The 46577-nt window shown below is 63.5% G+C and carries 40 protein-coding genes and 1 pseudogene (1 of these 41 only partly in view); 31 read left to right on the forward strand and 10 right to left on the reverse strand.

Going from position 1 to position 46577, the window contains the following annotated elements; genetic code table 11:
* The 26 genes from H7993_RS19155 to H7993_RS19280 form a co-directional block, all read left to right on the forward strand.
* Positions 1-682, forward strand: partial view of a flavin monoamine oxidase family protein gene (locus H7993_RS19155; protein ID WP_185795340.1) — the final stretch only. The gene continues 1001 nt to the left of window position 1, outside the view; the window shows 682 of its 1683 coding nt (coding positions 1002-1683); the start codon falls outside the window, past its left edge; it ends in the stop codon at positions 680-682.
* 55 nt (positions 683-737) lie between these two features.
* Complete coding sequence (locus H7993_RS19160) at positions 738-1520, forward strand: carbon-nitrogen hydrolase family protein (protein WP_185795341.1); 783 nt, start codon at positions 738-740, stop codon at positions 1518-1520.
* Positions 1521-2278: 758 nt separating this feature from the next.
* Positions 2279-3049: a hypothetical protein gene (locus H7993_RS19165; protein ID WP_122477118.1), complete on the forward strand. Its 771-nt coding sequence runs from the start codon at positions 2279-2281 to the stop codon at positions 3047-3049.
* Between the two features lie 56 nt (positions 3050-3105).
* Positions 3106-4221 carry a DegT/DnrJ/EryC1/StrS family aminotransferase gene (locus tag H7993_RS19170; protein ID WP_185795342.1) on the forward strand — a complete coding sequence of 372 codons (1116 nt, stop codon included), beginning with the start codon at positions 3106-3108 and terminating at the stop codon, positions 4219-4221.
* Between the two features lie 46 nt (positions 4222-4267).
* Positions 4268-5800, forward strand: coding sequence for a lipopolysaccharide biosynthesis protein (locus tag H7993_RS19175; protein WP_185795343.1), 1533 nt, complete (start codon positions 4268-4270; stop codon positions 5798-5800).
* Positions 5797-6723, forward strand: coding sequence for a glycosyltransferase family 2 protein (locus tag H7993_RS19180; RefSeq protein WP_185795344.1), 927 nt, complete (start codon positions 5797-5799; stop codon positions 6721-6723). Before H7993_RS19175 ends, H7993_RS19180 begins: the two co-directional genes overlap by 4 nt.
* A gap of 7 nt (positions 6724-6730) precedes the next feature.
* Positions 6731-7180: a low molecular weight protein-tyrosine-phosphatase gene (locus H7993_RS19185; RefSeq protein WP_185795345.1), complete on the forward strand. Its 450-nt coding sequence runs from the start codon at positions 6731-6733 to the stop codon at positions 7178-7180.
* A complete protein-coding gene (locus H7993_RS19190; protein WP_185795346.1) occupies positions 7177-9393 on the forward strand; it encodes a polysaccharide biosynthesis tyrosine autokinase in 2217 nt (738 codons plus the stop codon). The genes H7993_RS19185 and H7993_RS19190 overlap by 4 nt, the downstream gene beginning before the upstream one ends.
* Positions 9394-9419: 26 nt before the next feature.
* The gene (locus tag H7993_RS19195; protein ID WP_185795347.1) at positions 9420-10205 is read left to right on the forward strand and encodes a WbqC family protein; all 786 of its coding nucleotides are present in this window, start codon (positions 9420-9422) and stop codon (positions 10203-10205) included.
* Entirely contained in the window at positions 10202-10714 is a 513-nt protein-coding gene (gene rfaH, locus H7993_RS19200; protein ID WP_122477107.1) for a transcription/translation regulatory transformer protein RfaH, read from the forward strand. Before H7993_RS19195 ends, rfaH begins: the two co-directional genes overlap by 4 nt.
* 39 nt (positions 10715-10753) lie before the next feature.
* Positions 10754-11758: a glycosyltransferase gene (locus tag H7993_RS19205; protein WP_185795348.1), complete on the forward strand. Its 1005-nt coding sequence runs from the start codon at positions 10754-10756 to the stop codon at positions 11756-11758.
* Positions 11755-12993 (forward strand): glycosyltransferase family 4 protein, encoded by a 1239-nt coding sequence (locus H7993_RS19210; protein ID WP_185795349.1) that lies wholly within the window; start codon positions 11755-11757, stop codon positions 12991-12993. Before H7993_RS19205 ends, H7993_RS19210 begins: the two co-directional genes overlap by 4 nt.
* Complete coding sequence (locus H7993_RS19215; RefSeq protein WP_185795350.1) at positions 12962-14287, forward strand: hypothetical protein; 1326 nt, start codon at positions 12962-12964, stop codon at positions 14285-14287. Before H7993_RS19210 ends, H7993_RS19215 begins: the two co-directional genes overlap by 32 nt.
* 8 nt (positions 14288-14295) lie before the next feature.
* A complete protein-coding gene (locus H7993_RS19220) occupies positions 14296-15597 on the forward strand; it encodes a glycoside hydrolase family protein (protein ID WP_185795351.1) in 1302 nt (433 codons plus the stop codon).
* A 115-nt stretch (positions 15598-15712) separates the two neighbouring features.
* The gene (locus H7993_RS19225; RefSeq protein ID WP_185795352.1) at positions 15713-16825 is read left to right on the forward strand and encodes a glycosyltransferase family 4 protein; all 1113 of its coding nucleotides are present in this window, start codon (positions 15713-15715) and stop codon (positions 16823-16825) included.
* On the forward strand, positions 16822-17895 hold the full coding sequence (locus H7993_RS19230; RefSeq protein ID WP_122477098.1) for an acyltransferase family protein: 1074 nt from the start codon (positions 16822-16824) through the stop codon (positions 17893-17895). Before H7993_RS19225 ends, H7993_RS19230 begins: the two co-directional genes overlap by 4 nt.
* Positions 17873-19072: a glycosyltransferase family 4 protein gene (locus H7993_RS19235; protein ID WP_122477096.1), complete on the forward strand. Its 1200-nt coding sequence runs from the start codon at positions 17873-17875 to the stop codon at positions 19070-19072. Before H7993_RS19230 ends, H7993_RS19235 begins: the two co-directional genes overlap by 23 nt.
* Before the next feature lie 89 nt (positions 19073-19161).
* Positions 19162-20244 carry a polysaccharide biosynthesis/export family protein gene (locus tag H7993_RS19240; protein ID WP_122477095.1) on the forward strand — a complete coding sequence of 361 codons (1083 nt, stop codon included), beginning with the start codon at positions 19162-19164 and terminating at the stop codon, positions 20242-20244.
* Between the two features lie 124 nt (positions 20245-20368).
* Positions 20369-20533 carry a hypothetical protein gene (locus tag H7993_RS19245; protein ID WP_122477093.1) on the forward strand — a complete coding sequence of 55 codons (165 nt, stop codon included), beginning with the start codon at positions 20369-20371 and terminating at the stop codon, positions 20531-20533.
* Between the two features lie 207 nt (positions 20534-20740).
* A complete protein-coding gene (pqqF, locus tag H7993_RS19250) occupies positions 20741-23194 on the forward strand; it encodes a pyrroloquinoline quinone biosynthesis protein PqqF (protein WP_185795353.1) in 2454 nt (817 codons plus the stop codon).
* Between the two features lie 130 nt (positions 23195-23324).
* On the forward strand, positions 23325-23396 hold the full coding sequence (gene pqqA / locus H7993_RS19255) for a pyrroloquinoline quinone precursor peptide PqqA (protein WP_008365141.1): 72 nt from the start codon (positions 23325-23327) through the stop codon (positions 23394-23396).
* A gap of 79 nt (positions 23397-23475) precedes the next feature.
* Positions 23476-24387, forward strand: a complete 912-nt coding sequence (gene pqqB / locus H7993_RS19260) for a pyrroloquinoline quinone biosynthesis protein PqqB (protein WP_122477090.1) — start codon at positions 23476-23478, stop codon at positions 24385-24387.
* Between the two features lie 28 nt (positions 24388-24415).
* On the forward strand, positions 24416-25168 hold the full coding sequence (pqqC, locus tag H7993_RS19265; protein ID WP_122477088.1) for a pyrroloquinoline-quinone synthase PqqC: 753 nt from the start codon (positions 24416-24418) through the stop codon (positions 25166-25168).
* Entirely contained in the window at positions 25165-25458 is a 294-nt protein-coding gene (gene pqqD / locus H7993_RS19270) for a pyrroloquinoline quinone biosynthesis peptide chaperone PqqD (protein ID WP_122477086.1), read from the forward strand. Before pqqC ends, pqqD begins: the two co-directional genes overlap by 4 nt.
* The gene (gene pqqE, locus H7993_RS19275; RefSeq protein ID WP_185795354.1) at positions 25412-26572 is read left to right on the forward strand and encodes a pyrroloquinoline quinone biosynthesis protein PqqE; all 1161 of its coding nucleotides are present in this window, start codon (positions 25412-25414) and stop codon (positions 26570-26572) included. The genes pqqD and pqqE overlap by 47 nt, the downstream gene beginning before the upstream one ends.
* On the forward strand, positions 26538-28367 hold the full coding sequence (locus tag H7993_RS19280; protein ID WP_185795355.1) for a S9 family peptidase: 1830 nt from the start codon (positions 26538-26540) through the stop codon (positions 28365-28367). The genes pqqE and H7993_RS19280 overlap by 35 nt, the downstream gene beginning before the upstream one ends.
* Before the next feature lie 48 nt (positions 28368-28415).
* Here H7993_RS19280 and H7993_RS19285 read toward each other — a convergent pair whose 3' ends face one another.
* A complete protein-coding gene (locus H7993_RS19285) occupies positions 28416-28577 on the reverse strand; it encodes a YqaE/Pmp3 family membrane protein (RefSeq protein WP_122477081.1) in 162 nt (53 codons plus the stop codon).
* A gap of 79 nt (positions 28578-28656) precedes the next feature.
* On the reverse strand, positions 28657-29928 hold the full coding sequence (gene waaA, locus H7993_RS19290; protein ID WP_185795356.1) for a lipid IV(A) 3-deoxy-D-manno-octulosonic acid transferase: 1272 nt from the start codon (positions 29926-29928) through the stop codon (positions 28657-28659).
* A gap of 145 nt (positions 29929-30073) precedes the next feature.
* On the opposite strand from waaA, the gene H7993_RS19295 reads away from it, so the two are divergent.
* The 4 genes from H7993_RS19295 to H7993_RS19310 are packed head-to-tail and all read left to right on the forward strand — an operon-like array spanning position 30074 to position 33440.
* Positions 30074-30406, forward strand: coding sequence for a DMT family transporter (locus H7993_RS19295; RefSeq protein WP_122477078.1), 333 nt, complete (start codon positions 30074-30076; stop codon positions 30404-30406).
* 42 nt (positions 30407-30448) lie between these two features.
* Complete coding sequence (locus H7993_RS19300; protein ID WP_185795357.1) at positions 30449-31624, forward strand: NAD(P)/FAD-dependent oxidoreductase; 1176 nt, start codon at positions 30449-30451, stop codon at positions 31622-31624.
* The gene (locus tag H7993_RS19305; protein WP_185795358.1) at positions 31621-32433 is read left to right on the forward strand and encodes an aldo/keto reductase; all 813 of its coding nucleotides are present in this window, start codon (positions 31621-31623) and stop codon (positions 32431-32433) included. The genes H7993_RS19300 and H7993_RS19305 overlap by 4 nt, the downstream gene beginning before the upstream one ends.
* A gap of 41 nt (positions 32434-32474) precedes the next feature.
* Entirely contained in the window at positions 32475-33440 is a 966-nt protein-coding gene (locus H7993_RS19310) for a metal ABC transporter ATPase (RefSeq protein WP_185795359.1), read from the forward strand.
* A 515-nt stretch (positions 33441-33955) separates the two neighbouring features.
* On the opposite strand, the gene hldE is transcribed toward H7993_RS19310, so the two are convergent.
* Both hldE and msbA read right to left on the reverse strand, forming a co-directional pair.
* On the reverse strand, positions 33956-35377 hold the full coding sequence (gene hldE / locus H7993_RS19315) for a bifunctional D-glycero-beta-D-manno-heptose-7-phosphate kinase/D-glycero-beta-D-manno-heptose 1-phosphate adenylyltransferase HldE (RefSeq protein ID WP_185795360.1): 1422 nt from the start codon (positions 35375-35377) through the stop codon (positions 33956-33958).
* Positions 35378-35850: 473 nt separating this feature from the next.
* Positions 35851-37659 (reverse strand): lipid A export permease/ATP-binding protein MsbA, encoded by a 1809-nt coding sequence (gene msbA / locus H7993_RS19320; protein WP_185795361.1) that lies wholly within the window; start codon positions 37657-37659, stop codon positions 35851-35853.
* Between the two features lie 245 nt (positions 37660-37904).
* On the opposite strand from msbA, the gene H7993_RS19325 reads away from it, so the two are divergent.
* Complete coding sequence (locus H7993_RS19325; RefSeq protein ID WP_185795362.1) at positions 37905-38507, forward strand: lipopolysaccharide kinase InaA family protein; 603 nt, start codon at positions 37905-37907, stop codon at positions 38505-38507.
* A 165-nt stretch (positions 38508-38672) separates the two neighbouring features.
* On the opposite strand, the gene H7993_RS19330 is transcribed toward H7993_RS19325, so the two are convergent.
* The 6 genes and pseudogenes from H7993_RS19330 to H7993_RS19355 form a co-directional block, all read right to left on the reverse strand.
* Complete coding sequence (locus tag H7993_RS19330; protein ID WP_185795366.1) at positions 38673-39626, reverse strand: glycosyltransferase family protein; 954 nt, start codon at positions 39624-39626, stop codon at positions 38673-38675.
* A gap of 18 nt (positions 39627-39644) precedes the next feature.
* Positions 39645-41048, reverse strand: a complete 1404-nt coding sequence (locus H7993_RS19335) for a PIG-L family deacetylase (protein ID WP_185795363.1) — start codon at positions 41046-41048, stop codon at positions 39645-39647.
* Positions 41045-41941 carry an antimicrobial resistance protein Mig-14 gene (locus H7993_RS19340; protein ID WP_185795367.1) on the reverse strand — a complete coding sequence of 299 codons (897 nt, stop codon included), beginning with the start codon at positions 41939-41941 and terminating at the stop codon, positions 41045-41047. The genes H7993_RS19335 and H7993_RS19340 overlap by 4 nt, the downstream gene beginning before the upstream one ends.
* Positions 41941-43071, reverse strand: a complete 1131-nt coding sequence (locus tag H7993_RS19345) for a glycosyltransferase (protein WP_185795364.1) — start codon at positions 43069-43071, stop codon at positions 41941-41943. The genes H7993_RS19340 and H7993_RS19345 overlap by 1 nt, the downstream gene beginning before the upstream one ends.
* Complete coding sequence (locus tag H7993_RS19350; protein WP_185795365.1) at positions 43055-44812, reverse strand: carbamoyltransferase family protein; 1758 nt, start codon at positions 44810-44812, stop codon at positions 43055-43057. The genes H7993_RS19345 and H7993_RS19350 overlap by 17 nt, the downstream gene beginning before the upstream one ends.
* Positions 44813-45211: 399 nt before the next feature.
* A pseudogene (locus tag H7993_RS19355) lies at positions 45212-46577 on the reverse strand (hypothetical protein); the annotation flags it as partial.

Below are 46577 nucleotides of genomic sequence, written 5' to 3' on the forward strand. Positions count from 1 at the left end.
GCTGCTGACCACCCAGATCGAGTGCGAGGAAACGCTGTTTTCGCAGAAGATGTGGATGGCGCTGGACCGTACCCGCTACATGCAGTCTTCGAAGACCTTCGTCATGGTCGACCGGCCCTTCTGGAAGGACAAGGACCCGGAGACCGGCCGCGACCTGATGAGCATGACCCTCACCGACCGGCTGACCCGCGGCACCTACCTGTTCGACCATGGCGACGACAAGCCGGGGGTGATCTGCCTGTCATATGCGTGGATGAGCGATGCCTTGAAGATGCTGCCCCACCCCGTGGAGAAGCGCGTCAAGCTGGCCCTGGATGCCTTGAAGAAGATCTATCCGAAAGTCGATATCGCCGCGCGCATCATCGGCGATCCGATCACCGTGTCGTGGGAAGCGGACCCTTACTTCCTCGGCGCGTTCAAGGGCGCGCTGCCGGGTCACTATCGTTACAACCAGCGCATGTATGCGCACTTTATGCAAAGCGCGCTGCCAGATGCACAACGCGGCATCTTCATCGCCGGTGACGACGTGTCGTGGACGCCTGCCTGGGTCGAGGGCGCGGTTCAGACGTCACTGAATGCGGTGTGGGGCATCATGACCCACTTCGATGGCTACACTCACCCGGAGAACCCTGGGCCGGGGGATGTTTTCGACGAACTGGGGCCCATTGCCCTGTCGGATTGACCGTGTCCCTGATCGCCACACTTGATCAACAGACTTGATCACAACAGGAGCCCGCATGCGCATAGCCTTGTACCAATGCCAGTCCCAACCGCTCGACGTCGAGGGCAACCTTGCCCGTTTGCAGGCGCGTGCCCGTGAGGCCGCTCAGTGGGAAGTCGAACTGCTGGTACTGCCGGAAATGTTCCTGAGTGGCTACAACATCGGCGCCGAGGCGGCGCGCGACCTGGCGCAGGCCAGTGACGGCGCCAATGCCGAGCGGGTCGCGCAGATCGCCCGGCAATTCGGCCTGGCCATTGTGTACGGCTACCCGGAACGGGATGAACAGGGCAACGTGTACAACGCGGTGCAGTTGATTGACCGCACCGGTGCGCGCCTGGGCAACTACCGCAAGACGCACCTGTTCGGCGACGCTGATCGCGCCATGTTCAGCGCAGGCGAACAGGCGAGCGAGCTGCTCGAGTTCAATGGCTGGAAGTTGGGGCTGTTGATCTGCTACGACCTGGAATTTCCGGAGAACGTGCGCCGGCTGGCTGCTGCCGGGGCCGAACTGATTGTGGTGCCCACAGCCAACATGGTGCCCTACGGGTTCATTGCCGAGGTGACTGTGCGCAGCCGAGCGTTCGAGAACCAGTGCTACGTGGCGTATGCCAACTACTGCGGCAAGGAAGTGGAGTTCGAGTACTGCGGTTTGAGCAGCATTGCCGGGGCGGATGGGCAGCAGATCGCCAAGGCCAGCCGTGACGAAGCGTTGATCGTGGGTACCTTGGACAAAGCCACGCTGGTATCGGCGCGCACTGCCTTCAGCTATTTGAACGACAGGCGGCCGGAGCTTTACTGAAGCAGCCTGGGGGAGCGGTCGTTGGCCGCGAAAGGCATAGTGAAGCGTACCTGATACACCGCGGCGTTTTTTTCGCGGCCACTGGCCGCTCCTACGGAGATCTGGTGGTCTGTGTAGGAGAAATGGCGCTTGGCCAGTGATGTCAATAAACCATCATAGGGGTGTTCCTATCTCCATGGTGGTTTTTTTTTGACGACGTTAAATAGTCGGCTTCTGTAGGGATTTCGAGGTTCGGCCACGCTTGCGGAACGGCTGAGCCCAGACGCTGTGCGGGTTTGCGAGCCGTGCAGCGGATTGGCGGGAGGAAAACGTCAGAAACCCACAATTAAGCAGCAATATGCCAGCGCCAGAAATAAATTCTGATATAAATCATATAGTTATGGTATTTCAACGCGACCATCCTAGCCAGTGCACTATTTTTGACGAAAGCGATTGACAGTCCCCCTGCCAAAGCCGATATATCACCCATCTGCCGCCAACACAGCAGTTGCAGTGGTGCCAAAGAGCGCCACGCACATTCGACCCACTACCCCGTATTGCCTTGCAGTCGCTGACTTTGAATACCGGTCCGCGCTGTGTGTTCTGGCGTGTGCAGTCAGCCAGGCTCATTGCAGTACGCGGTCGTTGCGTGCAAACGAAGTTGGAAGTCGCAAGTTCAAGGGATCGTCGAGTACGAACCGGGCGGTAGCTTTGCCCAAACATATAGAACGTTAGTTATGGCGTTCAATCAATCGCGTGTCCAAGGAGGGTTCTTCCTCATGCCACATTTGTTCAACCTGGATGAAAGCACGTCGCGCCGCCTGGCGGCCGATATGAACGAACAGGGCTACGCCGTACTGGAAAACGCTTTGGCGCCCTACGTGCTGGAAGAACTTCGTGCCTATGTGGATGACCAGGCTGCGCGCCATAACAACCAATATTTCGCGTATCATGGCAATGCGCCACTCGTGGGCAGCCGATTGGCTGCCACGGCGGTGTCGAGCGAATTCCGCCAGCACCTGGCGCGCCTGCACGAGCAGGGCCAGGGCCATGCCGCCCCCAGCGACCAGGTGTTCCCGGTGCTGCGTTGCGTGCAGGGCCACAGTGGCTTGAAAGAATCCAACGCGTTTCACTTCGATGCCACTCTGCTGACCATGTTGGTGCCGATCTTCATTCCAGACCAAGGCAAGGACCGCGGCGATCTGGTGCTGTTTCCCAACCTGCGCCGCGTGCGTGGCAGCGTGCTGTTCAACGCAGTCGAGAAGGTCGTGTATCAGAACCCGCTGTGCCGCCGCCTGATGGGCTGGTGCATCGAGCGTGGCTGGCTCAAGCCGCTATTGCTGCGCATGAAGCCTGGCAATGTGTATTTCTTCTGGGGCTATCGCTCGCTGCATGCCAACCAGCCATGCGATCCGGCGCACCGTCGTGCCACCGCGCTGTTCCACTATGGCGATCCGCATGCCGGCAGTCTGACCACGCGGATGATTCTGCGGCTCAACCAGCACCGCGCTCGCCGCGCAGTCGCTCGCAGCAAAAGTCAGGCGTCCTGAGCGGACAACACCGTGTTGGACACTTCGGGGAATGGCGAGCAGCCAGGGAGCAGCAAATGATCAACGTAACCAAGTCCTATCTGGGCGACATCGACAAGTTCAAGGCCTATGTGGACCGTATCTACGAGTCCCACTGGCTGACCAACCACGGTCCGCTGTGCTGCGAGCTGGAGGAGCGCCTGAAGGATTACCTGGGCGTGCGCCACCTGATCCTGACCAACAACGGCACTCTGGCACTGCAAGTCGCCTACCGCGCCCTGGGCCTGTCCGGCAGCGCCGTGACCACGCCGTTCAGCTTCGTGGCTACCAGCAGCTCGCTGCACTGGGAAGGCATTCGCCCGGTATTCGCCGACATCGACCCGCACACCTGGAACATCGACCCCGAGCAGATTCCAGCCAGCCTGCAGCCGGACACCAGCGCCATCGTTGCCACCCACGTGTTCGGCAACCCTTGCGCGGTGGAACGCATCGAAGCGATTGCCCGCCAGTACCGCCTCAAGGTGGTGTACGACGGCGCGCACGCTTTCGCCGTGAAACAGGCCGGCCAATCGGTATTCAACTGGGGCGATGCCAGCACCCTGAGCTTTCATGCAACCAAGCTGTTCCATACCATCGAGGGTGGCGCAATCGTCACCAACGACGACGATGTGGCTGCCCGTGTGCGCAAGCTGTGCAACTTCGGCATCACCGACGTCGACAAGATCGAAGGCCTGGGCACCAACGCCAAGCTCAACGAGTTCTGCGCCGCCATGGGCCTGAGCGTGCTCGACGACATCGACAACATCCTCGAGCGCCGCGCCGAGATGGGTCATTACTACACCCAGCGCCTGGGTGGCTACCTGGACCTGCAACGTCAGGCCGACGACAGCCAGATCAACTACAGCTACTTTCCGGTGGCGTTGCAGAACGAAGCCCAGGTGCTGGCCATGCGCACCGCGCTGCAGGCCGACGGCATCAACCCACGACGTTATTTTTACCCCTCGCTCGATACCCTGGACTATCTGCAGCCACAAGCGGTCCAGTACCAGTCGCGCAGCTTGAGCGACCGTGTGCTGTGCCTGCCCATCTACCCTGGGCTGGCACGCGCCACTCAGGATCAGGTCATCGATACCCTGCTGCGCGGCCACGAGCTGCATTATCCACAACCCGTTGCATGGGCCGCCGCCGTATGAACCGCCGTAACCAAAGCCTGAAAGCGTGCAACCAGGGCAATCGTCGATGAAGAAGCTTTCGGTCATCCACAACACCGCCCTCAGCTACCTGGGCCAGGCCTATGCGCTGGTGATCGGCATCTTGATCATGCCGTTCTACCTCAGCCATCTGGGCGCCGAGGCGTACGGCCTGATTGGTTTCTACGCGGTGATGCAGGCCTGGCTGCTGCTGCTCGACGCCGGCGTCTCGCCGTCGCTGGTGCGCCAGATCGCGCATCACCAGGGCAGCAGCGACAGCGCTGCGGCCAAGCGCATCGGCGGCTGGTTGATGCGCTCCTTCGAGCTGGTGTTCCTGCCCATGGCCGTGGTGTGCGCGCTGGCCGTCTACCTGGCCAGCGACTGGATGGCCACGCACTGGCTGCAGGCCCAGGCCCTGGACCCGCGCACCATCGTCAACTGCGTGATCCTGATGGGCGTGATGGTGGGCCTGCGCCTGTTCGCCACCCTGTACAAGAGCGGCCTGCAAGGCCTGGAGATGCACGCCTGGTTGAACAACGCCAATGTGGTGATCGCCACCCTGCGCTACTTCGGCGGCCTGGTGCTGGTGACCTGGGTGTCGCAGGATGCGCAGGTGTTCTTCGAATTCCAACTGTTCGTGGCGCTGGTGGAGACGTTGATCTTCGCCGCCAAGGCCTACCGCCATCTGCCCGCGCCGACCCCTTTGAGCGGCTTCAACTGGGCGCTGGTGAAACCGATCCTGCCGTTCGCTGCCAGTGTGTCGCTGACCGCGGTGGTGTGGATCGTTCTGACCCAGCTGGACAAGGTGCTGTTGTCCAAGGTACTGCCGCTGGCCGAATACGGGTATTTCTCGCTGGTCGCGTTGCTGACCACCGGCATCATGATGATGATCAACCCGCTGGTGCAGACCCTGCTGCCACGCATGACGGTGCAGGTCGCCGAAGGCCGCGAAGGCGACGTGCATGCCCTGTACCTGGGTGCCAGCCGCTTCGTCAGCACCTTTCTGTTTCCCCTGGCGGCGATCATCGCGTTCTATGCCGAACCCTTGCTGTTCGCCTGGAGCGGCGACACGCAGGCTGCCCAGTGGGGCGCACCGATCCTGTTCTGGTACGCACTGGGCAGCGCCATCCTGGCGGTCAGCGCGTTCCAGTACCACCTGCAATACGCCTACGGCGAAATGCGCCTGCACATCTGGTACAGCGTGATTTCGGCTGCGATCAGCGTGCCGGCGATGATCATCGCGGTGTACGGCTGGGGCGCCCTGGGCGCGGCCGTGACCTGGTTCCTGTTGCGCCTGGTGTCGTTCGCACTGTGGCCGCAAGTGGTGCATCGGCGCCTGGCCCCTGGCCTGCACCGGCCCTGGCTGCACGACATCCTGCGCATCAGCCTGAGCACCGTGCTCGGCGTGCTGCTGACCCATCCGCTGTTCACGGCAATTGCCGGCGGGTCCAACAACCGCTTGGTGATCTTCGCTGCCCTGGCCTTGTGCGGCGTGTTGACGCTGACCCTGGTGGCAGCCACCTACAAACCACTGGCCCAGCGGGTTTTCCTGAAGTTGAGCAGAGCGAGCGTCGAACGATGAACCGGACCGAACAACAGATCATGCACACCTGGCCCGAGGGCCAGGAACCGCTGCTGTCGATCACGTGCCCGGCCTACAACCAGGTCGAGTACATCGAGCAGACCTTGAACAGTTTCCTGGCGCAACGCACCACGTTCGCCTTCGAGATTCTGATCAACGACGACGCTTCCACCGATGGCACCACGCAGGTGATCAGCCGCTACGCCGAGCAGTACCCGAACATCATCAAGCCGGTGTTCCACGAGCACAACCAGTACCAACTGGGCCGCTGGTGCTTCCCGGCCCTGTTCAACCGGGCGCAGGGCAAGTACATCGCCTACTGCGAGGGCGACGACTACTGGATCGATCCGCTCAAGCTGCAGAAGCAGGTGAATTTCCTCGAAGCCAACCGCGACTACGTGATGACCTACCACGACGCCATGGCCTTCGACAGCGAGGGTGACAAGGGGATCCAGCTGACCGGCAAGTACCAGGCCGATGCCACCGCCATGGACCTGCTCAAGACCCGGCCGATCTCGACGCTCACCACCTGCTTTCGCAACGTGCTGCACGAGCTGCCCCGGGAGCTGGAACAGGCACCCGTGCTGGACCTGTGCTGGTGGTCGATGCTCGGTGCCCACGGCAAGGGCAAGTACCTGGCCGACATCGCACCGGCGCGCTACCGCCTGCACCCCGGTGGGATCTTTTCCCAGCGTCCGAACCAGAACAAATTGCAGATGACCCTGCACACCTATGCGTGCCTGGCCAACTATTACTTCCGCCAGGGCGACCGGGTGCTCTACGAACACTTTCTGGTGCAGGTGTCGGGCATGTGCATCGCGGCGATCAGGCCGGTACAGAAGCTCAAGGCCGTACTGCACGTGTCGGGCAACGTCAGCCGCAACCTGCTGCGACGCCTGACGCCCGCTGCGGCGAGGGGCTGAAGACGACATGATCAACAAGGTTCTGGTGATCTGCATCGGCAACATCTGCCGCAGCCCCATGGCAGTGGCGTTGTTGCGCAAGCACGCGCCGCACCTGCAGGTCGAGTCGGCCGGATTGGCCGCATGCGTGGGCAACGACATGGACAGTCTCACCGCGCAGGTATTGGCCGATAACCAGGTGCCACAGCCGGCGCACGCTGCCACCCAGCTCACCGACGAGCTGGTGCGCTGGGCCGATCTGATTCTGGTCATGGACCAGCGCCAGTTGCGCAGCATCACCAGCAAGGCCCCGCACACGCGAGGCAAGACGTTCCTGATCGGCAAGTGGCGCGACGACTTCGAAATCGACGATCCCTATCGCCGCCCCATTGCCGCCTTTCAACGGACCTACACCGAATTGACTCGGTGTATCGAAGGCTGGTTGCCCTACCTGAGATCTGAGGATCGACAAAGATGACCGCGATGAACCGTACAAACCTGGAGTATTACAAGGACACCCAGATCGATCTCGCGACGATTCTACGGACCTTGTTCGATCACAAGAAACTGATTGTCGTGGTGGTGGCCCTGTTCACCCTGCTCGGCGGTTTCTACGCCGTAATCGCCACGCCGGTGTACCAGGCCAACGCCATGATCCAGATCGAGCCGAAAAAGGTCGGTCTGGATGCCACCCCGCAGCTCAATACCAAGCCGGCTTCGGTATCGGAAGCGGTGACCGAGATCGAACTGATCAAGTCGCGCACCGTGCTCGGCCAGGTGGTCAGCGACCTCAAGCTGGACGTGGTCGCCACGCCGCGCTACTTCCCGGCGATCGGCCGCTACATGGCCCGTGAATTCACCCCCACCGGCAGCCAGAAACTGGCCGCTCCGCTGTTCGGTCTGGATACGTTCGCCTGGGGCGGCGAGAAGATCGACGTGTTCAACCTGGACGTGCCGGCCAACCTGCTGGGCGAGCGCATGACGTTGGTCGCCGGGCCCAATGCGACTTATCGACTGGTGGACGCCGCTGGTGCGCCGCTGCTCAGCGGTCGTGTCGGCGAGATCAGCCAGGGCAACGGCATCACCCTGCAATTGGCTGAACTGACCGCCCGCCCCGGCACTGAATTCCGCCTGGTGAAGAATCGCCTGCTCAACACTTCGCTGGACTACCAGCAGCGTCTGCGCGTGGCCGAATCGGGCAAGGACTCGGGCATCGTCTACCTGAGCATCAACGACACCGACCCGGTACAGGCCAACCGCGTGCTGGATGAAGTGAGCCGCCTGTACGTACGCCAGAACGTGGAACGCAGTTCGGCCGAAGCGGCCCAGCGCCTGGACTTCCTGCGCTCGCAATTGCCGGTGGTGCGCAAGGAACTGGAAAAATCCGAAGAAGCCCTGCACGCCTTCCAGATGCGCACCAAGTCGGTGGACATCACCCTGGAAACCAAGGCCCTGCTCGACCAGATGGTGGCCTACGATGCGCAACTGTCCGAGCTGCGCCTCAAGCGCACCGACCTGGATCGCCTGTACACCCGTCAGCACCCTGCATCAGCCGCACTGAGCCAGCAGATCAGCCAGATCGAGTCGCAGAAGACCTCCCTGCAGGCACAGATCAAGGGCCTGCCCGAGACCCAGCAGGAGCTGCTGCGCCTGACCCGTGACATGCAGGTCACTACCCAGACCTACACCCTGGTACTGAACAAGAGCCAGGAGCAGGACATCATCCGCGCCGGCAACATCGGCAACGTACGGATCATCGACAAGGCCGACAGCAACATCGAAGAACCGGTCAAGCCCATGCGCGCCGTCATCGTGCTGGTGGCGATGCTGCTGGGTGCCCTGGTCGCCGTAGCGATCATCTTCATCCGCCAGGCGTTCTACCGCGGCGTGGAAAACCCGGAAGTGATCGAGAACCTGGGCATGCCGGTGTACGCCTCGCTGCCGCTGTCGCGCCAGCAGGAACGCCTGCAGAAAAAACGCGACAAGGGCGTAACCAATCGCGAATCGCGTCTGCTCAGCGTGGCCGCCCCCAGCGAGCTGGCCATCGAGTCGCTGCGCAGCCTGCGCACCAGCCTGCACTTCGCGATGATGGAAGCGCGCAACAACGTGCTGATGATCACCAGCCCCATGCCGGGCGTGGGCAAGTCGTTCGTCAGCGCCAACCTGGCGGTGATCATTGCCCAGGCCGGCAAGCGCGTATTGCTGATCGACGGCGACATGCGCAAGGGCTACCTGCACCGCGTGTTCGGCCTGCAACCCAAGCACGGCCTGTCCGATGCCCTGGCTGCACGCCTGGGCAACACCGAGGTGATCAACGCCACCGAAGTGGACAACCTGCACCTGATCGCCTGCGGTTTCGCCGCGCCGAACCCTTCCGAACTGTTGATGCATGACAACTTCAGCAAGCTGCTGCGCGAGCTGTCGCCGCACTACGACCTGGTGATCATCGACACCCCGCCGGTGATCGCCGTGACGGATGCCAGCCTGATCGGCCGCCAGGCCGGGACCACCTTGCTGGTGGCCCGCTTTGGCCAGAGTTCGGTCAAGGAGATAGAGGTCAGCAAGCGGCGCCTTGCGCAGAACGGCGTGCTGGTCAAGGGCGCGATATTCAACGGCGTGATCCGCAAGGCGTCCACCGCCGAGTACGACTGCGCCGCCTACGGCTACGACTATTCGCCGAGCAAGAAGTAATCGCCTAGCAAGGCAGGAGTCTCACGATGTCCAGAACCGTAGCAATGATGCAGCCTTACTGGTTTCCCTATTTCGGCTATTTCCAGCTGATCGCCGGCGCCGATGCCTTTGTGCTCGGCGACAGCCTGCAGTACGTACACCCCGGTTGGGTCAACCGCAACCGGCTGCTCAGCTCGGGCGCTGCAACGCTGTTCACCTTGCCGTTGAAGAAGGACCATTCGGACCTGGCGATCAATCAGCGCGAGCTCAGTGACAACGCTCCGCAGGTGCTGGACAAGCTGCTCAAGAGCATCGCCATGAGCTACTCCCGCGCGCCCTACCGCGACGAGGTGCTGGCGCTGCTCAAGCCGCTGCTGACCTACCCGGAACGCAACCTGGCGCTGTACCTGGAGTACTCGCTGCGCAAGGTCTGCGAGTACCTGCAGATCGACACACCGATCCACGTCATGTCCACCCTGCCGGTGGACCAGCGCCAGGTGCAGGACAAGCAGGACCGTGTGGTCAAGCTGGCGCGGCACTTCGATGCGCAGCGCTACCTCAACCCTATCGGCGGCACGGCCCTGTACGACGAGGAATACTTCGCTCGTCACGATCTGGAACTGCGTTTCCACCGCATGGACGAGCTTTGCTACACGCAGTTCAAGGACCCGTTCGTGGCCAACCTGTCGATCATCGACGTGCTGATGTTCAACCCGGTATCACGGATCCGCCAGTGGCTGCCCTGCTACAGCACGCTCAAGCCGAGCGCTGCGCAGGACACCGTCAAAGTGGTCACCAGCCCTTCCGCCCACGCCATCGAGATGCGCTCATGAACGACTTCGACAGCAACGCCAACTGGTACCTGATCCAGACCAAGCCGCGGCAGGAAGCCCGTGCCGAAGAACATCTGCTGCGTCAGCAATACGACTGCTTTCGCCCGTTGCGCGCCGCCCCGGTGCTGACCCGCAGCCGCCGTGTGGCCGACGAGGACTTGTTCCCCGGCTACCTGTTCATTCGCCTGGACTGCAACGACAACTGGTACCCGATCCGCTCGACCCGTGGGGTGTGCCGCATCGTTGCCTTCGGCGGCATGCCGTGCCCGGTGCCGGACAGCCTGATCGCCAGCATCCGCCAGCGCGCGCAGGCCGGTTCGGCGAACGCGGTGCGTTTCACCGAAGGCGAAGCGGTGCGTGTGCGCAACGGCGACAGTGACGTACAGGCCATTTTCCTCTGCGAGGACGGCGATGAACGCGCCGTGATCCTGCTCAACATGCTGCAGCGCGAACAGCGTATCAGCCTGCCCCGCAGCAGCCTGCAGCGGCTTACCGCGCACGCCTGCTGAGCGGCGCACAGACATACGATGCTTTAGGAGAGCTGTTCGATGAATGCCAAGACCACGCTGGTGACACTGACGTACGGCGATCGCTTGTGTTACCTGGAAGCGCTGATCGAGCGTTCGCTGGCCTCTGCACACATCGAACGGGTGGTGGTGGTGAGCAACGCGTCGCGCGCCGACCTGAACTCGCTGCGCACGCAGTGGCCAACCCAGATCACCGTGATCGAGTTGCCCAGCAACACCGGTTCGGCCAATGGCTACAAGGTCGGTATCGAAGCGGCGCTGCAACTGGGCGCCGAATACCTCTGGCTGATGGACGACGACAATGCCCCCACCCTGGGCGCGGTCGAGACGCTGCACCAGCGGCTGCACGAGTGCGAGCGCATCGTGGGCGTGGACAAGGCGGCCGTGATCGGCTTCCGCCCCAACCACCAGGCCGACATCGCCTCCGGCGTGCCGCATCGCTATGCGATCCAGCTGCGCTCCAGCTGCTTCGGTTTTCATGTCGCGCAGTTGCCCTACAAGCTCTGGCGCCGTACGCCCTGGGGCAAGCCCGCCGGGCGCAAGGCAACCAGCAAGCCGCTGGTGCAATTGCCATTCACCACCTACGGCGGCCTGCTGGCGCACCGCAGCGTGTTCCAGAAGATCGGCCTGCCGCTCGAAGACCTGCTGCTGTATGCCGACGACACCGAGTACACCTGGCGCATCACCGCCAGTGGCGGGCAGATCTTTCTGGTGACCGAAGCGCTGCTCGACGACCTGGAAGAATCGTGGAACGCCAAGGCGCGTACCAACAACATCTTCGAGAGTTTCCTGCTCGGCAACTCGGACCTGCGCGCCTACTACACCGCGCGCAACCAGGCCTGGTTCGACAAGCACGTGTGGGCCGGCTCGACCCCGCTGTACCGGCTCAATCGGTCGGTGTTTCTGCTGTTGCTGCGCTATTTCGCAAAAAGGAGCGGTTCGGACCGACGCCTGGGCTTGCTCCAGCAAGCCATGCGTGACGGGGAATCGGGTCGTCTGGGCATTCACGAATCCTACCCACTATGAAGATACTGTTCCTGAGCAGCCTGTACTCGCCGCACATCGGCGGCGGTGCCGAAATCGTCCTGCAGCGCACCGTCGAGGGCATGCACCAGCGTGGCCACGAAGTGTGCGTGCTGAGCACCGGTCCCGATGCGGGCCTCAAGCATGAATACGTGAAAGGCGTGAAGGTCTATCGCGCCGGGCTGCTCAACACCTACTGGCACTTCAGCGAACAGCGCCCCGGCGCGCTGGCCCGGCTGGGCTGGCATCTACGAGACAAGTACAACATGGGCATGCGCACCTACCTGCGCGAAGTGCTGGCGGCCGAAAAAGTCGACCTGGTGGTGTGCCACAACCTCAGTGGCTGGTCGGTGTCGGCGTGGGATGAGATCTCCGCATCCGGCGTGCCGCTGGTGCAGGTGCTGCACGACATGTACCTGATGTGCCCGAGCAGCAACATGTTCAAGAAGAACGCCGCCTGCAAGACGCCGTGCACCCTGTGCAAGCACTTCCGCCAGGGCCATGCCGAGCGCTCGGCCCAGGTTGACGCAGTGGTTGGGGTCAGCCAGCACCTGCTGGGCAAGCTCACCGACGCGCGTTTCTTCCGCAATGCTTCGCAACAGGTGATCTACAACGCCAGCCCGAAAATCGACCATGCGCCATCGCGTTTCGCCCGCCTGGATCAGGCCGAGCCGCTGCGTTTCGGCTACCTGGGCACGCTGTCCGAACCCAAGGGCCTGCGCTGGTTGATCGATCAGTTCAAGCGGTTGCCGTTCAACGCCACCTTGCAGATCGCCGGGCGCGGGCAACTGGACTACGAGCAATTGCTCAAGCAGGAAGCCGGCGGCGAGAACATCCACTTCGTCGGTTACCAGTCGCCGGAAACCTTCTATCGGCAGATCGACGTGGCCATCGTGCCGTCGATCTGGAACGAGCCGTTCGGCCTGGTGGCGGTAGAAGCCTGCGCCCACTCGGTGCCGGTGATCGCCAGTGCCCGCGGCGGCTTGCCGGAGATCATCCAGGACGGCGTCAACGGCCTGCTGTGCAACCCCGACGAGCCGCAGACCCTGGGCCTGGCGATGCTGCAGTTGTACCGCGATCCCGAACTGCGCGAACGCCTGGCCGCCCAGGCACGTGACAGCGTCGAGCATCTGCTCGACCAGGAACGGATGCTCGACAGTTACCAACAGCTGTTCCTCGATGTTCTGCAAAGAAGAAATGTCCATCATGAAATCAGCCCTGTCACTCAGTCACTTTGAGGCGCCGGCAGCGCGACTTGCGGTGAACAAGTCGACGCTGGTGGTCTGGACCGCGATCGGCCTGCTGCTGGCCGAAACGTTTTCCGGCGCCTTGCGCTATTACTTCGACCAGGCCGGCATCTCGGCCCTGCTGTACTTGCCCAAAGTGCTGTGTGTGGTGCTGTTCGCGTTGGAACTGACCAGCTTCAAGGCGCACCGCCTGTTTTGGATAATGCTGCTGGGGCTGGTGCTGTCGGCCGGCCTTGGCCTGCTGCACGGCGCAGCGTTGGCCAACCCGCTGTTCAGCATCTTCGTGTACATCCCGCTGCTGTTCGGCCTGGTCTGCGGCGAGCATCTGGAGCAGCGCCGCGTGTTGCTGGGCTGGGCGGTCGGCCTGTGCCTGGCAGCGACCATCACCGGCGTGTACGTGGACAGCATGTTCTCGGTGCCGTGGAAGGGCTACAGCTACAACTTGGGCGACCAGGAGCTGACCGGCAACATGACCTGGGCAGCGGACGGCGTCGACCGGCCTGCGGGCTTCGCCCGGATGTCGACCACTGCGGCAACGCTGACCGCGATCTTCACCCTGTACCTGAGCGCTTTCATGCGCTCCAGGGTGTTGATGCTGGGCCTGCTGGCGCTGGCCTTCGCGACCATTCTGGTGACCACCAACAAATCGACCGCCGCGGCGTTCCTGGTGACCCTGCTGGTGATGCCGCTGTACAACCAGCGCCTGCTCTGCCGCGTGTTGTTCGCGGTGCTGGTCGGTATCGGCGCCGCGCTGCCGCTGATCGGTTTGTGGACACCGCTGGACCCGAGCCTGGCCGCCAGTGGCGCCGAAGGCAGCCTGGTATCGCTGTACGACCGCATGATCAACACCTGGCCGCGCCTGGCCGATGAAGTGTTGCGCCGCGACTGGAACTGGACCGGCGGCGGCTTCGGCATGGTCGGCAGTGCGGTGAACATGTTTCCGGTGGACAACGTCAAGTACCCGGCCGTCGCCGACAGCCTGTTCATGTACCTGTGGGCCTGTTTCGGCCTCATGGGCCCGGTGCTGTATGCGCTGCTGCTGCCGCTGCTGATGACGCTGCGCAGCAAAAACAGCTGGATGGGCCGCGGGCTGCTGAGCATTTCCCTGTGCGTGGTGGTAGTGGGCTGGACGACCGATGTGCTCGAAGTGCCGGTCTGCGGACTTTTCCTGGGCATGGCCGTGGCCCATGCCATGCGCCGCAAGGCCATGCCCAGCCATTGGCTGATTACCGAACGACGTCGCAGCAACCGTGATGATTACCCCGATGGCCTCCAACTGACATGAACCTTTCTATGCCCAGATTGCTGCAACGTTTGGTTTGGTTACTGCTGGGGTTGTTCACCCACGGGCATGCCAAGGCCGCCGACAATTTCATCGTGGGTGTGGGTACCCACCTGCTCCACTCGACCGGGCCGGTGGCACGGCCGACCTTGCTCATGAAGGAAGCCGGCATCGTATCGGCACGCGATGACCTGTTCTGGTCCACGGTGGAGCTGGAGCCCAAGCGCTTGAATTTCCCACTGGGCTGGCAGCGTTATCTGCAGGCCCTGCGTGACCGCCAGATCGGCAACATGCTGATCCTGGGCTACGGCAACCAATGGTATGAACGCGACGCCAAGCCACGCAGCCCGTTCGTGCGCGATGCCTTCGCCAACTACGTGAACTTCGTCAGCCGACGCTTGCGCGGCCAGGTGGACTTCTACGAGATCTGGAACGAATGGGACCTGGAAGACCCGACCAGTGACGCCTTCAGCCGCGACTATGCCGCGCTGATCAAGGAAACCAGCGAACTGTTGCGCAGCAACGATCCGAACGTGCGCCTGATAGCCGGTGCAGTCACTACCCAGGGCTTGCAGGAAGGTTTCGCCGACCGCCTGGTGGAGGCCGGGGTCATGGATGATCTGGATGGTTTGTCGCTGCATCCGTACGTGCACTGCCGCAAGGACCATGGCGGCAACACGCCGGAAAGCTGGATCAAATGGCTCAGCGACATCTCCACTCGGCTCGACGCCCTGGCCCGGCGCCCGGTGCCCTTGTACCTCACGGAAATGAGCTGGCCCAGCGCCGACGAACCGTGCGGGGTCAGTGAAACCACCCAGGCGGCGTACCTGGCGCGCGGGTTCTTCCTGGCCCGCATCCATCCGGCCATCCAGGGCATGTGGTGGTACGACCTGTACAACGACGGGCGCGACCCCAAGGAGCGCGAGCACAACTTCGGCCTGCTGGACAACGATCTCAACCCCAAGCCGGCGTACACCACGCTCAAGGCCATTGCACCGTACCTGTCGCAATACAGCTACGACCCCAGGCACAGCGTGATCAGCGACTCCCTGTACCAGTTGCGCTTCGCCAAGGGCGACGAGCAGGTGCTGGTGATCTGGGCCGTGGGCCAATCGCGGCAGGTCAGGATCGAGTCGAGTGCATTGCTCAAGGGCGGTGCGCGCCTGGTCGACACCCGCCAGGCCGGCGTGGGCATGCGCGAAAGCGAGAACCCGTGGGATTGCGGTGAGCACTACTGCACCACCGTGATAACCGCCTCCGAGTTTCCCAAGATCATCAGCCTGGGCAAGGCCAATTGGTTGTTCACGCAGTAGAAAACGCGATGCCCGCGGCAGTGGGCCTCAACCGCAGCGCATCGTGCGCCGCCATCGACCGCGCCTGTTGGACGCGGCACTACCTCTAGCAAGCGCGTGAGCCAAGGATGTTCCGATGATTGTCATCAATGCACGTTTTCTGACCCAGGAGCTACGCGGGGTGCAACGGTTCGCCGAGCAGACCTGCCTGGCGCTCAAGCGTCAACGTGACGACCTGGTGTTCGTCACCCCGCCGGGCGTGCGCATGCACGAAACCGCTCGGCTGCTGGATGCTCAGGTCGTGGGCACTCGTACCGGTCACCTGTGGGAACAACTCGACCTGCCGCGCTACCTGCGCAGCCAGGGCAATCCATTGCTGCTGTCGCTGTGCGCCACGGCGCCGCTGTTCTATGGCAACCAGATCGCCACGCACCACGACATCACCTACGTACGTCACCCACAAAGCTACACCTGGCAATTCCGCACGGCCTATCGCCTGATGACGCCCCTGCTGCTCAAGCGCTTGAAGACCTTGATCACGGTCAGCCAGTTTTCCAAGCGCGAGATCGGCGAGTTCTACAACTTTGCGGCGCAGAAGATTCTCGTGGTGCCGAATGCCGTGGGTGAAGAGTTTCAGCCCGGCGAACCGCTGCAAGCCGGCGGCCCGCGTTATCTGTTGGCGGTGTCTTCGCCCAGCGCGCACAAGAATTTCAGCCGCATGATCCAGGCGTTCCTGCAGCTCAAGGGTTTCGACCAGGTGGAGTTGCGCATCGTCGGCGGCGGCGGTGCAGTGTTCTCCGACCCCGATCTGGAAGCCTTGGCCAAGCGCGATGCTCGGGTGCGCTTTCTCGGGCGCTTGAGCGACGCCGAGTTGATCGAGCAGTACCAGGGCGCAGCGGCCTTCGTGTTTCCTTCGCTGTATGAAGGCTTCGGCATTCCGCCACTCGAAGCGCAGGCCTGTGGCTGCCCGGTGCTGGCGGCCAATGCCGCCTCGATCCCCGAGGTGCTGCAGTCCAGTGCCTTGTACTTCGACCCGCTGGATGTCGAGCACATCAGCCGGGCCATGGCCCTGGCGTTGAACAGCCTGACCATTCGCCAGCATTTACGCACCCTGGGTCTGCAGAACGTGGCGCGGTTCAGCTGGGATGCTTCGGCACGGCTGATCAGCGATCGCATCGACAGTGTCCAGGTACGGCGTCCACGCGGTGCCACCCTGAACCAGCCGTCCAGCGGCAAGGAGCACTCATGACTCGCCTGGGGTATCTGGATGCCTTGCGCGGTATCGCCGCCTTGCTGGTGGTGGTCTGTCACCTGTGGCAGCCATTGCTGGGCCCCGGTGCGCTGCCGTACTTCTGGCTGGACATCGGCAAGCTTGGCGTCATCTGGTTCTTCCTGCTCAGCGGCGTGGTGATTCCGTTCAGCCTGCAACCGGGGCCGGGCGGCGCACGGCGCTTCATCGTCTCGCGGGTGCTGCGCCTGTACCCGGCCTACTGGCTGTCGCTGGCGCTGTACATCAGCATGCTGGCGCTGACCGGCGAAACCCTGCCGAGCTGGCAGCAGGTGGTCGCCAACCTGACCATGCTGCAGGCCGCCATGGGCGTCGAAGACGTGATGGGGCTGTACTGGACGCTGTTCATCGAGTGGCTGTTCTACGCCCTGTGCCTGGGCCTGATGCTGATCGGCCGACTGCGCAGCACCGGCTTTCGCGCCGCCTGCTCGCTGGCCCTGCTGGCCGCCGCAGTGGGCATGGGCCTGATGCGCATGCTGCTCGAACGCAAGCTGCCGGTGGCGCTGCCGTTGGGGCTGTCGCTGATGCTGTTCGGTTCGATCTGGCGCGACTGCCTGCTGGGCCAGGCCGATGCCCAGGTGCGCCGCTGCGTGAAGGGCCTGCTGCTGGCCTATGCCGTGGCTCTGCCGCCGACTTTCTTCGCCGCCTACGGCTTCGATGCCGGCAATGGCGAGTACTGGTTCCGCTACTGCTTCACCTATCTGTTGGCCATCAGCAGCTTCATGTTGCTGACCCAGCGCATCCGCCTGCATCAACCGTTGTTGCTGTGGCTGGGCACCATCAGTTACTCGCTGTACCTGCTGCATCCGAGCATGGAGCTGTTGTGCCGTTACCTGCTGGGCGTTCCCGGTCGTTCGTTGTCGGTGACATTGCTTGCCACCGCGCTGTCGTTGTTGGCTGCGCACGTGAGCTATCGCTTCGTCGAACTGCCTTTCATCAAGTTGAGCAAACGACTCAACGCCCGTGCTCGTCCGAGCGCGCCCCTCATTCCCGAACTGCAGGTGCCCTATGAAAATAGCAATCGTCCATGATTGGCTCGTCACCTATGCCGGTGCCGAAAAGGTGCTGGCTTCGATGCTCAAGATCTGGCCCGACGCGGACCTGTTCTCGGTCATCGACTTTCTCAGTGACGAAGACCGCAAGCACCTGGGGGGCAAGCGCGCCACCACGACCTTCATCCAGCGCCTGCCCAAGGCCCGCACGCGCTACCAGAAATACCTGCCGCTGATGCCCATGGCGATCGAGCAACTGGACCTGTCCGGCTACGACCTGATCCTGTCGAGCAGCCACGCGGTGGCCAAGGGTGTGCTCACCGGGCCCAACCAGTTGCACATCAGCTACGTGCATTCGCCCATCCGCTATGCCTGGGACCTGCAGCACCAGTACCTGCGCGAAGCCAATCTGTTGGCCGGCCTGAAGAGCAAGGTGGCGCGGATGATCCTGCACTACATGCGCATGTGGGACCAGCGCACCGCCGCCGGTGTCGACGAGTTCATCAGCAACTCGCAGTTCATTGGTCGACGCATCGACAAGGCCTATCGCCGTCCATCGACGGTGATCTACCCACCGGTGGACACCACCGGTTTCAACCTGCAGACCGAGAAGCAGGATTTCTATCTGACCGCCCAGCGCATGGTGCCGTACAAGAAAGTGCCAATGATGGTGGAAGCGTTCAGCGCCATGCCCGACAAACGCCTGATCGTCATCGGCGACGGCCCGGAAATGGAAAAGTGCCGCGCCGTGTGCGGCCCCAACGTCACGCTGATGGGCTATCAGTCGTTCGAGGTATTGCGCGAGCACATGCAGAACGCCCGAGGCTTCGTCTTTGCCGCCGAAGAGGATTTCGGCATCAGCCCGGTCGAGGCCCAGGCCTGCGGTACGCCGGTGATTGCCTTCGGCCGTGGCGGCACCCTCGAAACCGTACGCGGGCTCAACGACGACAACCCCACCGGTGTGTTCTATTACCAGCAGACAGTGGCTGCCTTGACGGCCGCCATCGAAACGTTCGAAAGCCAGGCGTCGCGCTTCAATGCGCGCACCTGCCGCGAGAATGCCCTGCAGTTCGCGGAAAAGCGTTTCGAACGGGAAATGCGCCAGTTCGTCGAGCAGCGCTGGAACGAAGCACGCCTGGGTGACGCCTTCGACTGCAACCCGGTATTGGGCCTGGCCGACACCGGCCTGCTGCTCGCGGCGGCCCAGAAGCTCTAGGCCGCGCAGGAACATGTTGTACCGCCACACCGCTGTTCTGAACCTCCCAAATACCGTGCGAGAAGTCTGATTCTCCAAGGAAGATTGCAATGAAACGAACTGTATTCGTAGTCGCGTTGTTCGCCGTGCTGCTGCAAGGATGTGTGTTTTCCCCAGGGCAACACATGACGCCCGAGGATGCCGCCGACGACATCGGCACAACCGGACCGGTAACGGTCCTGCCGATCAACGCGCAGACGGTCGCGCAGCATCAGAGCCTGTACCGGCCCGAACCGGTACCGGCAGCGCTGTATGGCTACACGCCGGGCGACTACCGCATCGGCGCCGGCGACGGTCTGCAGATCACGGTCTGGGACCACGTCGAGCTGAATTCGCCAACCAACCAGGAGCCACGCGCCCAGGGCACGCAGATCGTGCGCAACGACGGTACCGTGTACTACCCGTTCATCAACTCCATCCAGGCCGAGGGCAAGACGGTCAGCGAACTGCGCAATGACTTGCAGCGCGCCCTGTCGCGCTTCCTGACCGACACCCAGGTGGACGTCAACGTGCAGAACTACGCCAGCCAGCGCGTGGTGTTTTCCGGTTCGTTCAAGAACGCCGGCCCGCAGGTTCTGAACAACGTGCCGCTGTCGCTGATCGAAGCGGTCAGCCGCGCCGGTGGCGACGATGGCAGCGGCAACCTGGCCGGGCTGATCCTCAAGCGCGACGGGCACGAGTACCTGCTGGATATCGACACCCTGAACCGCAAGGACTCCAAGCTCAACGGCATCTACCTGAAAAACGGCGACCAGCTGCACCTGGGCAACAACCGGGCGAACAAGGTCTACGTGCTCGGCGAAGTCAATTCGCCCCAGGTGATGACCTACGGCACCAGCACCTTCACCCTGCTCGAAGCGCTGGGCAATGCCGGTGGCCTGTCCCAGGAAACCGCCAACGCCGAGGCCATCTACGTGATCCGTGGCGCCCAGGACCGCTCCAAGCAACCGGCCACGGTGTTCTACCTCAACGCCAAGAAGCCGACCGCCTTCCTGCTCGCCCGCCAGTTCGACCTGCAGGCCTCGGACGTGGTCTTCGTCGGTCCTTCGGACATCACCCGCTGGAACCGTTTCATCAGCCAGTTGCTGCCGTCGGCCACCGTGGTTGCTACCGGTAATGCACTGGGCCAGTGATCTGACCATAGAAGCGCCACTGAACGCTTTGGCAAGCGCTTGACTCCAAGTCTTGCCCAGGCGCTCAGCGTAAGCGTTTCGCGCCGATGGGCTTTCGCATCATCTGCCCACTTCAGGAATTCCCATGACTGACCCACGCAACGTTGCCCACGACAAGAAAGTCCAGCAGGAAAAGAAGAACAACGGCGAAGAGATCGCACCCAACGCCGAACACGCGCCACAGCCAGGCATGAAGCCGGCGCTCAAGCACGATGACGAGCAGCAGGACGAGCAGGACGACAAGGCCTGAGCCAGGCGCCGACCTGAGCTGAAGATGGCCTCTGGCGGCGCTGACCCACGTCGGTGACCGCCAGATCGCTTGCCAAGATGCGAATTTCTCCGCAATCCGCGCAAAAGCCTGTTTTGCCTGGGCAATCCCCGCGCGAACGGCTCCCCCACCTACCCGCAAATCCGCTACGATGATTCCCTACAGCCTTACCGCTCAAAGGGAATTGACATGCCTCATCCTTCACTGCCGGCCGCAGAACACGTGGTGCTCGACAACGGCCTGCACGTGCGCCTGCATCATGAGCCGCGTCTCAAGCGTGCCGCCGCCTTCATGCGCGTCGCTGCGGGCAGCCATGACGTACCTGCCGCCTGGCCGGGCCTGGCACATTTCCTCGAACACCTGTTCTTTCTCGGCACCGAACGCCACAGTGGCGACCATGGCCTGATGGCCTTCGTGCAGAACCACGGCGGGCAGATCAACGCCAGCACGCGCGAGCGCTGCACCGACTATTTCTTCGAGGTCCCGGTGAGCGCCTTCGCCGGCGCCCTGGAGCGCCTGTGCGACATGCTCGGCCATCCGCGCATGACCCAGGCCGAGCAATTGCGCGAGCGCGAAGTGCTGCATGCCGAGTTCGTCGCCTGGTCGCGCGACCCCGAGGCACGCCACCAGCAATGGCTGACCAGTGCGCTGGACGCCGAGCATCCGTTGCGCGCGTTCCACGCCGGCAACCGCTACAGCCTGCCGGTGCCGCGCGACTCGTTCCAGCAGGACCTGCGCAGCTTCTACCGGCGCTTCTACCAGACCGGGCAGATGACCTTGTGCCTGGTGGGCCCGCAACCGCTGGAACAGCTGCGCGCCATGGCCGAAAAAGTGGCCGGTGCGCTGCGCCCCGGCGATACCGCCGAACAGCTCGCCCCGCCGCCGCTGGTAGGCACGCCGGGAGAGGCGGTCGAACGTGCGGACAGCAGCCGTTTCAACCTGCTGTTCGCCTGCGAAAACCTGCCCCGTGGTGCCACCCAGGCGCTGGAGTTCCTCGGCACCTGGCTGGGCGCCAGTCAGCACGGCGGGCTGCTGGCCGAGCTGCGCCGTCGGCAACTGGTGCAAAGCCTGGAGCTGAGCACCTTCTACAGCTTCGCCGACCAGGCATTGATCAATATCGAATTCAAGCTCACCCCGGCGGGCGAAACGGCCACGGCGCTGATCAGCCAACTGTGCTTCGACTGGCTAGAGTTCTTCCAGGCTCACGACGACTGGCAGGGCCTGCGCGAAGAATTCCGCCTGCTCAACGAGCGCCGTCTGCAGGTTGCCAGTGCCTTGGAGCTGGCCCGCCATCACAGTGACGAAACCCCGTGCGAGTTGAGCCGACAAGCCGTGCAGGCGCTGCGCGAGGTGCTCGAACAACTGCGCCCGGAACACCTGCTGCACCCGATGGAAGCCGGTCCGGAGCGCGACCTCGCCGGCCGCTGGCGGCTGCCGCCACGCAACCGCTTTCTGCGTCCGAGCCGGCGCCCGGATCACCCCGTGGCCGACCCACAAGGCCTGGCGTACTGGCACGGCGCTTCGGCGCACAGCCACGAAGCGGCGCTGCACCTGCGCTGGCGGGTCAATGCCTCGCGCCACCAGGGGTTGTTCCGCACCCTGCAGGACAGCTTGCGCAAACTCACCGAAGAAGCCCGCCAGGCCGGTGTGCAAATGGTCTTCAGCAGCCTGGGCGATGACTGGCAACTCAAGCTCAGTGGTGTGCAGGCGCCGATTCCGGCGCTGCTCGAACAGGCCCTGGAGCTGCTCGCCATACCCGCCCCGGAGGTCTGGCATCAGGCCGGGCAGGAACCGCCGAGCGCAACCCTGACCCCCATCAAGGAACTGCTCAAGCGCCTGCCCGACCACAGCCTGGGTTATTTCCACAGCCGTACCTCCGATGAAGACCTGCGCCCCCTGGCGCTGCAGAAGCTGTGGGGCGCGGCGCGCTGGGATGGCCTGGCGGTCGGCATGGACGACGGCGAACGCAGTGCGCTGAACAATGCGTTGCGCAAGATGCCCGGCACGGCCAGCCCGCATCTTGCGCAACCGCATCCGGCCCATTCGGGGCGCAGCTGGAGCCACGTGCCGTGCCAATCGAGCGAACATGCATTGCTGCTGTTCTGCCCGGTACCCAGCCAGAGCATTGCCGACGAAGCGGCCTGGCGCCTGCTCGCGCAGCTGTGCCAGACGCCGTTCTACCAGCGCCTGAGGGGCGAGCTGCAACTGGGCTACGCCGTGTTCAGCGGCCTGCGCCAGGTGGCGGGGCGCACCGGTCTGGTGTTCGGCGTTCAGTCGCCTCATGCACCGCTGGCCGATATTCTCGGCCATGTGCAGACCTTCATCGAAACCCTGCCAACGCTGGTCGAGGCCTGCAAGCCTGCGGCGCTGGACACCCAGCGCGAAGAACTGGCCAATCGTCACGAGCGCTCGCAAATGGACCTGCTGCCCCTGGCCGATCTGCTCTGGCAGGCTTGCCAGGCCGGCCATGGCGCCGACTATCTGGCTGCCCTGCAGCGGGCGGTGCGCGAGCTGCGCCCGAGCGATCTGCAACAGGCGGCGCAGCAACTGGCCAGCGGCACCGGTGGCTGGCTGTGCCTGGCCACAGGCCCTGCGGTGGAGCCTGCGTGGCTGCCGGCGCAGCGATCGTTACCAGGCAGGTAAGGGACTTTATCGAATAATTAACCGTAGGCGCCTATCTTATTTAGTAACATAGTCGCCCAAGGAGCATTGAACGTCCTACGGTCGGGGCGGACTAATGCTACAAGCCCATCAACCTAGAAGGAGATCTCTTATGTGGACCAAACCTGCTTACACTGATCTGCGCATCGGCTTCGAAGTCACCATGTACTTCGCAAGCCGCTAAGCTTCAGTTGCAACGCAACGCCTCGGCCAGTCACTGACCGGGGCGTTTTCTTTTCCAGGCTTGATGCTGCGAGTTCTCCATGTATATCCAGATTCTTGGCTCCGCCGCCGGCGGCGGCTTTCCCCAGTGGAACTGCAATTGCGCCAATTGCAGTGGCTTTCGCGACGGTAGCCTGCGCGCCCATGCGCGCACGCAGTCGTCCATTGCCCTGTCCGACGATGGGGTCAACTGGGTGCTGTGCAATGCCTCGCCGGACATTCGCGCACAACTGCAAGGTTTTGCGCCGATGCAGCCAGGCCGAGCCCTGCGCGATACCGGGATCCAGGCCATCGTGCTGCTCGACAGCCAGATCGACCACACCACCGGGCTGCTCAGCCTGCGCGAAGGCTGCCCGCATCAAGTCTGGTGTACCGACATGGTGCATCAGGACCTGAGCACCGGCTTTCCGTTGTTCAACATGCTCAGCCACTGGAATGGCGGGCTGGACTGGCAGCGCATCGAGCTTGAAGGCAGCTTCGTGATTCCGGCGTGCCCGCACCTGCGTTTCACCCCGCTGCCGCTGCGCAGTGCCGCCCCGCCCTACTCGCCCCACCGCTTCGACCCGCATCCGGGCGACAACCTGGGCTTGATCGTGGAAGACACGCGTACCGGTGGCACGCTGTTCTATGCGCCGGGCCTGGGCCAGGTCGACGACGCGTTGCTCGAACGCATGGCCGGCGCGGATTGTCTGTTGGTAGACGGCACCCTGTGGGACGACGATGAAATGCAGCGACGTGGCGTTGGCACCCGGACCGGACGTGAGATGGGTCACCTGGCGCAGAGCGGCCCCGGCGGCATGCTGGAAGTGCTGGAAGGCCTGCCGCGCCAGCGCAAGGTGCTGATCCACATCAACAATACCAACCCGATCCTGGACGAAGACTCGCCACAGCGCGTCGAACTGGCCAAGCGCGGTGTCGAAGTGGCGTTCGATGGGATGAGCATCGAGTTGTAGTGGCGCCCCATTCCCCAGGAGAACCGCAATGTCCGACACCCCCATGACCCCCGCCGAATTCGAGCAGGCCTTGCGTGCCAAGGGTGCGTATTACCACATCCACCACCCCTATCACGTGGCCATGTACGAAGGCCGCGCCAGCCGCGAGCAGATCCAGGGTTGGGTGGCCAACCGTTTCTACTATCAGGTCAACATCCCGCTCAAGGACGCAGCCATCCTGGCCAACTGCCCGGACCGCGAGATCCGTCGCGAGTGGATCCAGCGCCTGCTCGACCACGACGGTGCCCCCGGCGAAGACGGCGGCATCGAAGCCTGGCTGCGCCTGGGCCAGGCCGTGGGCCTGGATCCCGACCAGTTGCGCTCTCAGGAGCTGGTATTGCCTGGCGTACGTTTCGCCGTGGACGCCTACGTCAATTTCGCCCGCCGGGCCAACTGGCAGGAAGCGGCGAGCAGTTCGCTGACCGAGCTGTTCGCGCCGCAGATCCATCAGTCGCGCCTCGACAGCTGGCCAGCCCACTACCCGTGGATCGACCCGGCCGGCTACGAATACTTCCGCACGCGCCTGGGCCAGGCCCGGCGCGACGTGGAACATGGTCTGCACATCACCCTGCAGCACTACACCACGGTTGCGGGCCAGCAGCGTATGCTGGAAATCCTGCAGTTCAAGCTGGACATCCTGTGGAGCATGCTCGACGCCATGAGCATGGCCTACGAGCTGAACCGTCCGCCCTATCACAGCGTTACCGACCAGCGTGTCTGGCACAAGGGGATCGCCCTATGAGCTTCGATCGTCTACAAACCCCGCGCTGGCGCCAGGGCTACCGGTTCCAGTACGAGCCGGCGCAGAAAGGCCACGTGCTGCTGTACCCCGAGGGCATGATCAAGCTCAACGAAAGTGCCAGTGCCATTGGCGGCCTGATCGACGGCCAGCGCAGCGTGGCCGCGATCATCGCCGAGCTCGACGCGCAGTTCCCCGGTGTGCCCGAGTTGGCCATCGATATCGAGCAATTCATGGAGGTCGCCCGTGCACAGCACTGGATCGAACTTGCCCAGCCTGCCACCCACGCCTGAAGTCGGACTGCCGCTGTGGCTGCTGGCGGAACTGACCTACCGCTGCCCGCTGCAATGCCCGTACTGCTCCAACCCCCTGGACTTCGCCGCCCAGGGCAAGGAACTGAGCACCGAGCAGTGGTTCAAGGTGATGGCCGAAGCCCGCGAAATGGGCGCCGCGCAGATCGGTTTCTCCGGTGGCGAGCCGCTGGTGCGCCAGGATCTCGCGCAGCTGATCGGCGAAGCCCGGCGCCTGGGTTTCTACACCAACCTGATCACCTCAGGCATCGGCCTGACCGAACAGAAGATCGCCGACTTCAAGATCGCCGGCCTGGATCATATCCAGATCAGCTTTCAGGCCAGCGATGAGCAGGTCAACAACCTGCTGGCCGGCTCGAAGAAGGCCTTCGCGCAGAAGCTGGAAATGGCCCGAGCGGTGAAGGCCCACGGCTATCCGATGGTGCTGAACTTCGTTACCCACCGGCACAACATCGACAAGATCGACCGCATCATCGAGCTGTGCGTGGCCCTGGAGGCTGACTTCGTCGAACTCGCCACGTGCCAGTTCTACGGCTGGGCCGAGCTCAACCGTGCCGGCCTGTTGCCCACCCGTGAACAACTGGTGCGTGCCGAGCGCATCACCAATGAGTATCGCGCCAAGCTGGAAGCAGCCGGCAGCGCCTGCAAGCTGATTTTCGTCACGCCCGACTACTATGAAGAACGCCCCAAGGGCTGCATGAACGGCTGGGGCAGTATTTTCCTCACCGTCACGCCCGATGGCACCGCGCTGCCGTGCCACGGCGCGCGTCAGCTGCCGGTGGAGTTTCCCAACGTGCGCGATCACAGCCTGCAGCACATCTGGTATGACTCGTTCGGCTTCAACCGCTTTCGCGGCTATGCCTGGATGCCCGAGCCATGCCGCTCGTGCGACGAGAAAGAGAAGGACTTCGGTGGCTGTCGCTGCCAGGCTTTCATGCTGACCGGCGATGCCGCCAACGCCGACCCGGTGTGCAGCAAGTCGCCCCACCATGGCGTGATCCTGCGGGCTCGTGAAGAAGCGGAACACGCTACCCAGACGATCGAACAATTGGCCTCTCGCAATGACCGAAACTCACGCCTCATCGCCAAAGCATGACCGCTTCAGCGCCTCCCAGGCCGTAGCTGCCGGGACCGATTTCGCCGAACTTCGGGTCGGCCCTGCTGGCGTGTTCTGGAACGAGTTCCGTCCCCAGGATGGCGCCTGCCGCCTGTGGACCGAGCAGGACGGTGTGGCCGTTTGCCTGACGCCCGACGGTTACAGCGCGCGCAGCCGGGTCTACGAATACGGCGGCGGGTCGTTCTGCCTGGCGAACGACGAACTGGTGTTCGTCAACGAGGCCGACCAGCAGCTCTACCGTCAGCCGGTGACCGGCGGCCTGCCGCAACCGTTGAGCTTCGGCCAGAAGCGCTACGGGGGGCTGGAATATGCCGCAGGCCAAGTGCTGGCGGTGGAGGAAGACGGCGACACTCATCGCCTGGTGGCCATCGACCTGGCCAGCGAGCGTCACCGCGTGCTGGCCGAAGGTGCCGACTTCTACGCCTCGCCGGTGTTGAGCCCGGACGGCACCCGTCTGGCCTGGATCGAGTGGGACCGCCCGCATCAACCCTGGACCCAGACGCGGCTGATGTGCAGCGAACTGGCGGCCGTGGCGGAATGCGTGGCCAGCGGTTTCAGCCTGCAGCAGCCGCGCTTCGATGAACAGGGTCGGCTGTATTGCCTGTCCGATGCGAACGGCTTCTGGCAGCCGTGGGCAGAGGTCGACGACAACTGGGCGCCACTGCCCGCGGCGCTTGCCGATCATGCCGCGGCGCCTTGGCAACTGGGTGCCTGCACCTGGCTCCCGGCTGCCGATCAGGGCTATCTGGCGAGTTGGTTCGACGACGGTTTCGGCCGCCTGGGCCTGTGCGATGTACAGGGCCATTGCCTGGATTACAGTGGGGAGTTCACGCGGTTTCGCGCGTTGGCCATGGATGCCAACCACCTCTACGCCATCGCCGGTTCACCCTTGCAGCCTTCGGCCGTGATTGCCATCGACCGGCACGACCACAGCCTGCGCATCCTGGCGGGCGGGTATTCGCCGCTGCCGGCCGCGCAGGTCAGCCTACCGCAGCCGCTGAGCTACCCCAGCGGCGGTGAGCAGGCTCACGGCTTCTTCTATGCCGCGCAGAGTGACGAGCGCCATCCGCCATTGGTGGTGTTCATCCACGGCGGTCCGACCTCGGCGTGCTACCCGGTCTTCGACCCGCGCATCCAATACTGGACCCAGCGCGGTTTCGCCGTGGCCGACCTCAACTATCGCGGCAGCAGCAACCATGGCCGTGCCTACCGCCATGCCCTGCACTTGCGCTGGGGCGAAACCGACGTGCAGGACGCCTGCGCCGTGGTCGACTATCTGGCCATGCAAGGCCGCATCGATGCGCAACGCGCGTTCGTACGCGGTGGCAGCGCGGGCGGCTATACCGTGCTGTGTGCACTGGCGTTCGCCAAGGTGTTCCGGGCCGGCGCCAGCCTGTACGGCGTGAGCGATCCGGCCGCGTTGGGGCGCGTCACCCACAAGTTCGAAAACGACTACCTGGACTGGCTGATCGGCGACCCGGACAGCGACCGACAGCGCTACGAAGAGCGCACTCCGCTGCTGCACGCCGATCGAATCACAGCCCCGGTGATTTTCTTTCAGGGAGAGTTGGATGTAGTGGTGGTGCCGCAGCAGACTCGTGACATGGTCGCCGCGTTGCAGGCGGGAGGTGTGCCGGTGGAAGCGCACTACTATGACGAGGAACGGCACGGCTTTCGCAATGCAGCCAACCTGGCCCATGCTTTGGAGCATGAATGGCGCTTCTACCTGAAGGTCATGCAGGAGGACGACCGCGGGCTATCCGATCTGCTTTGAACGGGTACCGGTGCGGTCGTCAGGCAGACGAGCGCACCGGCAGCGGCATTACCTTCTGCTGGCGATGATGTACACCGCGTGGATGATGCCGGGAATGTAGCCCAGCAGCGTCAGCAGGATGTTCAGCCAGAACGCGCCGGCGAATCCGACTTGCATGAACACGCCGACTGGCGGCAGAAGAATGGCAAAAATGATACGAATGATGTCCATGGCGCGGCTCCTAGAGGTCGATGCATAACAGACCTCGGGCGATCCCCGGCGTTCCACACGCGCCTGTATCACCCAAGCCCTAGAGCTGGGCGTCGAGGCCATCGAGCAGCCGCTTCAATGCACCCTGGTTGGCTCGCATCACGTCCAGCCCAGCCTGCCCGCTGCGCAACGCTTCGCGGGGCAGCTCCAGCCACCGCCGCAGCGCCGTTGCCAAGCCTTGCGCGTCGTCGACTTCGACCAGCGCCCCGGCCTCGCGCAGCATCGCGCCTATTTCGAGAAAGTTGAACATGTGCGGCCCGCTCAACACCGGCTTGGCCAGTGCTGCCGGTTCCAGCGGGTTGTGCCCACCGTTCTCCACCAGGCTGCCGCCAACGAAGGCAACGTCTGCCAGTGCATAGAGGAACAGCAGCTCGCCCATGGTATCGCCCAGCAACACCTGGGTGGTCGCCGTAACCGCTTGCTCGAGCGAACGCTGCACCGTACTGAACCCTTGCGCCTGGCACAGCCCGTGGACCGAAGCGAAACGCTCCTGGTGCCGCGGAACCAGAATCAGCAAGGCATCGGCATGGCTGGCCAGCAGTTGCCGATGGGCGGCCAATATCACCGCATCCTCACCTTCGTGGGTGCTGGCAGCGATCCACACTGGACGTTCCTGTGCCTGCCACTGCTCGCGCAACCGGGCTGCGCGCACGGGCACGGCCGGATCGACGCTGAGGTCGAACTTGATCGAGCCCGTCACCTGCACGCATTCCGGGCGTGCGCCCAAGTCCAGGAAGCGTTGCGCCTCGGTTGCAGTCTGCACCGCCAGCAAACTCATCTCGGCCAGCATCGGCGCGGTCAGGCCTTTGAAGCGGGCATAGCCTTTGGCCGAACGCGCGGAAAGCCGACCATTGGCCAACGCCACCGGGATGCCGCGGCGGGCGCACTGGTGAATATGATTGGGCCACAGTTCGGTTTCCATGATCACTGCCAGGCGCGGCCGCACGTGGTCGAGAAAGCGGCCGGACGCCCAGGGCAGATCGTACGGCAGGTAGCAGTGCTGGATACGTGGCTCGCCGGCGAACAGTGCCTGGATGCGCTCCGACCCGGTCGGGGTCATGCAGGTCACGGTGATCGGCAGCTCGGGGTGGCGCAGCAGCAACTGGCGAATCATCGGCGCTGCGGCAATGCTCTCGCCCACCGACACGGCGTGCACCCAGATGCCGCCCGGCTGCATCGCCGGCAGCCGGTAGGCGAAACGCTCGCCGAGGCGCTGCCCGTAGGCCGGTGCCTTGCGCGCGCGCAGCCATAGACGCACGGCCAGCAACGGCAGCCCCAGGTGAAACAGCAAGGTGTAGAGAGTTCTGTTCATGGCGGCGAAGTTTACTCAGGTCGCCGTGCTTGACCAAGCACCGGCAGACACCGCACGAACCGATTGACCGCTGACGGTTCGAAAGGGACCCACCCCCAGCGCTCGCGCATCACCTAGAATGCCTGCATCGAAAAGGAGCTCCACCATGAACGCCTATGTTTTTCTTGCCATCGCCATCTGCGCCGAAGTGATCGCCACCGTGTCCATGAAGGCAGTCAAGGGCCTGAGCACGCCACTGCCGCTGATCCTGGTGGTGGTCGGCTATGGCATCGCCTTCTGGATGCTGACCCTGGTAGTGCGCACCGTGCCGGTGGGCATCGCCTACGCCATCTGGGCCGGCATGGGCATCGTGCTGGTCAGCGTCGCCGCGCTGTTCATCTACGGGCAGAAGCTCGACCTGCCGGCCATGCTCGGCATGGCGTTGATCGTGCTGGGCGTGGTGGTGATCCAGCTGTTCTCGAAAACCACCGGGCACTGAGGCTGTATACTCCCCCGCCTGTCCAAGCCTGCGAGGTCTGCAATGCCGTCTGAACTGTCCACTGATATCGTCATCGTCGGCGCCGGTGTCGCCGGGCTCTGGCTCAACGCGCGGCTGCGCGCCCTGGGCTATTCGACGGTGCTGGTGGAGAACGCGCGCCTGGGCGGCGGGCAGACGTTCAAGGCCCAGGGGATCATTCACGGCGGCGCCAAATACGCCCTGCACGGCGCGCTAACCGGGGCGTCCGAAGCGATTGCCGACATGCCGCGGCGCTGGCGTGAAGCGCTGGCCGGTGATGGCGAACTCGATCTTTCCGGTGTGCGGCTGCTGTCCGAGGCGCACTACCTGTGGTCGCCGGGCACCCTGGCGGGCAACCTCACCAGCTTCTTCGCCAGCAAGGCCGTGCGCGGTCGGGTTGATCAGGTCAAGGGCGAGCAGTTGCCACCGGCGTTGCAGGACCGCGCCTTCAAGGGCAAGGTCTACCGTCTGGCCGAGCTGGTGGTCGACGTGCCCAGCCTGGTCGCGCGGCTGGCCGAGCTGGCCGGTGATGGGCTGCTGGCCGGCGAGCGCATCGAGCCTTTGTATGACCAGGGCCGGCTGGCTGGGCTGATCGTCGATGGCCGGGTGATTCGTGCCCAGCGCGTGGTGCTCAGTGCCGGCGAAGGCACCCAGGCCCTGTTGACCGCGCTGGGTATAGAACAACCGGCAATGCAGCGTCGGCCACTGCACATGGTCCTGGCCAAGGGCGCCAACCTGAAACCGTTGTATGCCCATTGCCTGGGCGGTGGACCGAAGCCGCGCATCACCGTCACCACCCATCCGGGGGCCGACGGCCAATGGGTCTGGTACCTGGGTGGCGAGATCGCCGAGGCCGAAGGTGTGGCCCGCGAACCGGCGCAGCAGATCGCCGCCGCGCAGAAGGAAATCGCGCACCTGTTGCCGTGGGTCGATCAAAGCCAGATGCGCTGGGCCACGTTGCGGGTCAATCGCGCCGAACCCGCGCAGTCGGGGCTGGTGCGCCCGGACAACGCCTTTCTGGCCGATCAGCCCGGTTTGCTGGTGGGCTGGCCGACCAAGCTGGCGCTGGCGCCCGACTTCGCCGACCGGGTCATCGGCGCCTTGCAGCGCGACGGCATTTCACCGCACACGCATGCGCCCCTGCCCGAACTGCCCAAGCCGGCCCTGGCCACACCTGTCTGGGATGAACTGCTGCCATGAGCCTGCCGACCCTGCACGATCTGCACCGCCCGCTGGGCGACACCGGCCTGCGGGTGTCTCCCCTGGGGCTGGGCACGGTGAAGTTGGGCCGCGACCAAGGGGTGAAATACCCCAGCGGCTTCACCATTCCCGACGATAGCGCAGCGCGCATGTTGCTCGACCAGGCGCGTCAGCTGGGCATCAACCTGATCGACACCGCGCCGGCCTATGGCATCAGCGAAGAGCGCTTGGGCCCGCTGCTGCGTGGCCAGCGTCAGCAGTGGGTCATCGTCAGCAAGGTGGGAGAAGAGTTCGAGGCCGGGCAGTCACGCTTCGATTTCAGCGCCGAGCACACACGGTTCTCGGTGGAGCGCAGCCTGAAACGCCTGGAAACAGACTTCATCGATCTGTTGCTGGTGCATTCGGACGGCAACGATCTGGAGATTCTCGAGGGCAGTGAGGTGTACCAGACGTTGGCGGCGCTGAAAGCCGAAGGCAAGATTCGTGGCTTCGGCTTTTCCGGCAAGACCGTTCAGGGCGGGCTGAAAGCCTTGGAAACCGGGGACTGCGCCATGGTCACCTACAACCTGAGCGAGCAGTCCGAGCGCCCGGTGCTCGACTACGCAGCTGCCCACGGCAAGGCCATCCTGGTGAAAAAGGCTTTGGCCAGCGGCCATGCCTGCCTGGCACCGGGGGTCGATCCGGTACGCGCCAGCTTCGAGCTGCTGTTCGCCCACCCTGGGGTCGCCAGTGCTATTGTCGGAACGATAAATCCGCTGCACCTGTCCCACAACGTAGCGACAGCCGCTGCCGTGCTACTCAGGAATTGACGCCGCCGACGCGGCCGACCCCGACGCAAGAAGGAGCCGTAATGCCGCGTACCCTGACACGAAAGAACCCTGGCAATTTCAAGACCCTGCCCCTTGCCGTCGAAGCCACGCCCGAAGCCCTGAGTTACGAAGCCGTGGGCATGCCCCTGAATTTCGCTCAGACCCTGGAACGGCGCAAACCGGTCGAGGTGAGTGACAGCGAACGCTTTCGCGTGGAGCTGGCCAACCTCGGCGTGTCGGTCCGGCTGACCTTGAACTGGCGTGGCCGCGACTACTGGGTGCTGGTGCGTCAACGCCGCGAAGACCGCGGCGATGTGGTGCTCAAGCTGATCTCCGGCTATGTGCCGGCCCATGAGGTGAATCTGCCGCTGCACACGGCCATTCAGGAAATCGCCGAGGAGTGTCTGCTGGAGACTTCGGAAGGCTGGCTGGGCGGGCGTTTCAACGACACCTGGCTGCCGACGCCGTATGACCAGGTGCTGCGCTATCACGAGCCCCTGCCCTTTCGCTTGAGCACCCGTTCCGGCGCGGCGCGCCCGGTGCGCTGTGGCAGCCTGAACCTGATCGAGCGGCCCCGGGCCTACGTGCACGTGCCGACGGCTTCGTTGCAGTTGGTCTACGACCTGCGTCTGGAGGTGCCGCCCCAGGCCAAGGGGCTCAGCCTGTTCCATGTGGAGGAACGCCTGGAGAAAGGAGAGCTGATCACCCGCCTGAGCCGGAGCAGGCCCGACCTGTACCTGATCCCGCTGAAGGACGGTCAACCGGTCGCCGAGCTGTACACCCTGAAGAAGGACAAGCTGCACGCCGCAGGCACACGGGGCGTTTACCTGGCCGAGAGTTTCGCTGCGCAAGAAGGTTGGTTGGTCCGCGACGAACGTGTGCGCTGGCGCGACTGGGTGGCGGAAAAAGGCCTGGCCATCCCGAAGAAGCCGCGTACCAGCCTGCAAAAATTCAAGGTCAAGGCGCGGGTGCTGGTTCGCAAGGTACGCAGCGGTCTGCACAAGTAATCCCATTGCCCCTACCGAATACCGTCATGCGGTGTGCCTGGAAAACCGCAGTGCGGCCGGACGCGGCTTGCGCCGCTGCTACAGGGGGTGGGCGGTGGACGCAGGCTCTTCAGCAGCGGCGCAAGCCGCGTCGGCAGTGGACGCGGTCCCTGTAGCAGCGGCGCAAGCCGCGTCGGCGGTAGACGCGGTCCCTGTAGCAGCGGCGCAAGCCGCGTCGCCGGTAGACGCGGTCCCTGTAGCAGCGGCGCAAGCCGCGTCAGCGGTGGACGCGGTCCCTGTAGCAGCGGCGCAAGCCGCGTCGCCGGTAGACGCGGTCCCTGTAGCAGCGGAGCAAGCCGCGTCGGCGGTAGACGCGGTCCCTGGAGCAGCGGCGCAAGCCGCGTCAGCGATGGACGCGGTCCCTGTAGCAGCGGCGCAAGCCGCGTCAGCGGTGGACGCGGTCCCTGTAGCAGCGGCGCGAGCCGCGTCGGCGGTGGACACGGTGCATTTGCGGGAACGTGGTAAAACCTGACGCTTCAACGGCTGCGGATTTTCTCGACGATGGCGGTGGTCGAGCTGTTTTCCACCAGCCCCAGTACCTTTACCGTGCCGCCATAGGCAGCCACGATATCGGCACCCACCACTTGCTCCATCGAATAATCCCCCCCCTTCACCAGCACATCCGGGCGTACATGGGTCAGCAGGTTTTCCGGCGTACCTTCGGCAAAGCTGATCACCCAGTCCACCGCCCCCAGCCCGGCCAACACCGCCATGCGCCGGTCGACGCTGTTGATCGGCCGACCCGGCCCTTTCAGACGGCTTACCGAAGCGTCATCGTTGACCGCCACGATCAGCCGGTCACCCTGAGCGCGGGCCTGCTCCAGATACGTCACGTGGCCCGCATGGAGGATATCGAAGCAGCCATTGGTGAACACGATGCGCTCGTTGTGCGCCCGCGCATCGTCGATCGCCAGCAGCAACTGCTCGAGGCTCAACACGCCGCGTTCCGAACCTTCTTCGCGCTGGATGGCACGGCGCAGTTCAGGTGCGCTGATCGCCGCCGTACCCAGCTTGCCGACCACGATGCCCGCCGCCAGATTGGCCAGGGCCACTGCATGGGGCAACTCTTCGCCGGCGGCGATGGCCGCTGCCAGGGTGGAGATTACGGTGTCGCCGGCACCGGTCACGTCGAACACTTCACGGGCCCGGGCGGGCAGGTGCAGGGCTGGATGATCAGGGCGCAACAGGGTCATGCCGTGCTCGCCACGGGTCACCAGCAGTGCGCCCAGATCCAGCTCGCTCATCAGCGCGGCGCCTTTGGTCACCAGTTCTGCCTCATCGGCGCAACCGCCGACGATGGTTTCGAATTCGCTGAGGTTGGGCGTGATCAGGCTTGCGCCTCGATAGATCGAGAAATCCTTGCCCTTGGGGTCGGCCAGCACGGGAATGTTGCGCGCGCGCGCCGCCTGAATCAGCGCCTGATGGTTCTTCAGCGCGCCCTTGCCATAGTCCGACAGCACCAGCACCTTGACGCCTTCGAGCAACGCTTCGACTTCGTTGCCCAGCGCTACCGGGTCAGTGGCAAACGCTTCTTCGAAGTCGATGCGCAACAGTTGTTGATGGCGGCTCATGACCCGCAGCTTGACGATGGTCGGCTGGTGGGCAATGCGCTGGAACACCGCTGTGACGCCAGCAGCCTTCAAGCTGTTGCCCAGGCTGTCGGCGGCCTCGTCGGTACCGGTCACACCCACCAGGGAAGCCGGCGCACCCAGGGCGGCGATGTTCAACGCAACGTTGGCGGCACCACCAGGCCGATCCTCGATCTGTTCGACCTTGACCACCGGCACCGGTGCTTCCGGGGAGATGCGCGAAGTACCGCCATGCCAGTAACGGTCGAGCATGACATCGCCGACCACCAATACAGGGGCCGACTCGAATCGCGGCATGGATAACTTCATGGGCAACCCACATACAAAATGAACAGGGCGGCGATATTAACACGCAAGCACCCGATAGGCCCCCACCCCACCTCGGGAGCAGTGATCCCCGTAGGAGCGGCCAGTGGCCGCGAATGGGACGCCGCGTATCACCTGACACACCGCGCCGCCCATTCGCGGCCGATGACCGCTCCTACATGCGAGCAGTGATCCCCGTAGGAGCGGCCAGTGGCCGCGAAAGGCACGCCGCGGATCACCTGATACACCGCGCAGTCTGATTCGCGGCCGATGACCGCTCCTACATGCGAGCAGTGATCCCCGTAGGAGCGGCCAGTGGCCGCGAAGGGTGCGCCGCGGATCACCATGTGCGAGCGGCGATCCCCTGTAGGAGCGGTCAGTGGCCGCGAAGGGCCCGCCGCGGTTCACCCGACACACCGCGCTACCCATTCGCGGCCGATGACCGCTCCCACAAAGGGACCGCAATTACGGGGTACTCAGGTGATGTCGGTTTTCGCAGGTTCGTCCAGGCCCATGGCGTGCAACCTGGCGTAATAGCCGTTCTGCGCCAGCAACTGCGCGTGCGTGCCGCGCTCGACGATGCGGCCCTGGTCCATCACCAGAATCTGGTCGGCCTTTTCGATGGTCGACAGTCGGTGGGCGATCACCAAGGTGGTCCGCCCTTTCATCACATGGTCCAGCGCAGCCTGGATATGCCGCTCCGATTCGGTATCCAGCGCCGAGGTAGCTTCATCCAGAATCAGCACCGGGGCATTCTTGAGCAACGCCCGGGCGATCGCCAGGCGCTGGCGCTGGCCACCGGACAACAGCACGCCGTTCTCGCCCACCTGCGTGTCGAAACCTTCGGGCAGACGGTCGATGAACTCCTTGGCATAGGCATCGGCCGCCGCCGCCACCACGTCTTCGCGCGGCGCGCCGGCCAGGTCACCGTAGGCAATGTTGTTGGCCACGCTGTCGTTGAACAGTGTCACGCTCTGGGTCACCAGCGCGATATGGCGGCGCAGGTTGCGCAACTGGTAGTCGGCAATCTCCACGCCATCGAGCAACACCTCGCCTTGATTGTGATGATAGAAGCGCGGGATCAACCCGGCCAGGGTCGACTTGCCACTGCCCGAACGCCCCACCAGCGCAATCATCTGCCCCGGCTTGGCGGTGAAGTTGATGTCGCTGAGCACCTGGCGATCGGTGCCGGGGTAGGTGAAGTTCAGGTTGCGCACTTCCAGCGAACCGCCAACGCGCTCGCGCTCCACCGTGCCAGTGTCCAGCTCGGGGGCGACGTCCAGCTGCTCGAAGATGCTTTCGGCACCGGCCACGCCCTTCTGCACCGTGGAGCTTACTTCCGACAGCTGGCGGATCGGCTTGGGCAGCAAACCGGCTGCGGTGATGTAGGCCACCAGATCACCGGCCGTGGCATCGCCACGCATGTATAGCACCAGGAACATCAGCACGGCCATGGCGGTGTAGATCACCAGCTGCAACATCGGCGTGTAGATCGCGCCGGTCTTGGTCATGCGCAGTTGCTTGTCGGTGTTGCCCTGGCTGGCTTTGTCAAAGCGGTTCTGCTCGTAGCCTTCACCGCCGAAGCTGCGCACCACCCGATAGCCCTGGATGGTCTCGGATGCCACGTGGGTCACATCGCCCATGGCGACCTGAATCTTCTTGCTCTGCTTGCGGAATTTCTTGCTGGTGCTGCCGACCATGACGGCGATCAGCGGCAGAATGGCCAGCATGACCAGGGTCAGTTGCCAGTTCATCCAGATCAGGTAGATGAACAGGAACACCACCGTCAGGCCTTCGCGGATCACCACCTTGATGGCATCGGTCGCAGCGCCGGTCACCATGGTCACGTTGAAGGTGATGCGCGAAATCAGGTGGCCGGAGTTGTGCGTGTCGAAGTAGCGGTTGGGCAGTACCAGCAGCTTGTTGAACAGCTCCACGCGCAGGTCGTGGACCAGGCCCAGCGATACCTTGGCCAGGAAGTAGTTGCCCAGGTAGGAGCCCAGGCCCTGCCAGGCGGCGATCAGCACGATCAGTATGGGTACCGCCTGCAGCAGTTGCAGGTCGCGCAGGTAGGGCACGTTGGGGAACAGCACCGCTTCGGGATTGCTCAGACCGTCGACGAAATACTTGAGGATGCCGGCCAGCATGGGCTGGGTCGAGGCGAAGATCACGAAACCTATGATACTGATCAGGAACATGCCCACGTAGGGGCGAACGTAGCTGAGCAGTCGCAAATAGATTTTCAGGCTTGAATCCTGTTCCGCTGGGCGCGGTGAATCACTCATCGTCTAACTCACTGTTGGCGTAGAACGGGAATTTTATCACAGGGGGCCGATCGGGGATCGCGGTGCTGCAGCCAGACCGAGTCGCGCCCTTCGCGGGCAGAGCCCGCTCCCACAAGTACCGCGCAATCCCCCGTAGGAGCGGTCCGTGGCCGCGAAAGCCGCGCCGCGGTTCGGCCTGGCGGTAGAACATGCCGGCGCTTTTGGGCATCATGCCACCCGCCCTCTTCAATCAAGGCCTTATCACGATGCAATGCACCCGCCTTCCTCTGGCCGCTTTTGACACGCTGATCACCGGCGCCAAGGTGTTGGAAGCCGACAGCCATGGCGCGAAAGTGTACCTGCTCGCAGACGGCAAGATCCTGAAACTTTTCCGCCGCAAACGGCTGTTTTCCTCAGCCCTGCTGCGCCCGTATTCGGCGCGTTTCATCGCCAACGCCCAACGCCTGCAGCAACTGGGCGTGCCGACCTTGAAGGTGCTGCAGCATTACCGCTTGGACAAGCCCGGCATGACGGCGGTGTTGTACGAACCGCTACCAGGCAGGAACCTGCGCCAGTTGATGGACACCGCCGACTTCACCTGGCAACACAGCCTGGAGCCGCTGATCGCCATGATTCGCCGGTTGCATCGCTCAGGGGTGTATTTCCGCTCGCTGCACCTGGGCAATGTGATCGTCACGCCCGAAGGAGAGCTGGGCCTGATCGACATGGCCGACATGAGCTTCACCCGCGGGCCTTTGTCGAAGCGCTTGATCAAGCGCAACCTCGAGCATTTCTCCCGGTATCTGGAGCGCGAACAGTTGACCGCCTGCTTCCCCTTGGCCGAGCTCAACAAAGCCCTGCTCAAGTAGCACCGTGGACTGTCCCCCGTAGGAGCGGCCAGTGGCCGCGAAAGCCGCACCGCGGTTCGGACTGACACACCGCAGTGCCTGTTTCGCGGGCAGAGCCCGCTCCCACAAGTACAGCGCAATCCCCCGTAGGAGCGGCCAGTGGCCGCGAAAGCCGCACCGCCGTTGCTAGGACAAGGCCAACCGCAGGCGTTGCCACACCGTCAATGGCGGATGCGGGCGCAGCGGCGGCTGCATGGCCTGCACGATACGCGCGCCGATCCGGTCGAAACCGTATTCCCCCAGCACCAGCGCCTGCCCCGCCGCAGCGATGCGCTCGGCCAGCGCCGGCTCGCGGCGCAGCTGCGCCAGCTTGGCCTGCAAGCTCGCCACGCTGTCGTAAAGCACCACCGTGTGCATGTCCACGAACCCCAGCGCGCGGTTTTCCGCCTCGCCCTGATCGAAGGTGAGCAGCACACACCCACACGCCATGGCTTCGAAATTCTTGATCATGTACTCGCCCATGCCCACATCGGCACTGACGAAAAAACGGATGCGGTTCAGCGTATCGCCATACTCCTGGCCGCTGTTGGTCCGCGTCACCAGCAACGGCTCCACCTGGCCGATCGCATCGAGCATCTGCTTGCGGCCACTGTAGGCCACGCTCTTGGTGCTGCCCACGAAAGCCAGCTCGATATCGCGCTCGCGGGTCTGCGGCGTCAGCAGGGCCTGGTCATAGCCCTTGGGCACGAAATGGGCATCGAAGCCCTCGGCGCGCAAGCGTTCGCTGACCATGAACCCCGAACTGATCACCCGCACCCACGGCAGCTGCTGGTAGTGCGCGCTGAACTTGCCGGTGTACTTGCACGCGATGTAGTTCTGGTAGGCGTCATGCTCCAGGATGACCAGATTGGGCACCGAACGAATGAACGCCACCTGGCGAATCTCCTGCTTGAAGCGCAGGAAGAACAGAATGCGGTCGTACCGGGCAACGTCCACTTCGCGCTTGAAATACCCTTTCAGATCGCGCTGCTGCGCACTGTCCAACCAGCGCAGATCACACTCGCAATGCGCGGCAATGCCCTCATAGAGACGATCGAGAATGGCGCGCTGCTCTTTCTGCACCAGAAACAGTACTTTCATCATTGTGCTAACGGCACCTTATAAGTCTCTGCGCCAGAACAGTTCGTGGCGGCGCACCGCCTTGCGGAAAAATTCGTTTTCGCCCGTCGCCGGCCAACGTCGACCGGCCAGCAACCATTGCAGCCAACGCCGCACGCGACGCTTGAACGGCGCCGGCGGTTGCAGGTCGTGCATCATGCCCAGCGCCATGGCCTTGTCCATCTGCACCGCCGCACCCACCGGCAGGCTGTACGGCAGCAGCCGTTCACGGGCATCGAAAAACGGTGGCAGGGCCACGCCTTCGCCAGCACGGCCCATAGGCCAACGGTCGTTGTCATGCAAATGGTTGGCATAGCCGAGCAGGTAGCGTGGCTGGTGCGCCACCCCTTGCAACGCCTGCAGCACCGCTGCCTGCGCGCAGATGTGGTCCGGGTGCGGGTCGATGCTCGCGTGCGGCATCACCAGCACATCCGGCTGCGCCCGTTGCAGCAGCTCGCGCAGGTCGGCGAGCAGATTGTTCCAGGTCGGCGCGCCATCGGCATCGGCCGGCAGGGCGAAGGGATTGAGTTGGCGGAACGGACGGATGTCAGTCATGTCCGCCTCGCGCGAGCCACACGGCTGCTCGGGTGCCGCCTGCATCGCTGGCAGTTGCAGGCAGAAATACCCCAACTGCACGCACTGCTCGGCCGGCACCCCGGCCCAGCGCGGCACGGCCAGGCTGTCCCAGGCCCGCAGGCGCCCCTTCAAGCGAGCGGCGTCGGCCGGCGCCAGGCCCATCGCCTGATAGTGCTCGGCTTCGATCTCGCCTGCCGTCAAGGTCACGATCCAACTGCTCGCCGCGCGGCTGTACAAACCATAGGCCGCCAGCTCGGCATCGTCGGCATGGGGCGCAATGACCATGACCGTGTGCCGGGTGAAATCCGGATGCTGAAAGCGCCACAAGCGCGGCTCGCCAACGATGCGGCAGAACCGCCCGCGCAAGCGCAGGCGCCCGTGATTGAGCTCATCGGCAAAGCCGCTCAGATTCAGGTAGCGCAGGCCATCGACACCGCGCTCGAACGTCTGCCGGTCGCTCAGCTCACTTCCGAGCAACTGCACATACGGATCGAACAGACGCCCCAGCCATGACGCCTTCACATCCAGCGCCAGGATCAAGGTGTCAGCCGCCTCGACGCGCCCTGCAACCTGCAGCACCTCGCCATTCAGGCTGACCTTGGCCAGCTCCGCTTCGCTGTCGAAGCTGTAGGCGTAATCGTCGCCCGGCGAATAGAACAGATGGTCGGCAAACCACGCCTCATGGGCCACCCAGGCCAGCAACAACAGGGGCAGCGGCAACCACCAGGCAACCAGCACGCCGGCCAGCAGCATCGCCACCAGCCCGGCCAGCAGCACCCGACGCTTGTTGCGCCGGTGCCGGGCGAGCAACGCCTGTTTGCGGCTCATGCCTGGAACACCGGGACAGGGTTGCACCAGCGGTCCTTGTACTCGCGATCGGCCCGGCCGAACGAGAAACGCAGGGGTTTGTTCACCGCGCGGGCCTGCTCCCAGGCGCTCTGGGTATTGAGAAAACTGAGCACGCTGCCGGGGCTGAACGCGCGGCTCTCCGGATCCACCCCGCCATTGATGTACTCCACGCTGACCCAGTCTGGCGCCTCGACGCGGTACACCAGTTGAATGGCAACGGGTGCATCGCCCAGCAGCAGCACCGAGCCGATCATCAGCTCGCGCAGCAGGTCGATGACCTCGGCCATGCGCTCGGCGCCGGTCGCGGCAAAGCCCCAGCGGCGCTGGAACAGGTCACAGTAGATCGCTGCCAGCTCGGCGCTGGTGAATTCACTGACGGGCTTGGGCACGCCGCCGGCTTCTTCCAGCAGACGCAGTTCGCGGCGCTGGTTGTAGCGAAATTTCTTCGACAGGTCTTCGGGCGTGCGGGCCATGGCCAGGCTCTCGGCCTGCGCCTTCAAGCCGCTGAAACGCCCCTGGTTCAGCTCCGACAGATAACGCCCATGGTGGCGCAGCGGTGCCTGGGCATCGGCAGCCGCCGGCAAAATCAACTCGGCGTTGCCCAGATCGTACAGGCCCTTCTTGCCGGCCTGCTTGAGCACGTCCTTGGACAGCGCCAGGTAGCGCCCCCAGGTGGGTATCGCTGCGACCAGTTCGCCCGCCTGCTCCCACCCCAGGTAGCGCACCGGAATGCCGGCCAGCGCAGCCAGCCGCTCGACCACCAGCGGGTGCGTCGCCACACTGCCGCCGAACTGCGTCCAGGCCTGGGCATAGGTGGCCGCGTCCACAGTTTGCCAGCCCCGTTCGCGCACGCTCTGCAATCGGTTGAGCATCATGTGGCCGCCGTCAGTGCGGTGACCATCGGCAGTTGCCAGAAAGCCTTGCGCACCGCGCGGTCGCAGAAGCGCGTCTCGAGGCGTTCGGCCATGTGCGCTTCGCACTGCGCGCGCTGGTAGCGATCCATCCCGGCCATGTGTTCCAGGCCCTGCGCCAGGCGCTCGGCGTCGCCCAGCGGAAACAGGATACCGACGCCCTCGACGATCTCCGGTGCGCCACCGCAGGCCGTGGCCAGCAGCGGCACATTGGCCGCCATCGCTTCAAGCAGGACCATGCCGAACGGCTCGTGGTCGGAGCTCAGGGCGAACACGTCGAACGCCTTGAAATACAGCCGCGCCTGGGCCACCTGGCCAAGAAACCGCACGCGCTCGGCAATGCCCAGCTCCACGGCCAGGTCCTTGAGATTCTGTTCCAGGCGCCCAGAACCGATGATCACCAGCAGCGCTTCCTGAGGCAGTTTTGCCCAGGCCAAAGCGAAGCCGCGCAGCAAGGTAGCCTGGTCTTTATCCGGGTGCAGGCGACCGACGTTGCCGACGATCCAGGCATCGGGCGCCAGGCCCAGCGCCTGGCGGGCTTCGGCCGCAGGCAGCAATTGTTGCTGCAAGGTAAAGGTGTTCAAACGGTTGTACAGCGTGGCGATACGCTCGGGCGCCCAACCGGACAGGCAGCGGCGCATGTCGTCGCGCACCGCATCGGACACGCCCAGGAGGCTCAAGCGTTTGCGGAACAACTGCGCAAACACCCGGCGCGAACGACGCTGATAGTCGCCGAATGCATGGTGCACGCCGATCACCGGCAGCGAAGTGCCGAGCAGGGCAACATAGATAGGCTTGAACCGGTGCGCGATGCAGAAGGCGAATGTGCGCGCAGCAGTGATCTTGCGCAGCTCGCGAATGGCACCCAGCTTCAAGCCACGGATGTCCTTGGAACTGAACTCCATGAACAGCACTTCGTCGCTCTCGCAGCCAGCGGCCACCTGAGGATCAGCCGCACCGGTCAGAAACACGGTGGTCACCCGGTAGCCACGGCCCACGAACAGGCTGGCGTACTGACGGGCACAGTCGAGGAACGGCCCGTCATAGCCGTGGCAGAACTGCAGCACATGACGCTCAGTCGAGCGCGTCATAGGCTTGAGCACCCTCTTTGACCACCAGAATGTCTTCCATGACCAGGTACTCGAGGTCCGAGCCGTAGAACATGTTCAACGCATCGGTGGGCGAGCAGATCATCGGCTCGCCACGGCGGTTGAGCGAGGTGTTCAGCGACACGCCATTGCCGGTCAGCTCTTCGAGGGCTTTCATCATGTCGTAGTAGCGCGGGTTGTATTCGCGCTTGAGCACCTGGGCGCGCGAGGTGCCGTCTTCGTGGACCACTTCCGGCACGCGGGTCTTCCATTCCTCGGCCACCTCGAAGGTGAACGTCATGAACGGCGCCGGATGGTCGATCTTGATCATCTGCGGCGCGACGGTGTCGAGCATCGATGGGCAGAAAGGCCTCCAGCGCTCGCGGAACTTGATCTGGTGGTTGATGCGGTCGGCCACGCCCGGCACGCTCGGGCAACCGATGATCGAACGACCACCCAATGCGCGCGGGCCGAACTCCATGCGCCCCTGGAACCAGGCCACCGGGTTGCCGTCGACCATGATCTGCGCGATCTGCTTGGGCATGTTGCCCAGCATGCGCCCCTTGGGCTTGTTCGGATGACGCGCGCAGGCAGCGATCACGTCTTCGTTGGTGTAGGACGGGCCCAGGTACACGTGCTCCATCTTCTCCACCGGCACGCCGCGGGCATGGGACACGTAGGCCGCCGCCCCCACCGCCGTACCGGCGTCGCCGGAAGCCGGCTGCACGAACAGCTCCTTCACGTCCGGGCGGGTGATGATCTTCTGGTTCAGCTTGACGTTCAGCGCGCAGCCACCGGCGAAGGCCAGCTTGCCGGTCTGCTTGAGCACGTCGCCCAGGTAGTGGTCGATCATCTGCAGGGCGAGTTTTTCGAACAACGCCTGCATGCTGGCCGCGTAGTGGATGTACGGCTCGTCGGCGATGTCGCCTTCGCGCTTGGGGCCCAACCATTCGATCAGCTTGGGCGAGAAGTAGAAACCCTTGCCCTTCTCTTTATAGCGGCGCAGGCCGATAACGTTGGCGTAGTCGGTGTTGATCACCAGCTCGCCGTTCTCGAACGAAGCCAGGCGCGAGAAATCGTACTTGCTGGCGTCGCCATAGGGCGCCATGCCCATGACCTTGAACTCGCCGTCGAGCATCTCGAAGCCGAGGAATTCGGTGATCGCACCGTACAGGCCGCCCAACGAATCGGGGTCGAAGAACTCTTTGATCTTGTGGATCTTGCCGTTCTCGCCATAGCCAAAAAACGTGGTGGCGTACTCGCCCTTGCCGTCGATGCCGAGGATCGCGGTTTTTTCCTGGAAGCCCGAGCAGTGGTAGGCACTGGAGGCATGCGCCAGGTGGTGCTCGACCGGCTCGATCTTGATTTTCTTCGCGTCGAAGCCCAGTTGCTCGAGGCAGAAGACAATCTTGTTGCGGTAGCGCTTGTAGCGGCGGTTGCCCATCAGCAGCGCATCAAGGGCACGGTCCGGGGCGTACCAGTAGCGCTTGGCGTAGTGCCAACGCGCTTTGCCGAACAGGCTGATGGGGGCGAACGGAATGGCCACCACGTCAACGTCCGACGGCTTGATGCCGGCTTGCTCCAGGCAGAACTTGGCCGATTCGTAGGGCATGCGGTTCTTTGCATGTTTATCGCGCACGAAACGCTCTTCTTCGGCGGCGGCAATCAGCTTGCCGTCGATGTACAGCGCCGCGGAAGGGTCATGGCTAAGGGCGCCGGACAGGCCAAGAATCGTCAATGCCAAGGGTCTAGCCTCTTTGAGCGGAATGGGTGCGCGCGCGGTGATCGGGCACGGCGGGCGGCGAAAGGCGGGGATTATAGCGTAATAAGCGATGTCTCAACCAACACCCCCGCTAAAGGCGGTCGCGCAGCTTCAGCAAGCACTACCTGGCCTGCGCCAGGTAGCCGGATTGCAATAGTTCAGACAGATCGCCTTTGTAAAACTTGTCCATAAAGATGAGGGAGTATCGGCGCACAAGTCCAAGTGCGCCGATGAATCCTTCAGTACAGCCGTTTTTATACGTGAGTCGCAGGCAAGCATGCTCCGAATAAACCTATGCTGCCTTAGCTCTTGCCGGAACATGATATAGCTTGCCTTGATGGCACCATTGCATTCCAGTGGATGCACAGCGCCCGCCCCTGATCATTCCATGGTGATATTATCCAGTATGAGGGTTGCATCCCCAAGAGCAAAACCCACATAACCTATATAAGTGTTGGACGTGTATTCTATCCAGCCTGAGCCCTCTATAAAATAATCACGAGAGATGCCGCCACTAAGAGCATAATGATAGGCGATTCGCTTGCTCACGGAATAGCCAATCCTGACTTTGCGCGGCTGCCACGGTAGCCTTACCTGAATTCTCGCCCCATCAACACCAACCACCTCATGATATTTACCCTGTATGTACGGATGAGCTTGACTGGCGTTGGCAACTCGCCGAGTCCGTAGCTGATACGTCCATATTTCGCAATGCTCGCTGACGTAATCAGAGCTAAGATTACCCACTGGCACTTCTTCAAAATCAATAGGATCCGGCACTATTTCCACAACCTCTTCAATTTTCAGTGGAACCGGCTTCGACGTGCTGTAAAGGGCTCCGTCCGCTAACGCAACTTTATACTCGAACGCCACGGCCTTATTGGTACTCTTCAATACTTCTTGCTTGCTCACCGTAAAGTTCAAAAAAGTGGTCTTGTCCGGCACCCTTAGCGGGGCGGTTTGATGATGCGAGCCGTTTTGCCCATTGAACTCTACATACACCATTTGCCCTGCGTCCCGTCCACCATACGGAGGCACCTTCACTACTACGCCGCTGGCGGGAATGCTTTCCGGGTCCAGCGCCCCATCCACCGCTCCTACAATCGTTGGCGCAATCAAATTCAGATTCACAGTGGCCATGACAAACTCTCCTTCAGGAAACAAGATAGCGGACGCTTCGCTAGCGCCCCCGGTCAGATCAACTTTCAGTTCAAGGCGCAGCATCGAAGCGTTTTCCAGCCGCAGCATTTGAGGGCGTTCCAGCACTCGGCGAATGCCGGTTTCCACCTCGGCAGACTGCACCGTATAGGGCGTTGGCAAGCGCTCGGTGTAGGTGCTGCCATCGTCGCGAATGCCCTTGGCCAACAACCAGAACGTCTGCCCTGCAGCGATCAGCGGCCAGGGCTCGGCGAAGACCTGGGCATCGCCACTGAAGGTATTCAGATCCAACACTCCGTTACTAGCCTGCACTACTCTGGGTGGCTTGAAAGCCGTGGCCGGCAGATCCTGCACCCTCAATGCCAAGGCGGGGCTTGTCACACCAGACCCCCCATCCACCAGAATCACATTCGTCACCTCGACCGTCTTGCCCAGGCTGGCTGCAATCACACTGGCCGGAATCGGCGCGCGCACCTCACCAACGGTGGCCGGCACGTACGGAATGTCGAGGGTGCGGCCATCCGGCAATTGCCAGATCACGGCCAATACATCCCCCGGTTTCAAACGTGAATCGCGCAGCACCACCGTG

The organism is Pseudomonas baltica, from assembly GCF_014235765.1.
GTDB classification, from domain to species: Bacteria; Pseudomonadota; Gammaproteobacteria; order Pseudomonadales; family Pseudomonadaceae; genus Aquipseudomonas; species Aquipseudomonas baltica.

Excerpts from the sequence above, each read along its gene's own strand:
- H7993_RS19160 (WP_185795341.1), top strand. The coding sequence starts at position 738 with ATGCGCATAGCCTTGTACCAATGCCAGTCCCAACCGCTCGACGTCGAG.
- H7993_RS19165 (WP_122477118.1), top strand. The coding sequence starts at position 2,279 with ATGCCACATTTGTTCAACCTGGATGAAAGCACGTCGCGCCGCCTGGCG.
- H7993_RS19170 (WP_185795342.1), top strand. The coding sequence starts at position 3,106 with ATGATCAACGTAACCAAGTCCTATCTGGGCGACATCGACAAGTTCAAG.
- H7993_RS19175 (WP_185795343.1), top strand. The coding sequence starts at position 4,268 with ATGAAGAAGCTTTCGGTCATCCACAACACCGCCCTCAGCTACCTGGGC.
- H7993_RS19180 (WP_185795344.1), top strand. The coding sequence starts at position 5,797 with ATGAACCGGACCGAACAACAGATCATGCACACCTGGCCCGAGGGCCAG.
- H7993_RS19185 (WP_185795345.1), top strand. The coding sequence starts at position 6,731 with ATGATCAACAAGGTTCTGGTGATCTGCATCGGCAACATCTGCCGCAGC.
- H7993_RS19190 (WP_185795346.1), top strand. The coding sequence starts at position 7,177 with ATGACCGCGATGAACCGTACAAACCTGGAGTATTACAAGGACACCCAG.
- H7993_RS19195 (WP_185795347.1), top strand. The coding sequence starts at position 9,420 with ATGTCCAGAACCGTAGCAATGATGCAGCCTTACTGGTTTCCCTATTTC.
- rfaH (WP_122477107.1), top strand. The coding sequence starts at position 10,202 with ATGAACGACTTCGACAGCAACGCCAACTGGTACCTGATCCAGACCAAG.
- H7993_RS19205 (WP_185795348.1), top strand. The coding sequence starts at position 10,754 with ATGAATGCCAAGACCACGCTGGTGACACTGACGTACGGCGATCGCTTG.
- H7993_RS19210 (WP_185795349.1), top strand. The coding sequence starts at position 11,755 with ATGAAGATACTGTTCCTGAGCAGCCTGTACTCGCCGCACATCGGCGGC.
- H7993_RS19215 (WP_185795350.1), top strand. The coding sequence starts at position 12,962 with ATGAAATCAGCCCTGTCACTCAGTCACTTTGAGGCGCCGGCAGCGCGA.
- H7993_RS19220 (WP_185795351.1), top strand. The coding sequence starts at position 14,296 with ATGCCCAGATTGCTGCAACGTTTGGTTTGGTTACTGCTGGGGTTGTTC.
- H7993_RS19225 (WP_185795352.1), top strand. The coding sequence starts at position 15,713 with ATGATTGTCATCAATGCACGTTTTCTGACCCAGGAGCTACGCGGGGTG.
- H7993_RS19230 (WP_122477098.1), top strand. The coding sequence starts at position 16,822 with ATGACTCGCCTGGGGTATCTGGATGCCTTGCGCGGTATCGCCGCCTTG.
- H7993_RS19235 (WP_122477096.1), top strand. The coding sequence starts at position 17,873 with ATGAAAATAGCAATCGTCCATGATTGGCTCGTCACCTATGCCGGTGCC.
- H7993_RS19240 (WP_122477095.1), top strand. The coding sequence starts at position 19,162 with ATGAAACGAACTGTATTCGTAGTCGCGTTGTTCGCCGTGCTGCTGCAA.
- H7993_RS19245 (WP_122477093.1), top strand. The coding sequence starts at position 20,369 with ATGACTGACCCACGCAACGTTGCCCACGACAAGAAAGTCCAGCAGGAA.
- pqqF (WP_185795353.1), top strand. The coding sequence starts at position 20,741 with ATGCCTCATCCTTCACTGCCGGCCGCAGAACACGTGGTGCTCGACAAC.
- pqqB (WP_122477090.1), top strand. The coding sequence starts at position 23,476 with ATGTATATCCAGATTCTTGGCTCCGCCGCCGGCGGCGGCTTTCCCCAG.
- pqqC (WP_122477088.1), top strand. The coding sequence starts at position 24,416 with ATGTCCGACACCCCCATGACCCCCGCCGAATTCGAGCAGGCCTTGCGT.
- pqqD (WP_122477086.1), top strand. The coding sequence starts at position 25,165 with ATGAGCTTCGATCGTCTACAAACCCCGCGCTGGCGCCAGGGCTACCGG.
- H7993_RS19280 (WP_185795355.1), top strand. The coding sequence starts at position 26,538 with ATGACCGAAACTCACGCCTCATCGCCAAAGCATGACCGCTTCAGCGCC.
- H7993_RS19285 (WP_122477081.1), bottom strand. The coding sequence starts at position 28,577 with ATGGACATCATTCGTATCATTTTTGCCATTCTTCTGCCGCCAGTCGGC.
- waaA (WP_185795356.1), bottom strand. The coding sequence starts at position 29,928 with ATGAACAGAACTCTCTACACCTTGCTGTTTCACCTGGGGCTGCCGTTG.
- H7993_RS19295 (WP_122477078.1), top strand. The coding sequence starts at position 30,074 with ATGAACGCCTATGTTTTTCTTGCCATCGCCATCTGCGCCGAAGTGATC.
- H7993_RS19300 (WP_185795357.1), top strand. The coding sequence starts at position 30,449 with ATGCCGTCTGAACTGTCCACTGATATCGTCATCGTCGGCGCCGGTGTC.
- H7993_RS19305 (WP_185795358.1), top strand. The coding sequence starts at position 31,621 with ATGAGCCTGCCGACCCTGCACGATCTGCACCGCCCGCTGGGCGACACC.
- H7993_RS19310 (WP_185795359.1), top strand. The coding sequence starts at position 32,475 with ATGCCGCGTACCCTGACACGAAAGAACCCTGGCAATTTCAAGACCCTG.
- hldE (WP_185795360.1), bottom strand. The coding sequence starts at position 35,377 with ATGAAGTTATCCATGCCGCGATTCGAGTCGGCCCCTGTATTGGTGGTC.
- msbA (WP_185795361.1), bottom strand. The coding sequence starts at position 37,659 with ATGAGTGATTCACCGCGCCCAGCGGAACAGGATTCAAGCCTGAAAATC.
- H7993_RS19325 (WP_185795362.1), top strand. The coding sequence starts at position 37,905 with ATGCAATGCACCCGCCTTCCTCTGGCCGCTTTTGACACGCTGATCACC.
- H7993_RS19330 (WP_185795366.1), bottom strand. The coding sequence starts at position 39,626 with ATGAAAGTACTGTTTCTGGTGCAGAAAGAGCAGCGCGCCATTCTCGAT.
- H7993_RS19335 (WP_185795363.1), bottom strand. The coding sequence starts at position 41,048 with ATGAGCCGCAAACAGGCGTTGCTCGCCCGGCACCGGCGCAACAAGCGT.
- H7993_RS19340 (WP_185795367.1), bottom strand. The coding sequence starts at position 41,941 with ATGCTCAACCGATTGCAGAGCGTGCGCGAACGGGGCTGGCAAACTGTG.
- H7993_RS19345 (WP_185795364.1), bottom strand. The coding sequence starts at position 43,071 with ATGACGCGCTCGACTGAGCGTCATGTGCTGCAGTTCTGCCACGGCTAT.